This is a genomic window from Bacillus cereus (assembly GCF_002577405.1).
GTDB classification, from domain to species: Bacteria; Bacillota; Bacilli; order Bacillales; family Bacillaceae_G; genus Bacillus_A; species Bacillus_A cereus_AU.
Window position 1 is genome coordinate 115,343 of sequence record NZ_NULR01000023.1, and the last position, 57,052, is coordinate 172,394.

Consider the following 57,052-nt stretch of genomic DNA (forward strand, 5'->3'; position numbering starts at 1 on the left):
TGTGTTATGATTAAGTTACATGGTAATTGTTTTTAGAATTATTAACATTTTGAAAAACAAAATTTCAAGTGAGAAAGAAGGGATAAAGTGAAAGAAGAATCTCTGTTGGAAGTAAGTCTTGAAAGTTTGAAAATGAGGAGTAATTTATTGTTACCATACATCTTCAAGTATCTGTTTAGGGGGCATTTATTATTACAATAAAAGATTTCCAAATGACAGGTATTCTGAATGGCTAGAATTTCTAAAATTGATTGGATGAACAAAAGACAGAAAAACAGAAAATTTAAATAAAAAAACGTTAAGGAGGAGCTAAACATGAATATTAGAGAAAGTGAACTTCCAGGTATTGGTTATAAGTTTCAAATTGTTACGAAAGGTAACGAAAAAATGGTGATCGTCATTCATGATGATGGCCGTAGAGAAATGTATCATTTTGATTCAGACCATGAAGAAAGTATTTCTAGTATTTCATTGCGTGACTCAGAGGCAAGACAAATTGCAGCGATATTAGGTGGAATGGTATATAAGCCTAGAGCATTAGAAAATGTTGAGATGGTCTTTGAAGGTTTAGCGATTGAGTGGTTCAAAGTGGAGAATGCAGCTCCAGCAATCGGAAAAACAATTGGTGATCTTGAAATAAGAAAAACATATAGCGTAACGATAATAGCTGTTATGAAAAAGAATATGAAAAAGCTATTTAATCCAGGTCCAGAAACGGTAATTGAAGAAGGCGATATGCTTGTAGTTTCAGGTGAGAGAGAAGAAATTAAAAAAATTATTAATGAGTTACTTTCGAATAGGGGGACTGACTAGATGGATACGTTAATTTTTGAAGTTGGTACAGCTTTAGTTTTAGTAGCAATTGCGGCAGTAATCGCTGGAAGGTTTAAATTCTCAGTAATTCCTTTTCTAATCATTCTTGGCATGTTAGTAGGACCGCATGCTCCGATACTAGGTGTAATCGATCTCAGGTTTATAGAGAGTGAAAGTGTAATATCCTTTCTAGGAAGAATCGGCGTTCTGTTCCTTCTTTTTTATCTAGGACTAGAATTTTCAATGAAAAAACTAATTAAATCAGGACGTTCTATTGCGATTGGCGGAACGATTTATATTTTAATTAACTTTTCACTTGGATTATTATACGGATTTTTAATGGGATTCCCTTTGCTAGAAATCTTAATTATCGCGGGTATTATTACGATTTCTTCTAGTGCTATCGTTGCAAAAGTATTAGTTGATTTAAGAAGAACTGGTAATAATGAAACCGAACTAATTTTAGGAATTATTATGTTTGAAGATATATTCCTAGCTGTATATTTATCAGTCGTTTCTGGCTTAGTTCTTGGGGATCACGCTTCCTTCTTAGGTGCTCTCACTTCAATTGGAATCGCTTTAGGATATATGCTTCTATTCTTTGTAGTAGCTAGAAAGGCTACTCCGTTATTAAATAAATTGCTCAATATTAGTTCAGATGAAATTTTTATTATTGTAGTATTTGCTTCCTTATTCTTTATTGCAGGTTTCTCGGAAACAATTCACGTTGCAGAAGCAATCGGAGCACTTCTTTTAGGGTTAGTTTTCTCTGAGACAGAGCATAGTGACCGAATTGAACATCTTGTTGTTCCGTTTAGAGATTTCTTTGGAGCCATTTTCTTCTTCAGTTTCGGATTAAGTATCGATCCATTCTTATTAGGCGGAGCGATTTGGTTAACGTTAGGTGCTGTCCTTCTTACTATAATCGGTAACTTCGTAGCAGGGATGATTGCAGGAAGACAGGCTGGATTATCTCATAAAGCTTCGACAAATATCGGTCTAACAATTGTTTCAAGAGGAGAGTTCTCTATTATTATGGCCAATATCGGAATAGCGGGTGGTTTAATGTCAGTACTAAAACCATTCTCAGCGCTATATGTGCTTATACTATCTATTTTGGGTCCTCTTCTTACGAAAGAGTCAAAGAATATATATAAATTTTTAAATAAAATATTTAAGTGGGATACGAAGACTAGCTAAATTTTAAACAATTGACGTGTAAGGTCAGATTTTATATAAAGTCTTATTGTGAAGGAATCTATAGTTAAATAGATTCCTTTTTTATGGGAAATTAATAACTAGTTGTTATTTGTTAGAGAAGGATATGTTTAATATTTTACATATTGTGGCATACATATAGGAAAAGGGAGTTTGGAAAGGGGATTATAGAGAAATGGAACTCCAGTTTCAAAATGTATATCAACAGGTGGAGAATTGGTATGTGTTGGATTCGGAGCTTCCTTGGGATGTCAAAAAGTTAAGAAATGATTTGTTTTCTCTTATTGAAGTAAGTGCAACACCAGTTGTTTTTTGTGATACGTGTGATGCGAATACTGTACTTTTATCATTAGGAGAAGAAGAAGAGGAGTTTTTATTCCCGGTAGGTGGTTTTTATCATAAAGAAAAACAATTAATTTTCATTTGTATGTGGGAAGAGTATGAACAAGTGCTCAAAACGCTACTGCATGAATTCAGGCATGCGATGCAGCATAAGGACGATGTACTATATGTTGGAAATGAACTATACGAAGAAAGATGGATTGAGAAAGATGCGAGGCATTTCGCGGAGAGGAAGCTAGATGAATATAAAAATAGAAAGTTAATCTGAAGCATAGTGGAGAAAAAACACTGTGCTTTTATTTGTTGCTAATGAAAAATAAGTAGTTGACCTTTATCAAGTTTAGTTCTAAACTAATAGTATAAAATGAGCGAGGTGATGGAATGAAAGCAGAAGATAGACTAGGATTACTATTATGGTTTCGTTTATCACGTTTTTATAATAAAAGTATTCGTGAGACGAATCAGCATTTGAAAGAATGGAATGTATCTGCCGCTCAGTTTGATGTACTAGCTCAAGTTGGAGGACATGATCGTTTAACACAACAAGAGCTTGGAAATAAGCTATTTGTTACGAAAGGAAATGTCACGCAGCTTTTAAATAAAATGGAGCAGCTGGAGTGGATTCATCGCGAACAAGAAGGTACTACGAAATATATTTCGCTAACAGAAAAGGGACGAGCTTTATACGGGGAAATCGTACCGCCTCAAGAAACGTTCCAAGCGGAGCAGTTTCAAAATTTGAATATAGAAGAACAAAATCAATTACTACAATTACTAAAAAAATTACAGTGAGAAAAATTTCAAAACAAATCTCGATTTCGAGATAATATGAGGTGAAGGATATGTTTAGAAAAATTGATCATAAAAATATGGGCAGAGCAAATCACGGTTGGTTAAATACACATTTTCATTTTTCCTTTGCTAATTACTATAATCAAAATAACATGAACTTTGGAGCATTACGTGTTATTAATGATGATCTAGTAGCGGTGCAAACTGGTTTTGATATGCATCCGCACCGTGATATGGAGATTATTTCTTACGTTGTAGATGGTGCTTTAACACATGAAGATAGCATGGGAAACCGCGGAACAATTGAGCGTGGACATGTTCAATATATGAGTGCTGGTACAGGTGTATTTCATAGTGAGCATAATTTAGGAAATGAAACACTACGTTTATTACAAATTTGGATTCTACCAGATCGTGCGGATCATAAACCAAACTATGGTGAGTTTAAATTTGATTGGAGCAAGCGTGAAAATGAATGGTTTCACATGGTATCGCCATTAGAAGGAGATGCACCAATTCAAATTCACCAAGATGCGAATATATACTCTTTATCATTAGAAGCTGGAAAAGAAATTCATTTTCCTGTGAAAGAAGGCCGTCAATTGTATCTTGTGCAAATTGAAGGAAGTAGTGTAATAAATGGTGAAACACTTGTTATGCGTGATGCGGCAGAAGCAGTAGAAGAAGATATTCATATTCAAGCGAAAGAGCAATCACACTATTTAGCAATTGAATTGAAAAAACAATAAAACGTTTATGGAAAAGAGGCCCCCGATAGGGAGACCTCTTTTTTTGATTGGAATTATCAGAAAACACTTTCTCAAATTTCAGAGAGAGGTATTAACTGGAAAAACAAGAATTGTATAAAAGTGTCAAAAATCTTTATGGGAATGGGGAATGTTATAGTGAAAAAGCAAGTCATTTCATCAGCATTAGCGTTAACTGTTATCGCCGGGGGATTTGGAACATTTGGAGCAACGACAACGAAAGCGGAAGAACAAAAAATTCAATATCATCAAGAATTTAAAACACCTGCATACATAGGTGAAGAATGGAAAGCACCGGAAGGACTAGATAAAAAAGAGACGGTCTTTCAATATTTAGAGAGTAAGAAGGATATGTTTAAATTAGCAGGAAACATTGACAAGCACTTCAATATCGTTGGGGAAGAAAAAGATGCTGAATCTGGTACGACACATGTGAAGTTAGTTGAGAAACATAATAATATTCCTGTGTATGGTTCAGACCAAACTGTTACGCTAGATAAAGAGAATAATGTAAAAGCATTCTTCGGACAAGTTATTCCGAATTTAGAGGATAAAAATATTCCTACCTTTGCAAGTATTAGTGCGGAGCAAGCAGAAACGATTGCAAAGGCTGATATAGAGAAAGAAATTGGTCAAGTAAAGAATTATGATGGTGTGAAAAAAGATTTATTTGTGTATGAAAAAGATGGGAATTATTATCTTGCATACCTCGTTAAGGCATCGATTTCAAAACCAGCTCCAGGCTATTGGCATTACTTTGTTGATGCAACAAATGGAAATGTGATTGAGAAATATAACGCTGTAGATAACCTTACAGGATTTGGTTATGGAGTATTAGGCGCTAGACAATCATTTGAAATTGCTCAAGATGAGAAGACAGGAGCATTCAACTTATTTGATGGTAAACGAGGACAAGGTGTCCATACATTTGATGCAGAGAATATGGATGAAAACTGGTTTAATTTATTCTCACAATGGCTTGGATATACAGGAGAAGAAGTTGAAAGTAAATCTAAGTTCTTCGAAGATAAAGCGGCAGTTGATGCACATGTAAATGCAGGAAAAGTATACGATTACTATAAAAAGACATTTAATCGTAATTCCTTCGATGATAAAGGTGCAAAACTTATTTCTACTGTTCACGTAGGTACGGCTTGGAATAATGCGGCTTGGAACGGTATACAAATGATGTATGGTGATGGCGATGGTAAAACATTTATTCCATTATCAGCTGGTCTAGATGTTATCGGTCATGAATTAACACATGCTGTAACTGAACATACAGCAAACCTTGTTTATAAAAATGAATCAGGTGCGTTAAATGAATCGTTATCTGATATTATGGGTGTCATGGTTGAGAAGAAGAGCTGGGATTTAGGTGCGGACATTTATACACCTGGCAAACCTGGTGATGCACTTCGTTCTCTGAAAGATCCAGCATCTATTCCAAACCCATTAAAACCAGGTGAAGGTTACCCAGATCATTACAATAAACGTTATACTGGAACAGCTGATAATGGCGGCGTTCATATTAACAGTAGTATTAACAATAAAGCTGCATATTTAGTATCAGAGGGCGGCACGCATTACAATGTGAAAGTAACTGGAGTGGGCCGTGAAGCAACAGAGAAAATTTACTACCGTGCTCTTACAAAATATTTAACTGCAAACTCTGACTTTAAAATGATGCGTCAAGCAGCACTTCAATCAGCAGAGGACTTATATGGCAAAAATTCTACAGCTTACCAAGCTGTAACGAAAGCTTATGATGCAGTAGGCGTAAAATAATAAGAGAAAAAGACCTGACTAGGCTGTCAGGTCTTTTCTTTATCCCGTAAACGCCCGACTGATTAAAGTTTCACTTTATTTAGTCGCGAATACCTAATGCGATTTTCGCCATACGTGACATGCGTTCTTTCGACCACGGCGGATTCCAAACGACATTAACTTCTATTTCGTTTACTTCAGGTACGTTTGTTGATAATACTTTTTTAACGTCTGCTATGATTTGACCAGCCATTGGACAACCGATAGAAGTCATTGTCATCGTAATGACAGCATTATTATTTTCATCAGCTGTAACATCATACACTAATCCAAGGTTAACAATATCAACACCTAGTTCAGGGTCAATAACAGCTTCTAAATTGGCGAATAATTTATTTTCAAATGCTTCTTGTGACATAAATAGCACCTCCTACATAATAATGATATCGATTCTCATTATAACGGAAATGTATATAATGTGCAGGAAATGAGCTCAAAAAAATATCCCTCTTCAGAAGAGGGATATTTTTTTGAACATTTATTCCGTTTTAAAATGAGATACGAGTTGATCTAATTCTTTAACTGTTTGTTTCATTTGTTTTGCGGTTTCTGTCATTTCATTCATAACAATAACTTTTTGAACAGTAGATTGCGCTGTTGAGGCAGTTTCACTAGATACTTCAGTAGAAATAGAAGCAATATTATTAAGTGAAGCATTCATTTCTTCAGCGCTTGCAGCCATCTCTTCAGCAGTTGCTGATATATCTTGCATTTGAGTAGATACTTTATTTACTTGCTCAACAATTGTTGTGAAGGAAGCACCAGCTTCACGAATGACATTAATGCCTTCAAATGCTTCGGAACGACCTTGAGACATCATAGAGCTAGCAGTTTCTGTATCATTTTGAATGTGATGTAGTAAGTTGTTAATATCTGTTGCAGCTGTTTTAGATTGTTCGGCAAGTTTACGAACTTCATCAGCTACGACGGCAAATCCTTTTCCTTGCTCACCAGCACGAGCCGCTTCAATAGAAGCATTTAAAGCGAGTAAATTTGTTTGCTCAGCGATATTAGAAATGGATTGTACAGCTGTATCGATATATTTTGTGTGAGTGATTAGACGTTCGACCACATCTGATGTAGCATTTACGGCTTCGTGTATCGTTGTCATTTGTGAAACGGATTTCTGGATAACTGTACTTCCTTCGTTAGCATGTTCATATGTAGCGACAGCAAGTTCGGCTACAGATGAAGCAGATTCAGCAATGCGTTGAACGCTTACTGTCATATCGTCCATTGCAGTTGAACTTTCTTCCATACTAGAAGTTTGAGATTGAATACTTGCATTTAAGTTGGACATCGAACTTTGAATTTTTATTGTCTCCTCAAGTGATGTATTAGTCTTTTCTAGCATAATTTCAGAAGCGTTTTGTACTTCCACAGAGGTTTTTTGAACACGATTAATGATATGTTGCAAGTTTTCTAGCATTTTATTAAATGATAATGCAATCGCACCGATTTCATCATTGCTATTTACTTGTAGACGAGCTGTTAAGTCACCTTCTTGAGAGGCTAATTCTTTTAGCTTAATGTCAATCTGCTGAATTGGTTTTACAAGTCTACCAGAGAACCACCATGCAAGAATAATTGCAACGACAATACAAATAACAAGTGATAGGAAGACAACATATTCAATTTGTAGTGAAGATTGATCGATTTTTTCGATGGATTGATCACGTAACTTAGCTTGTTCATTACTGTAATTTGTGAAATCACCAATTACTTTATAGACAGTGCCATTTTCTGTAGAAGCAACTTGCAAAGCCTCTTCCCACTTTTGTTCTTTTGCAAGAGGGAAAACTTTTTCTTCAATAAATTTTCTCCAAGTGGATCCTAATTCCATTGTGTTTTTCACGGACTGAGAAATATTTGGATTAGAAAGAAGCTTATCTTTTGAATCCTCAAGACCTTTACTCATCTCATTAAACTTGTCCAATTCGACCTGATCATGTTGTAGTAAATAACCTCTTAAAGCAGATAGTTGTACTTGATAAGCGTCTCCGCGCTCTTTTAAGTCTGTTGCAAGAGGAGAAATATCTGTTTGTAGTGCTTCAGCTTTATGTGATTGATCGATAGCGAAGTATAAAATGAATGCTAAGGCGATGCCAAATAAAGCACAAATCGTTCCCATCATGAACATTAGTTTTTTTCGAATGCTAATAAAATTCATATGATAAAAAGCCTCCTTTGTGAAATCTTAGTATTAGGATTAATTAATGTAAAAAATTGAAAGAAAGCTTTACTCCAGTTGGAATAAAGCTTTCTTCTTTCCTTTAGGAATTATAGCAGACAGAATGGGAGAGAGAAAGATATATTTTAAAGTAAAAAAGAGAGATTGAAAAAATCTCTCCTTCTTATATTTATCCGTTCGTTTTGAAATGAGAAACGAGAACTTCAAGTTCTTGTACAGTCGTTTTCATTTCAGCTGATTTTTTAGCAACGACACTCATTTTGTTTACTTGATCACCAGCTGAATGTGCTGTTTGTGATGTTTCAGCAGCAACTTCATTTGAAATAGAAGCGATGTTATTTAAAGCTGCATTCATTTCTTCAGAACTTGCGGCCATCTCTTCAGCAGTTGCAGACATCTCTTGCATTTGTGTAGAGACTTTGTTGATGTGGTTAACAATTTCTGAAAATGAAGATCCAGCAGTGCGAATGACTGTAATTCCTTCAGAAGTTTCTGATTGACCTTGTGTCATCATTTCATTTGCTATTTTTGTGTCGGCTTGAATGTGATGAAGTAAATGGTTAATGTCAGTTGCTGCTAGCTGAGATTGTTCAGCAAGTTTTCTTACTTCATCGGCAACAACAGCGAATCCTTTTCCGTGTTCACCAGCACGAGCTGCTTCAATCGAAGCATTTAAAGCGAGTAAATTCGTTTGTTCTGCAATGTTGGAAATGGATTGAAGCGCAGTATCAATATGATTCGTATGTGTAATGAGTCGCTCTACCACTTGCGATGTAGCGTTAACAGCTTCATTAATTGCATGCATTTGTGTGATAGATTTCTCAATAACTTTATTCCCATCATCAGCTTTTTCTGAAGTTGTAACAGCTAAACTAGCAACAGAGGAGGCAGATTCTGCAATACGCTGAACACTCGTTGCCATATCATCCATTGCAGTTGAACTTTCTTCAATACTTGAAACTTGTGAACGAATATTGTGCTCAAGAGCATTCATAGTCTCTTTTGTTTTTGCGGTATTTTCCATAGAAGCAGTTGTTTCGATAAATACGTTTTGGGAAGCTTCTTTTACACTTGTTGATGTTTGTTGGACTTGCTTTATGATGAGCTGTAAGTTAGCAAGCATTTGATTAAAGGAATTTGCAATGTCACCAATTTCATCTTTACTCGTTACATGTAATCTAGCGGTTAAATCGCCATCTTGAGAAGCTAATTCTTTTAATTTCTCATCAATTTGTCGAATTGGTTTAACGAGTTTACCAGAGAACCACCATGCTAATAAAATAGATGTTAGTGTACATGTAATGAGTGAGAAGAAAATAATATATTGAATAAGGGATGAAGAAGACTCGACGTCAGCAATTAATGCATCACGTTTATCATTTTCTTCATTTGCATATTTATTAAAACGACTTAAAATATCATTTACATAATCTGTTTGAGCTAGAGCAATTTTAGATGCTTCGTCCCATTTACCTTCGCGAGTAAGAGGAAGGACCTCATTATCTATGACACTTCGCCATTTCGCTCCCATTAAAATGGCTTCTTTCATTCCTTCAGGGAGTTTTTTATCACTCGTTACTTGTTCTCTTGTATCAGCTAATTTCTTTCCCTCTCGGTTGAATTTATCCAATCCTTTTTGATCATGTGATAGTAAATATTCTTGTAAACCAGCAACTTGTGCCTGGAACCAGTCTCCACGTTCTTTTAAAATCGTTGCTCTTTTTGATACATCATTTTTTAACGTTTCGACTTCACTTGCTTGATTCATCGCGAATGAAAGAATAACAATAAGAGCAATGCTAAATAAGCAACAAATGCTTAAGAGTGTGAAGAGTAGTTTTTTTCGAATACTAACATATTTCATCGTTACCCCTACCTTTTTAAAACTATTTATTATGATTTAAGAATATTAATAACAAAATTAATAAAAATATTATTATGAAGTTATTAATCAGTCCAATGAAAATTATAGCAGGTAATGGAAGGAGGGGAATTGATATTAATAAATGTTCTTAAAATGTATACATTTGTATATCTAAAAATTCATAAATAAATATTAGAAAGGCTATTGTAATTTGAAATAACATCATGTATACTTCTAATTAGTTGATAACGATTATCAATATCAACCGAAACATTACTCTTCGTTATGTTGGTCATACCCCTTTTTGACGACGTAAGTCAGAGACAAAATGTTGAAATATCTTGTGTCCTATTCTACAGAATTATGGTAATCTCCAACCTCAACTTATATGCGTGAGCATGCAAAAAGGATCCTATCCGTGAAGGGATCCTTTTTTGCATGCTGTCGCAATTAATGTATATAGACCGGGTATTCGTTCTTCAATTCCTTCTGGTGCAGTAGAAGGGAAGACCCACTTTTGATGAGAACCGTGTTCTTCAACTAGTTTTTCAATTTTAAAATGTTCTTCCGCAAGTGTTGTAATAATTTCTCCTAGCGTCCAGCGACGGATGGTTGTTTTCGGTAACGATTCTTTCTGCGCTTCTGTAAGAAGAATGCTGTAAGCAACATCATCTTCAATTAATTCTTCATCGAAATAATTTCCACTTGCTTGAAATGATGGGTGGTCTACTCCTAGCAGTTTTGTATACATTGGATGATAATCGCGAAGGATAAGTGTTCCGTCCGTTTTTAGTAATTGATAGATTTTTGTAAAGAGCGGTTTTAAATCTAAAAAATAATGGAGTACACCAAGTTCTAGTAATACGATATCAAATGATTCGGAGAGTTTTACATCTAATACGTCAGAGACGATGTACTGGATAGAGACATCGGCGGCTTCTGCAAGTTCATTTGCATATTTCGCATTACTTGCTGAAATATCAACAACCGTTACGTCAGCTCCTAAAAGGGCGAGAGCAACGGCTTTATTGCCTTTTGACCCGAGTAAATTAATAATACGCTTTTCTTTTGGAGATTGTATGTAAGGTAAATAGTGATCTACTTCGCGCACGGGATCTTCCATGAGCTTTTTCGCATAATCGGCTGGCGCACCGTGGCGATTTGTCCAAGCTTCATAAGCAGCTGCATTCCAGCTCTTTTCATTCATAGCGCTTAGTTGTTTTTGATTCAATAGTATCACTCCTTTCGTGAACGTATAGGTATTCGGCGGGTGGAGGGAATTTCCTGTTTTTTTGAAATATAATTTGATTTTTCTGTTATTTAGTCGTAAAATACGTGTTATACGTAAAAGCGTTGAAAAGGAAAAGTAGGATGAAAACATTCTTTCCAGAGAGCTTCGGTAGCTGAGAAGAAGCAAGAATATTCATTTGAACAATGGCCTTTGAGCTTCGTCCTGAACTTATCAAATGATAATAGTAGGCGGCGACGAGAGTTGGTACTCGTTATCAAAACCACAGTATAAGAGCATAGAGCTCCGTACTTGTTAAGGCTAATTATGTGAGTGATTGGCGAAATAAGGTGGTACCGCGACTGTTTATACAGCCCCGCCCTTATCTTTTTTAAGATAGGGGCGGGGCTTTTTATATTGTAAAGGAGGAATGTAAGATGAGTATTTTTATTGGAGGCGCTTGGCCATATGCAAATGGTTCGTTACACCTTGGACATATTGCTAGTTTGTTACCCGGAGATATTTTAGCACGCTATTACAGGGCAAAAGGTGAGAGTGTATTGTATGTTTCGGGAAGTGATTGTAATGGAACACCGATTGCAATTCGGGCAAAACAAGAAGGTGTAACGGCGAAAGAAATTGCTAATAAGTATCATGAAGAATTCCAGCGATGTTTTCAGAATCTCGGTTTTACGTATGATTGCTATACACGTACCGATAGTGAGCACCATCATAAAACAGTTCAAAAAGTTTTTTTACGTTTATTAGAGGAAGGCCATATTTATAAAAAAACAGTGGAACAAGCATATTGCGAAACGTGTACGCAGTTTTTACCAGATCGTTACGTAGAAGGAATTTGTCCTCATTGTCATGAAGCAGCAAGAGGAGACCAATGCGATGCTTGTTCTGCTATTTTAGATCCGCTCGATTTGTTAGAAAAGAAATGTAAGTTATGTGGTAGTACGCCATCAGTACAGGAAACAGAACATTTCTATTTCGCATTGCATACATTTCAGCATCAAATTAAAGAGTCTGTAGAAAGCGCAAAGCAAAAAGGAACATGGCGTGACAATGCAATTCAGCTAACAGAAAGATATGTAAAAGAAGGATTACAAGATAGGGCAGTGTCACGAGATTTACCAATCGGGGTTCCAATTCCGGTAGCGGGATACGAAGATAAGAAAGTTTACGTATGGATTGAAGCGGTGACAGGGTATTATTCAGCGAGTAAATATTGGGCTGAAGAAACAGGAAAAGATGATCGAGAGTTTTGGGATAGAGATGCAAAAACATATTATGTACATGGGAAGGATAATATTCCATTTCACTCTATCATCTGGCCAGCGGTACTACTTGGAATAGGAGAGGAAGCAATCCCGCGCCATATCGTTTCGAATGAATATTTGACGGTAGAAAAAAGAAAGTTATCGACAAGTAAAAACTGGGCCGTATGGGTACCTGACATATTAGAACGCTATGATCCAGATTCTATTCGTTATTTTTTAACAGTTAATGCACCAGAAAATCGTGACACTGACTTTTCATGGCGTGAATTTATTTACAGTCATAATAGTGAATTGTTAGGTGCATATGGAAACTTCGTGAACCGCACATTAAAGTTTATTGAAAAATATTATGATGGTACGGTGCCGAAGGGAACTATTGATATAGAGCTGAAAGATAAAATAGAAGGATTATATAAAAATGTAGGAGAGGCGATTGAGCAAACTAAATTTAAAGTGGCGTTAGAGACAATATTTGAGGCAGTACGTTTTGCAAATAAATATTTTGATGAAAAGCAGCCGTGGAAACAAAGAGAAGATGATCCAATTTCATGTGAAGAAACGATTTTTAATTGTGTTTATCTTATCGCTAATTTTGCAAATCTCCTTGAACCATTTTTACCATTTTCAAGTGAAAGAGTTAGGACTACACTGTCGATCGTTCAGCAAACTTGGGGACCTCAAAATACGTTGCCGAGTAGAATTGATAGCGTGCAGCCATTATTTGAACGAATCGATGTAAAACAAATTGAGCGTGAGGTAGAGAAGCTGCATGGAGCGGTAAGGTGAGGTATAGAAAAAGACCTTTCAAGTAAATGAAAGGTCTTTTGTTATGCACTATGCACGCGATTACTTTTCTTTCCTTTCCTAGCAGTAAGCAGCTGAGGAGTGAAAATCCCAATCAATATAAAAATAATCCCAATCCACTGCATGAATGTTACGACTTCATTTACAAGTGTAATAGAAGCGATAATAGCAGTTGGTAATTCAGCTGCACCTAAAATAGTGCCAAATCCTATTCCGACTTTCGGTACACCGATTGAAAAACAAATGACAGGTACAACAACGCCGAATAATCCGAGGAAGAAAGCATATTTCCATAATCCAGCTTGTAAGGTACCATCCGTTAAAAAGGTTGGCGGGAAGAATAGGCATACGATAAGAGTAGCGCTTGTTGTCATGAGAAAGCTTTTCGTGTAAGGTGGAACATCTGTAGCGACGCGCCCACTTGCAAAAACATAGAATGAAAAAGAGACAGCGGCTAATAGTCCAAAGATAATCCCTTTCGTGGAAAAACTTTGTCCAAGACCTTCAAAGACACCACCTGCAAACAGCGTACCAGTAAATAAAATAATGATAGATATAACTTTCTCGCGGCTTGGAAATGTTCGATTTGCAATTGCTTCGATTACTACACCAATCCAAGTGAACTGGAAGAGTAGGACGACAGCGATAGATGCTGGTAGCTCTTCTACAGAAATAGCGTAGAAAATCCCAGTCATACTCATCGTTGTTCCGACTGTTAGTAAGGAAAAGAATTGTTTTTTTGTTACTTTATGACGTGAAAAGAAAAGAACGAGCAGAAGTAGTCCAATCCATCCGAAGACATATTGTCCTCCTAATAGTTGATGTGCTGAAAATCCGTCAATGAACCCGAGTTTGAAAATAGTTGAAAGTACGCCGTAGCTACAAGCGCCGAATAAAACGAGTAATGAATACTTAAACTTCTCCATGAAGATCCTCCTTATAAATAATAAAAAACGCCCGCTATCCAAAAAGGACAACGGGCGAACGAAACAGAGTAAGATACTCTACAAAATTCCGCCATTCATACGAAGTATGAATTTGGGGTATGAAATTAGAGTTGGTTTTTACATTGCTTTTGGGAATACAATGGAGCATTTTACACCTTGAGGTGTGTTTTGTATCCCATAAGGAAACTGATGTTTATCTAATATTTGTTTTACAATATATAACCCAAGACCACTGCCTTGTACTAAGCCATGTTTGCCAGGATTTGCGCGATAGAATGGCTCAAATAAATGGGCAAGTTTATCCTCATCGATTTGTGAACCTGTATTTAATACTTCTAATGCATAACCGTTTGGTTTTTCATAAAGCTTTATATATACATGCTGATGGTCAATTGTGTAATGAATTGCATTTGAAATAATGTTAAAAATAGCAGTTTGAATAAATTTAGGATCAGCTAAAATTTGTACATCTTGTTTAATGTTCGATTGAACATTTAATTGCTTTACAGATACAAAGTAATCTACTTTTTTCATAACATCCTCAATGATATTAGATAACGAAATGACTTCTAAATTCGGTTTAAATTGAGGGTTTTGTATTTTGGATAATTCTGACATCTTTTCCGTTAAAATGTTAATGTCTTGCATCATCTCATAGGAACGTTTTAAATATTTATCTCTATCTTTATAAGCACCGATTCCGTGAATCATGCCATCAAGTTGTCCCATAACAGCCGCAATCGGCGTTTTTAATTCATGGGATACCATAGACATAAATTCTTTACGGGATTGTTCTAACTGTTGTCCCTTCTTGAGCTCATTTCTTAAATCTTGATTGCTTTCATGTAAATTCTTCACAATATGTGGGACTTGTAAAGCAGCTACTTGCAAATTAAAATCTGTTGGATCTGTATTTTTGTTAAGTGCTTTTTTATCTGAGAAATCAAGATTCATAATATCTTTTAAAGCATCGCTCATATATTGAAAAGGTTTGGCAATTAGTTTTGCATAAATTAAAGATCCGAGCAGAGATATTGCAAGCATTGTCGCACCAATACGTGGAGCTAACTGTTGCAGTACATCTGCTAAACTTGGATTATCATGTGTATCATTTGTTTTACTTGCTGCATTTTGTTTATGTAAAGCATCGTTATTAGCGACTTGCTTTTCAGCTTCTGGAAGTGTAGTTGCTGTGCTATTTTCCCCCGAAATATTTTGGGCATGTTCTTTTGCTTTTGCAGTTTGGCTAGGCTGCAAAAGGTGATTGATAGCTGTAGAGAGTGTTTTGTAGTCTATACTAGAAGGCTGAAAATTAAAAATGTTACCCTCTGCCACAGCTTTATTTTGATTCATCTTACTTTCATCGTTTTGTTTGTCTGAATCCGCATGTTCTGTAGTCTGCGTTCCATTTTCTTTTGCAAAACGTTCTTTATCGTAGTTTGAAGCTAGAAAATAAATAATTTGATAAAGACAAAGTGATAAAAGAATACAAAATAATAAGGTTTTGATGAAAATATTTTTGGTGATGTTGTCTTTACTACGATTCGATTTTGTAGCCAATGCCTTTCACCGTTTTAATATAAGGAATTCCTAATTTTTTTCGTAAGTTTTTAATATGTGTATCTATAACTCTTACATCACCATAATGTTCATAGCCCCATACCTTATTCAACAAATCACTTCTTGATAATACTTTTCCGCGATTTTGCAGTAGAGTATATATAATTTCAAATTCTTTTGTTGTCAATTCAATTTGATTACCATGAACATAAGCTGCATATGCTGTAGAATTTAACATCAATTCATGGAATTGTAGTATAGTTGCAGTTTCTGCTTCCTTCGTTGCTGCCCTTCTTAATACAGCTTCTACACGTTTTATAAATACGGTGTAATGGAAAGGTTTCGTAATATAATCATCAATACCTAACTCAAATCCTTTAATTTCACTTTCTTTATTATGTAAGCCTGTTAACATAATGATTGGTACGTCAGACTGTCCTCGCATAATTTTACAAATACTATATCCATCTATATCTGGTAACATCACATCAAGGAGGACGAGATCGTATGAATTTTTTTGGAAAAGAAGAATACCTTCTGTTCCAGCGCCAACGACATCAACGGTAAAGTTTTGTGCCATTAGAAATTCACGAATAAGTTCTTGTATATCTGGGTTGTCTTCAATCACCAGTATATGCGTCATAGTAACACCTCCTAAATAACGCTTTTTACTGCAATATTCGAATTCATCATTTTTCGTGCTAACTCAGATTGTTTATACATATAATAAGCCCCCGCTATAAAATAATCATGAAAGTAGCAAGGGGAATTGTTTAGCGAAACTGAATATTTCAGAATTACAGTAGTTCTATTATAGTACGTATTGTAAAATTTATAAAATATTATAACTGTATAATTTTAATATCCATGTTTATAAATGTTTTAATGTTGTTTGACACACTCTATTTTCATTATATATGTAAATACAGTTGTTTTGCTACTGTAAATGAATAAATAAAATAAGCCAAGATATAAAATTCTTGGCTACACGTAAATCTTGTTCTTAGGTTATTTTACAGTGACAGTAGCTTGTTCTGGAATACGCTCAAATAACCAACGGACATCATTGTTATACATGCGAATACAGCCAAGTGTTGTCGCCTTTCCAATTGCTTGATTATTGTTAGTTCCATGAATCGCATAGGTAGTTCCGTAAGTACCTGCCATATTTAATCCAAGCCAACGATCACCAAGTGGATTACGTGGATCTCCACCTTTAATCTTTCCTGTATAGTAGGGACGATTTTTAATTTTATTTACAATCTTAAAAGTTCCTTTTGGAGTTGGGGTTGCAGCTTTTCCAGTCGCAACAGTAAAACTTTTTACAAACTTTCCATTTTGATAAAAGTCCATTTTTTTTGTGTTTGTATCCACAATAAGCTGACTGTTCGTTGATGATGCCTCAGCAGAGGTATGTGGGACTGATAATAAAACTACTGATAATAAAACACTTAATAGTAATTTTTTCATTATATTCTCCTTTTATTATTGTAGTAGTATTACATACAATGAATTTGCAATCCTCGTAATGCTTGATTTATATTCTCATCTAATGTTTCAAAGAAGGTAGTAATCTTTGCATTGTGTTTGTTGTTTTTATCAATAAGTAATCTTTCATTTAGTAAAAGCTCACCATGTAGTCCAAAACTTTGAACTTGAATATTTACTTCATCTTCAGTTTCAGAAATGATTGGTAAGAAATAGTGAAAAGCTTTCGTAGGAATAATGTAGCTTTTGCCAATCATGCTTTCTTGATTTGAATTAATCCATTTTCTTGTGACAATCTTAATATTCTTTTTTGAAACGATAAAAGACAGTGTTGTAGACTTTGTTAAATTAACGTCAAATTCATTTGTTTCACATATGTGTAAATTAAAAGCGGTTTCATTTTGATGAGATTCAACATTTGTATTAATGAAATCGTGCATTTTGTATGCTTCCATTTCTTATTCACCCTTTTTTCAATTTCGAAAAGCGACTTATATTTATTCAACTTAGTGTTTAGTCATATATTAGTTAAATTTTTCAACAAATTCCGATATAATCTTACAATACATATATGAAGCTAATATGAAGTTAGTATGAGTTTGTCATGGTTTTTTATAGAGAACAAAATAAGGGGATTTCGGAGTGTTAAAAACTGGATAAAAAATGTATATTAATGGCTCCATTCTGTATGAGATATAGTGGTTAGCTCGTTTATAAAGTGATAATGGGAATAAGTATATAAAGAACAAAAACTGTAGTGTGATCCTTACAAAAATGTAATAAAAATGTAAGCTATTGTGATAGTTATTTCGACAATTTTTTTATACAATAATAGTAAGAAGTTGTACGTGATTGAAAGGAGAGATGACATGGAATGGGTTCATGAATTATTTCAGCAGTACGGGTACTATGTTGTACTTGTTGGTTTGCTGTTAGAATATATTGCCCTTCCGTTTCCGGGAGAGCCAACATTAGCATATGCGGGATTTTTAGCACAGAAGGGTGATTTAAGCTTACCGATTTTAATTATCCTATCCTTTATTGGGACAAGTGTAGGAATGACGATTCAATACTTTTTAGGCAATAAATTAGGTATGCCTTTTATTCAAAGATATGGGAAATACGTATTTTTAACACAAAGAAAAATCGACTTAACAAGAATGTGGTTTGATAAGTATGGGTACTTCCTGATCTTTATCGGTTTCTTTATTCCTGGTGTACGCCATTTTACAGGATACTTTGCTGGGATCATTAATTTACCATTCCGTCGTTTTGCAATTACAATTTACTCAGGTGCTCTATTTTGGGTATCATTCTTCTTAATCGGTGGTTACTGGTTAGGTGGAAACTTACAGGATATCTTTGGAGTGCTAGAAGATCATATCGGTAAAATTATTTTTGGGGTTATTGTTATTGTAGCGATCACGCTAAGTGTTCGTTTCCGCAAACAGCTAAAACGAGTCTTCTTACAAAACGCAAGTTAATATGGAATCCATTCTATGTCATAATTTAGGAAGGCAGTGCAAAAGCACTGCCTTTTTTATTTTATTTTCCAGTTTGTTTTTATTTTTCCTTCGATACCGTAACCGGTCAATACTATATAATATGTTCCTGTTTTCCTAGGTGAAAGTTCGTACGTATCGTTGCTTAGTATGGAAAAGGGCTCATATTTGTTAAATTCACTAGCAAAGTAAGTGCTAGAACCTTGGTAGGCGCTATTTTCATTAATAAGGAAGTTTACGTTAACTTCAATTATGTAGTTCTTAAAAATTATTATATATGTTATATCTAGCGTAATATATATTTGTTTTTGACATGTATCAGCGTCAAATTGACAATGATAATTGACAATAATAAGGATATTATTTACAATTCTAATTAAATAAATGAAAAAGAGGTAAAGCATGAAGCTTCAAAATCGAGTGAGGGAATTGCGAGCAAAGCATCGTTTGTCACAGGGGGATTTAGGGAAAGCAATTGGTTCATCACGACAAACCATTAGTTTAATTGAGCGCGGTGATTATGCGCCATCTATTGTATTGTCGTTAAAAATCGCACACATTTTCAATGTACCAGTGGAGGAAATATTTATGTTAGTGGAGGGGGAAGAGGGAGATGGAGAGTAAACTAAAAAAACAATTTGATTTTGTGGGAAAGTTATTATTAAGTATGATGGGTGGCTTTTTTGCATCTTATATAGCTTTAGATATGCTTTCGGATGAACCGAGAAAATTATCACCTAATATATTAATAGGTGTGTGTACTATTTTTGGAATCGTAATGATTTATTACACTTGGAAGAATACACGTATGTTAGCGAAGGTACGCGATGAAGAAGAGAGCGTACAAGGCAGAAAATTAGGTATTATAATCATGTATTTACGTGTAGGTGATATCGTTACGCAGGCATGGTTTGTATATGCAATTATTACATGTAGACGTGCACTGTTGCATGATACAAATGTTTCATTTGCAGTTGGGAATTTGATAGCTTCTATAGCTTGTTTAACCATTGTAGTGGTTATCGGGATCATAGCAAAGAATCGTTATAACAAGCTATATCCTGAGCAAGGTGTAACATATATGGAATCGATGAAAATGTGGACGAAAAATGCAGATGAAGGGTTAAAGCACATTGTGCATGAGGCTGGATATAAAGCGTATGAATTTACAAATAAAGTACTGGCTTTGACGTGGTGGGCTGCCGTTATATATACAGCGGCTAGTGATGTAAATTTCGTATTGCTTGGATTGATCTCGTTTATTTGGATATTGCATATCGGAAAATTCATGTATGAAATGCATAGAAAAATGCTTTATTAAGGGGAGAAAAGAGTGGATATTTTAAGAAGGCCGGCTGGTTCCATGACGGCGGCGTTAGTTCTGTCCATTTTATACGGAGTAATCCGAACCGAGAAGTTAGAAACAATGTTGAACATATGGGCAGTAGTGGGAATTTCTTTGTTAGTAATAGCCATTCATGAGCTAGGACATGTCATATTCGGTTTAATAGGCGGTTTACAATTTAAGTTTATGACAGTAGGGCCTATTACTGTTCAAAAAGAGAAGGGAAAAGTACGCATTCGAGAAAATAAATTATGGGCGTATTTTGGTGGCGTCGCAATGTTAGTACCGCCTTCTACAGTGACACCGAATCTTTCAAAAAAATGGGCATGGATGACTTTAGGTGGACCGATTGTGAGTGTACTATTCGGTATTACTTCAGGTTACATATACATGGTAAGTTATTATCAATATCTTTTATATTTTTCCGTTTTCCATTTTGTGATTTTCGCGGTTACAATCGTGCCGATAAAAGGAACGATTATGAGCGATGGTATGCAATTTCTTATTTTAATTAAAGATGATGAAAAGGCTAGAGAGCATTTATATACGATTCAAGTATCGAGTGAGTTATTTAGTTATAAAAGGCCAAAAGATTGGGATGAGAGATTAGTAGAACTTAGCGAAGACAAACTAAAAGAGAATAAAAGTATAAGAGAGACAATGAGCGGACTTATGCTTGTCTTTTATGCCAGAGCGGATCAAGAGGGAATGGAAAGAGCGATACCGTATGTAGAACAAATTGTTCAACTACCTGTAACGAAAGAAAATAAATTTTTCGTTGGTAGTTTTCATAGTTGGTATCTTTTATATAAAGTTCTTTATCAGGAGGGAAGTCTTTCTCTGCAGGAAGCCAAGGAACATGCAAAGTCCATTACAAAAATGGACTTACATGGATATTACCGCACACAAGGAATTGTTAAATACTTAGAGGATGATTTAGAAGCTTCACGTACTTATATGAAGAAAGCTAATAAAGAATTGAAGAGCGCTGAGAAGAGTGAGATGGGATATTTACAATTAGAGAGAGAATGGTTTGAATTGCTAAAGGAGAGGGTATCTTACGATGGATGAGATATCCTCTTTTTTCTATGTCATCTTATTCAATTTCATAAAAAACGAAGTGCAGGTAGAATGAAAGAGATAGGAGGGAATGCATATGGAAATTTTAACGATTATTTTGATAGTCTTGCTTATTTATGCTGTTTTTAAAGTAGCGTATGTAGCATTAAAAATACTCGCGATCCTATTAGTTATCTTTTTAATCGTAGAGTTCGGCAGTAAGTTGCTTGGGGGATAGGGTATATTGTGCGTTTTGAGTGTCGAAGGATGTCGAAACGTCGATGTATTGAAAAAATCGCCGATATAAGTGGAGAAACAGTCGATATATGTGAAAAATCGTTGATATATTTTAGTAAATACCAAATGGGGTATGTGAAAAAGAAGTTGCCGTGGGGGTAGCTTCTTTTTATTGTAGTGACGGGTATAGAGTATGAGTAGGTTGCCGAAAAATGTCGTTAAATCGATAAGTTGTGTCGAAACGTCGATATATTGAAAAAATCGCCGATATAAGTGGAGAAACAGTCGATATATGTGAAAAATCGTTGATATATTTCAGGAAGTACCAGATGGGGTATGTACAGGGGAAAAGCAAACAAAAAAGCTGGAAGAATATCTTCCAGCTTACGAGTTACTTTCAATTTGACGGCCGTTTTCTTCTTCAGTGTCTTGTAATAGGTTGAATACGTCTGCTAGGCAGAATGCAATGAACCAAGTCCATAGACCGTGGAAGAAAGCTGAGCTTAATTGAAGTGGTAATGTATAGTTTGTCATCGAGTAGGAAATACATCCGCCGACGATTCCGATCATTGTTAATAGCATTGTTTTTTGAGCATTTTCTTCTGGATTGAAGAGGAAGAAAATGTATCCGCCTAAAATTGAAGCGCTTACAAGTGTTTCGATTCCATTAAAAATGATATTCTCTCCAAGCTGAGTGTTTGTCCAGAAGCAGATTGTTCCACCGATAATAGCAAACAGGATAGCTAATGTATATCGTATATATTGATTCATATGTTCATCTCCCTATGTAATAAGATGATTTGGAAGTCAAAAAAGTAGGTATAGTATATTGAAGTGAGTTTTAGTTGTACGTATCTTTTTATAAAAAGATTAGTGAAGAATAACTAAGATGAGCGGCTTTTTTTAGCCGTTACGTGTATGGTGTCTGAAATATACCCGACTTCTTGTTTCTTTTTGCTTATATAAATAAGAGAAACTTCCAAGTCTATATACTCTTTTTGATAAGTCTATTTTTATTATAACACATTTAGTGCCACAATAATAGAATTATCTGATTTTGTAATAAGTGTAAAAAATAAAAAGCGCAAGGAATTGTAGTTCCTTGCGCTTTTTTATATGCGTTTGAAACGGCCAACAATTTCAACTGTTTCAGTAATGTTCATAAATGCTTTGTTATCCACTTGACGGATAATACGTTTCATTTCGCCTAACTCATAGCGAGTTACGACGGTGTAAATCATTTTTTTCTTATGGTTTGTATAGCCGCCGACAGCATCTACCATTGTCACACCACGTATGCCGTGATGTAGTAGTGCGCTTTTTATTTCCTCGCCTTTTTCTGTAACTGTCATTATCGTTAATTTAATATGTTTTGTATGCACGGCATCAATCACTTTGCTGACTACAAACCGACTAATTAACGTATAAAGCGTAATATCCCATCCGAAAATAAATCCTGCTACAACAAGTAAGATTAAGTTGAACCCAAAGATGATTGCTCCAATTGAAATATCTCGATGTTTAGCTACAATTAGTCCAACAACATCAAAACCACCTGTTGAAGAAGCAAATCGGAATATGATTCCTGAGGCTGCGCCGCAGATGACACCACCGAATACAGAAGAAAGTAAAATATCGTCTGAAACTTGGTGTACGGGAAGAATATTCATTGCTAAAGATGATACTGCTACAAAGTATGCCGTTAAAAAGGTTGTCTTCTTACCTAAATAAAAGTGACTTAAAATAAGAAGAGGAATGTTTAGTAAAAAGATAAGTGCTCCGATATTGTAGTGCATTAAATAACCGATAATCATCCCTACACCAGCGAAACCACCGCTAATCATATTATGCGGGATAAAAAACATATTCATAGAAATTGCATACAAAATAGAAGCTATAAAAATAACAATTAACTGTATGATAAATTCTAGATGAAATGTTTTAGCTGCTGGGAAGGATAAAAAGGCGGTGTCGGGAACGTAATCGGCGTCTCCTAGTTGACCCATAGTATGTTTCATCTCCATATTCATTTTTGATTACAAGAAGAGAATAAAGCTTTTTTCAAAAACTGGCAATAGTTTTATTATAATGCAAAAATTTTATAAATTTCTAATAAATCAAACCTATTCATCGGTGTGCGTGAATATACTAAAGAAAGCGAATACATTGATTTTCTAACATAGTTTTTTTGAGAAAATATGCAAAATTATTTTTTGCAAACAAAAGGAAATAGAGAATGTTTGCCTAATGTGCTAAAATGACTTTATTAAGGATGTGAAGCGATGGAGTTTTTATTCCAGGATGCAATTCTATATATATCGTTTGTAACGACAGCGCTTTGTTTATTAGAAGTCTTTTTTCTTGCTAATGTCTCTCGCTTTGTACGTCAGCAAGCATCGAGCGGTAGACAAAGAGCTTTTAAACTAGTTGATACGTGTGAAGAGGGTACCGGAAATGTACCGCTTTTCTCCATTTTTTATAAATATGGAATGATTCGTTCTGTACGTAGACAAGAATCGAGTGACGAGAGTGACGAGGTCGGTCCGTATACACCAATGTTTCGCTAAATAATTACGAAACATTGGAGGAATAAACATGTTAAAATCATACCGAGCTAAGCTCATTAGTTTTTCATTAGTACTTGTTTTTGTTTTATCTGGTTGTAGTACTGCAGGCACAATAGATTCACATAGTACGGGAATTTGGAACCATTATTTCGTATATCCAATCTCGTATATGATTCAATTTGTTGCTCATCATATACCTGGAGCTAGCTTCGGGGTTGCTATCATTGTTATTACGCTTGTTGTCCGTTCAGCGATGATTCCATTAGCCGTTTCGCAATATCGTAGTCAAATGAAAATGAAAAAAATGCAACCTGAACTGCAGAAGTTAAAGAAAAAATACGGTGATGTAAGCAAAAATCTTGAAAAACAAAAGCAGTATCAAAAAGAAATGTCAGAACTAATGAAATCAGGCGGTTGGAATCCACTTGCTGGTTGCTGGCCATTATTAATACAAATGCCGATTTTCTCTGCTTTGTATTATGCGATTAGCAGAACAGAAGAGATTCGCACATCTTCGTTTTTATGGGTGAACTTAGGACATGCAGATCCATATCATATATTACCGATTATCGCAGCGTTAACGACATTTATTCAAATGAAGGTATTTCAATCGAATATGGCGTCTGGTGAGCAAGGGCAAATGATGAAAGTACAGCAAATTATGATGCCGGCCATGATTCTATTTATGGGATTTGCGGCACCATCAGGTCTTGTACTGTACTGGATCACAGGTAACTTATTTACAATGACGCAAACAATTGTATTAAGAAAAATAATGGAACGTGAAGAATTACAATTACAAAATGCATAGAGAAACACCGCTCATCACGAGCGGTGTTTTTTTATTTAAATCGTTAAGGGAATTTTAAGAAACCAACATTACTATAGGCATTGTATACGAAAGTGTACATGCTTTAGAAATATGAAGGAGGAAATTTCCTATGAAGAAGAAAACAGTTGGGTATTTAGCAATTGCAGGTGTTTTATCATTTGGAATTATAGGAGGAGTGGGTGTCCCAGCATTTGCGGCAACAAATACGCAAGCAGCGGATCAGCCTACAAAAACGACGAAAAAGAACTTAGATGACGCTACAAAACAAAAAGTAAAAACGATTATGGACGATACAAAGAAACAATTAGAGGGACTAGGTGTAAAGCTTCCGGAGAAAGAAAAACGTAAAGATATGTTTGCAGGATTAGATGAGCAGGTGAAAGAAAAGGCGAAGTCAATTTTAGAGCAAGAGAAGTCTGGGAAATTAACACGTGAGCAAGCCAAAGAGGAATTAACAAAATTAGGTGTGAAGTTCCCAGAAAAGGGTAAACACAAAGATATGTTTGCAGGATTAGATGAGCAGGTGAAAGAAAAGGCGAAGTCAATTTTAGAGCAAGAGAAATCAGGAAAGCTAACGCGTGAACAAGTGCAAGAGGAATTAACGAAACTAGGTGTGAAATTGCCGGAGAAGGGTAAACACAAGGATATGTTTGCAGGATTAGACGAGCAGGCGAAAGAAAAAGCGAAGTCGATCTTAGAGCAAGAAAAGTCCGGGAAATTAACACGTGAGCAAGCCAAAGAGGAATTAACAAAACTAGGTGTGAAACTTCTAGAAAAAGCGAAGCATGAAGACATCTTTGCGGGATTAGACGATCAGACAAAAGAAAAAGCGAAAGCAATTCTAGAAAATGAAAAGAAACAATTAGAGGAATTAAATGTGGATCTTCCGCATCATAAAGTTTTTATGAAAAAAGAAGATAAATAATGGAGTTATGTATCTTTCGTAAGGGCAACTGAAAGGTACATATGCGAGGGGGCTGTCTTTGAAACAGCCTCCTTTTATTATTGTCGTTTTTGGTTGGTAAATCGGTATATTTCGGAAATCGTGGATATAATTTTTTTACAACGATATTGCTCCGAAGAGATGAGGGAATTAGAGAAATGTTGTAGCTTCTGTTATAATATAAGAAGAGAGAAATTTCTTATGTTATATAAAAAAATATATTGATTTTTTCTAACAATTCAATATAATGAACAATAACTACAAAATTCGACATCAAGAAGTGATGATGAGGACATGATCAATTTTTTACGATTCTCAGAGAGGGAAGCCTTTGGCTGTGAGCTTCCTAATACGGAAAAATGGATTACCACCTCTGAACTGCAGCAGTGAACGGATACCTAGTAATTGCTTGCCGGCAAAAACCGTTATTTAGACTTGAGAAATTGGTGAAGTGTGCAACTTTACGAATTGAAACAAGGGTGGAACCACGAATACAACACTCGTCCCTTTTTTAGGGAGGAGTGTTTTTTTATTTCATTTTTGCATCACACTAGAATTGGAAGGAGGATACGCAGCATGCATCATGATGAGAAGAACAAAATTGGTTTAACAGTTGCACTTTCTATCGTAGTAGGAACTATTATTGGATCTGGTGTGTTTATGAAACCAGGGAGCGTATTAGATTACTCGGGGAGTTCTAATATGGCTATTCTTGCTTGGGTAATTGGTGGTCTGTTGACGTTAGCAAGTGGTTTAACAGTAGCTGAAATTGGAGCGCAAATCCCGAAAAATGGTGGGTTGTATACGTATTTAGAGGAGATTTACGGAAGTTTTTGGGGGTATTTATCAGGCTGGATGCAAACAATTGTTTATGGACCAGCTATTATTGGAACGTTAGGTTTGTATTTTAGTTCTTTAATGATCAATTTTTTCTCTTTAGATAAAGTATGGAATTTACCAATCGCAATTGGAACAGTTGTGTTCCTAGGCGTTGTAAATAGTATGGGAACAAAGTATGGAGGTATCGTCCAAACGGTTACGACGGTTGGGAAGATGATTCCGATCGTTTTAATTGTTGTGTTAGGTTTTTGGAAAGGGAATAGTGATATCTTTAACGTAGTTGTGCCGATATCAGAAAATCAAAGTATCGGGATGGCAATATTAGCGACGTTATTTGCTTATGACGGCTGGATTTTACTTGCTTCTATTGGTGGAGAAATGAAGAATCCAACAAAGTTATTACCGAAAGCGATGACAGTTGGGATTTTAATTGTAACAGCCGCTTACGTATTAATTAATTTGGCGTTACTGAATGTATTACCAGCAACACAAATTGTAGACCTTGGTGAAAATGCAACAGCGACAGCTGCGGGCATGCTACTTGGAGAATATGGCGGGAAAATTATTAGTATTGGTATTATTATTTCTATTTTCGGTTGTTTAAACGGAAAGATTTTAACGTTCCCACGTATTCCAATGTCAATGGCAGAGCGTGGACAGCTTCCATTTGCTAAGTTTATTGCAAAAGAAAATTCGAGATTTAAAACACCAGCAAATGCGATTACTGTTGAAATCATTTTAGGAATTATTTTAATGCTTATTAGTGATCCGAATAAGCTATCTGAGATTTCTGTATTCATCATTTATATTTTCTATGTAATGACGTTTATTGGTGTCTTCATTTTAAGAAAACGTAATAAGAATAAAGAGCGTGCATATAGTGTACCGTTATTCCCGATCGTACCTATTGTTGCGATTTTAGGTTCGTTCTTTGTAATTGGTAGTGCAATTATTAATGATCCTGTGAGTTGTTTCTTATCAATTGGAATTGTCTTTACTGGGCTTCCGGTTTATTGGTATTTAAATAGGAAGAAAGAAACTGAATGATGGAAGGGTAGGCGTATAATACGCCTACCTTTTTTGCTTTAAAAAAATTGTACTTGCTTCCACTTTCCTTTTTGGTTACTATAGTCGTAGTAACCAAAAAGGAAAGTGTGGGGAAAGACTTGAATTTTCGTGTGTATATTTTAGCTATTGCGGCTTTTGTAGTCGGAACGGTTGAGCTAATTATAGGAGGAACGCTCGATTTAGTTGCCAATGACTTAGGAGTATCTATTAGTGCAGCTGGTCAGCTTATAACAATATTTTCAGTAGTATTTGCTTTGTCAGGTCCAGTTTTATTAGCAGTAACAGGGAAGGTTGAAAGAAAAACATTATATATTGGGGCATTATCGATTTTCTTAATTGGAAATATCATTTCAGCATTTAGTGTGAATTACGGAATGTTAATGTTCTCAAGGGTTATTTGTGCGGCGAGTGGATCGCTTATTATTGCACTATCTGTAACACTTGCATCTAGTGTAGTAGAACCACATTTTCGTGCGCGTGCAATTGGAATCATTTTTATGGGGATTAGTGGATCACTTGTACTTGGAGTACCACTTGGTCTTGTACTCGGAAATGCATACGGATGGCGTGCGCCATTTGTACTCATTTCGATTTTAACAGTTATTGCGATCGCTTGTATTTCATTATTCTTAACGAAAGTACCAGCGACATCGGTATTATCGATAAGAGAACAAATTGCTACGTTAAAGGATAAAAAAATTGTAAGTGCACAGTTAACATCCTTTTTATTTTTAACAGGTCATTTAACACTATATGCATATTTAACACCATTTTTAAAAGATGTGATGCATGTTGAAGCGAATTGGATTAGTGTATTTTACTTCATTTTCGGAATCGCGGCGGTACTTGGAGGCGGCCTTGGGGGCTTGCTTGCTGATAAATGGGGATCGAAGAAAAGTATTATTTCCATCATTATCGTATTTGCATGTGCAATCTTTATGTTACCAATGGTGACATTCTCATTCCCACTCTTCATTATTATGATGGGACTTTGGAGTATGCTTAGCTGGGCTATTTCACCAGCGCAGCAAAACTATTTAATTGAAATTGCACCAGAATCAGCTGGTATTCAGCAAAGTTTAAATAACTCTGCCCTTCACTTAGGAATTGCGCTCGGTTCAACAGTGGGCGGAGTTGTTATTGAGAAATCATCTGTTATATATAACGCTTGGGTAGGCGGCGGTTTTATTATATTGGCGCTACTTTGTGCGATTTTCTCGATTACGAGAGGGCGCTCTACTCAGTTTGCGAAAGAAGAATCTATCGTTTGATAGGTTCTTTTTTATTTGTAAAAAATTGCAGGGGTTAGGAGAGAAATGGAGAAAGGGGTATATAGCGAGGTGATAGTATATGGAGTATTCAATTATTGGTTTTATATTCACGGTACTTCCGTTATTTGTGGTTATTTTTGTTCTTAGATGGGTTCGTTTCATCTATCAAAATTCTGAGAAACAAGTGGAGCAAAATGAGAAGATTATTGAGCTGTTGATGGAGATAAAGGAGCAAAAAAAATCGTGAAATGACCTAATCATTTGAGTGCAAACTTTACAAAACAGACACATCCTTTTGTAGCGCTTTCTGTTATATTTAGGAAGATTATAGTTTTATATAGGAGGGCCACAAATGGGTTTATTTGATATGTTTAAAGGTGACAAAACTCGTACAGAAAATGGGATGGAACCACACTTTGCATTTGCTACATCTTTACTTTACATGATGGGTGCAGATGGAGAATATGATAATGAGGAATTAGGACAATTATTATCTGTTTTAGGTGGTAAAAATAAAGGCGGCAAGATTTATGTAGGTGGAAATAACGATGACCTACTTGAGAAGGCGATTAAGTATGTTCGTAAAAATAGTGTAGATACATTTTTAAGAGAAGCAGCACCATCTCTTACAGATGCACAAAAAATGTGTATTCTTGTTAACTTAATTGATTCATCTCTTTCTGATGGAGAGGCTGAACGTGAAGAGCAAGTAATGTTCGGGAAGTTTTTACAAGCCTTTGACATTTCAGAGGAACGATTTAAGCCATTCTTTGAAGTAATTGTATTAAAAAATGACCGTTCTGTATTTACAAATCAAAACCATCCGAAAAACAAACTACATAAAGTTGAATTAGCGAAATCATAAAAAATAGCTGTATCAAAAGAGTATATAAAACTCCTTTTGGTACAGCTATTTTTGTATGAGGAATGCCTTTTGGGATGTGTTAATACCTCAATTTCATCAACAAACTTTTAATTTCCGCATCTTCCATAAAGAGATCATGGTGTTTTTGAGTAATCTTTGCAAGTGCAACATCATGATAGAAGAATTCTGTAAAGAACTTCACGAAAGGTTGTGACATTGTTTTCATCGCTTGCCATGATTCTTGCTCTACACCGGCGAATAAAATTTCGCGGTCGTCTACGATAAGTAGTAAATAACGCTCTAGTGCGTTAGGTTCTTCAGTTGGAATTAGAAAATGCATATTTTCTAACTCTGTTTCTACGTTTCCGACTATGAGGGATTCAATTTTTGCGCCTTGTTTTGCTTTTTGTTCTAATAATGGAAGATATTCTAAAAGCGTATCATTCCAAGCTGAAATACGAATCGATTCTTTTGCACTTTCTATGAGTTCTTTACTTTGAACCTGAATAGAAGATTGCATCTTTAAGCTCCACACGCGGTCATCTGTAAATGATTTTTTTGATATATTCGTTTCCAGTTCTTTAATATTGGATTGGAATTCTGTCGTTAATTTTTCAATTGCTAGCTTTAGTGGTAACGCTGTATATAACTTTTTCTTTTCTGAAACAGAGTCCATTACCATTCCTTTATCGATGAGGCGTGCCAGCACTTCATATATTTTTGCTTTTGGAACACCAGAGTGCTTTACAATTGTTGTGGCATCTAACGGTTCATTACTTGATGCGACAACTTCATAAGCTTGGCTTTCATATTGTGAGAAACCGAATTTTTGTAACATAGTTCCCTCCGAACGAATGTGATTATATAGTTTAAGGATAATGAACTATTTGTTTTTACACAAGTGTTAGTAGGTTTTCTAAATTAGATTGAGATGAGAATTAATTTTAATTTTTCATCTTTATCCATTATACTTAATATAGTGATTAACATGATTGCAATACAACGAGAAGGGATGCTTGGGGGAAGATGTTGAGAAGTTTACGTTTAAAAATTGCGGTAGTATTTTCAGTACTTATTTCTATGATGTTCGTAATATTAGGTACAACTATGTATCAATTACAGAAAGAGAAGGAAGTGCGCTCCTTAGACCAGTATTCTCAAAATACGATGGACCTTGTGACAGAGCAACTTACGGCATTTGTTCAACGAATTGATGAAGATATGGGATATTATGCGAACAGTGAAATGGTTCGTAACATGCTTCAAGACGGAGTTACTCCAGAAGAAGAATCGTTTTTAACGAAAGAGTTTTCGGAGTATAAAAAGAATCATCCTAGTATTTTAGATTTATATATTGGTACGAAAGATAAAAAAACATTAAGTGCCAATCTTGCTGAAGGTGGAAAAGTGCCAGAAGGATATGATCCAACGACAAGGCCGTGGTATAAAGATTCAGAGGCTGATATGAAAAAAGTTCACTGGGGACAACCGACGTATGAGATTGCAACAGGTAAGTTAAGCGTGGGGGTTTCTAAAGCAATTACAGCTCAAGATGGATCTATATTGGGTGTTGTGGCGATGGATGTATCACTTGGGACGATTCAGAAATTGCTTCATAATATTCAATACAGTAATAACGGAGAAATGTTTATTGTAAATGATAAAAATATAGCTCTTGTTTACCCAGAAAAAGTGGGGGAAGATATTTCTAAAGAGCCACTTATGAAGAGTTTAAATAAAGAAGTAACAAAATATGCTGTTACTACATTAAAAGGTGAAGATGTAGTTGTTTATAGTCAGACATTTGATGCGATGAAATGGAAAATCGGTATCTTTTATCCGAAGCAAACAATTGATGGATTATTCAATAGTACGAGAAATGCAGTCATTATAATGGCATGTATTAGCTTATTATTTGGAATAGTAGCTTCATACTTCTTCTCAAGAAGATTAGCAAGACCATTACAATTATTAACGAATCACGTTCAAAAAGTAGCAGAAGGTGATCTAACGCTGCAAATGAAAGTGACAAGTAAAGATGAGGTTGGAGAGCTGACGAAGCATTTTAATCATATGGTTGAGCAAATGAATGAAATGGTAAGTAAAATTAAAAATAGTGTATCAACAGTGCAACAATCAACGAATAATCTACATTATTTAACGAATGAAACGGTAGCGGCTAGTAGAGAAGTTTCAGGGGCAATGGATGATGTGAGCGGAGGAGCTTCTACTCTTGCTAATAGTGTAGATGAAGTTTCAGCACAGCTCGAGAACATGGCGCAGTCAGTAGAGCAAATGGATAGATCTGTTGGTGAAATAAAAGGAGTGACCGGCAAAGCGGAAGCGGCATCTAAACAAGGATTAAATACGGTGCAGAATCTAGTTCGTACAAGAGAAGAATCATCCTCTATCGTTGTTCATACAGAGGAAGCATCTGGTAGGTTAGAGCAAAGAGTCGGGTCAATTCAAAATGTTGTAGAGCTTATAAAAGGTATTTCGGATCAAACGAATTTACTAGCTTTAAATGCGTCGATTGAAGCAGCGCGTGCGGGTGAGCAAGGTAAGGGATTTGCGGTTGTTGCTGACGAAGTTCGAAAATTAGCTGAACAATCGAAAGAGGCAACCGGTGAGATTGCAACGATGATTGGCGATGTACAATTAGAAGTAACACGAGTTGTAGAAGTCGTGAGCAAATTGAAAGATATTGCTAATATACAAAATAAAGTGACGACAGAGGCAGAGGCTGAATTCCGTACAATTATGTCAGTTGTAAATACTATTAGTACTTCAGTTGAAAAAATTGTAGAAGGGGTAAATAATATAGGCCACGAGCAAGGAGAAATTACAGAGGTAATGAACACAATTGCTGGTACAAGTCAAGAAAGTGCAGCTGTTTCTGAAGAGGTAAATGCAGCGACTGAGTCACAGGTTAATCATCTAGAAAAGGTAGCTCATACGATGGAAAGTTTGACAGAGAATATGAGGGACTTAGAAAGATTAGTTGAGCAGTTTAAAGTAGAGGAATAACATATTATTAAAATGATAAAGATTTTGGTAAAATAGACAATGGATATATAAGAAGTGAATATAGGAGGCAAGTTACTATGGCAATTGTTGACGTATCGATTATTCCAGTAGGAACAGGTAATCCAAGTGTTAGTGAGTATGTAGCAGAAGTACAAAAGGTGCTAGAGAAAAATGCAGATCGCGTGAAGTATCAATTAACACCGATGAATACAGTTATTGAAGGAGATCTTCCTGTCATTCTAGAAGTAATTCAACAAATGCATGAAGTTCCATATACGAAAGGTGCACAGCGCGTTGCGACAACAATTCGTATTGATGATCGTCGTGATAAAGTAAGCACAATGGAGAAGAAATTAAACTCTGTTCGATCAAAATTATAAGAAAAAAGCAGCGATGTTCGCTGCTTTTTTCATATGGGAGGGAAATAAAATGAATGAAAAATTTAACGAGCAATTTGACGGATTGCTAGAGAAATACACGGAGCTATTACTGGGAGAAAGTAATGAAGAGCGAAAAGAGCAGGTGCAGAAATGGGCGCTGTATTCTTATATCGCTAAGACGATGCCAGCTTTAGTGAAGCATTGGAATGAGACGTATCCCGATGCGAAAAAAGAGATGGTACAGTTAATTACGGATATTAAAAAGCTGAATGAAGAGAAGAGAAATGAGCAGTAAGAAAACCCAGAGGGGAATGTTACCTCAAGTTTTCTTCATTAATATCCTTATATAATTTACATGGAATATAAAGGGTTTTATAGGCATGTCGAATATTTTCGGCATGCCTATTTTTGGCCTAGTAAACCCGTTTTTTCTAAATGTCGAAAAATATTTTCTTCATATTTACAAGCGAGAATATAAGGTTTTAAATATTTTTATAGTATTTTATAAATTATCTAAATAATTATTTGTATCAAATAATTTTAAAGAATGATATAATTTTGAAGAGGGGTAAAAAACAGATAAAGTACAGTCATAGGGGTGAATTACATGGAACAATTAATGCGAAATTCGTTTCTTTTCTTGTCAAAAAATAAAGCGCTAACAAAACTGGCTAAAAAGTACGGTTTGCGCTTTGGTGCAGGTCGCTTTGTCGCAGGGGAGACGATTGAATTAGCGACAGCTGCAATTCAACAATTAAACAAGCAAGGTCTTTGTGTAACGATCGATTATTTAGGTGAATTCGTTGATAATGAAGCAGAAGCAAATGAAATGGCTTCCCAATCGATTGAAGCGATCCGTGCAATTGGAAGAGAAGGTCTTGATTCGCAGCTTTCTTTAAAAATGACTTCTATGGGATTAGATATCTCTGATGAAATCGTAATGAACAATATGCGCCGTATTTTAGAAGCTGCAAAAGAAAATGGTGTGTTTGTTACAATTGATATGGAAGACTATACACGTTGCGGAAAAACAATTGATATCTTTAAACAATTAAAATCTGAATACGATAATATTGGTACTGTTATTCAAGCTTACCTATACCGTACAGAAAAAGATATTGAGGACTTAAACGCTTATAACCCTAATTTACGTCTTGTAAAAGGGGCTTATAAAGAACCTGAAGAAGTGGCGTTCCCGGACAAGAAAGATGTAGATGACAACTATAAAAAAATTATTAAAATGCACTTATTAAATGGAAATTATACTGCAATTGCTTCACATGACGAAGCGATTATTGAATATACGAAAAAACTTGCCGAAGAACACAACATTCCTAGGGATCAATTTGAATTCCAAATGTTATTTGGTATTCGTACAGAGCGTCAACTTGAGCTAGTAAAAGAAGGCTACAAAATGCGTGTGTATGTGCCTTATGGAAACGACTGGTATGGCTATTTCATGCGTCGTTTAGCAGAGCGCCCAGCAAACGTTGCGTTCGTATTAAAAGGTATGATCAAAAAATAACCAAGGAGACTATACTCCTTGGTTATTTTAATTGCTGAAATGCGTAATGTGCCATTTTCTTCGTATCAGGATATAGTTGTGTGCGATTAGAAGATAATACGACGTTAATGACGCGTTTCCCGTCTTTTTCATCGACTGTTACGACCGTATATTTCCCGAGTGTTGATAGACCGCTTTTACTTCCAATCGCATATGGATCGTTATATAGTTCTTCTCGTCCATAGTTTGCGATTTTTGGAGAGCGTTCTGAAGTATGTAGAGTTGTACGTGTTGAATTCATATATTCTAAAACAACTGGGTACTTTAATGCTTCTTTCGTAATAATAGCAATGTCATATGGTGATACTTTATTTCCGATTGCATCAGCACCGCTTGCATTTTTGAAAGTTGCATGTTTCGTACCAAGTTCCTTCGCTCTAGCATTCATCATTTTCACAAACTCATTTTTTGATCCTGCGATATGTTCTGCAATTGACTCGGCAACTGGGTCTGCACTAATAATAAGCATAAGTTTTAATGCCTCATCACGTTTTAATTTTTCACCCGCGCGAAGCTTAATCTTCTTACTTTGACTTTCTGTTTTAATCGCGTTTTCTGTAATTGTAATTTCTTCATCTTCTTTCACATTCTCTAGTAAGAGAAGCGTTGTCATCATTTTGGCTATACTAGCCGGATAAGAGCGTTCATCTTCGCGTTTCCCATACAAAATTTCACCTGTGTCTGCATCGATTGTAATGCCGTATTGCCCTGTAATAGTAGGTTGATCCGCTCTTACAGCTTGTTGCCTTTGTGCATAAGAGAAGAAAATCATCCCTGTAAATAGTGTAGCAATCATTACAATCATAACTATTGTTCTTTTCATTATAATTCCCTCTTTTGTTACAAATAAATTGGGCAGAAAAAGCAGCCATTAATCATTATGCCACGTTCTCTGCCCAAAAATATAGCGTTATTTTTCGCCCATATTATGCTTTTTATATTGTTGGTTATTGCCTTGACGGCCTTTTTCCACACCGTGATTATGCGGACCTGCGTTTCCAGTTACGCTTGCTGCACTAATTCCAGCTTTTGAGGGGTTCTTCTTAAGTTTTGCCATATATATTCCTCCAATTTCGTCAGATTATAAAAAGGAAAAGTGCATTGTAGTGAAGAAAATACACATGTATAGCATAGCCAAATGAAAGAAATATATTTATTTCAGAAAATTTTATCAATAAATATATTGCGAAAATTCAAACGTTATCATATATTTATTAGTAGAGGCTCACTCATTGATTGCGACTTATGTCGAAAAATTGAATGAGCATTCATTCAAGAATAGGGGGAGAAATGGATGTTCCAAATTAAAAAGGCTGCTGTTCTAGGTTCAGGTGTAATGGGTTCAGGAATTGCGGCACACTTAGCTAATATTGGTATTCCGACATTATTGCTTGATATTGTACCACCGGCGCTTACGAAAGAAGAAGAAGCGAAGGGACTTACATTAGAACATAAAAGTGTGAGAAATCGTTTTAGTAATACGGCTTTGCAAAAACTATTAAAGCAAAAACCAGCTCCTCTTACAGTGAAAGGTAATCTAGCACTGATTGAAGCAGGTAACTTAGAAGATGATCTTGAGCGTCTTGCTGATGTAGATTGGATTATTGAAGTAGTAGTTGAAAACTTAGATATAAAGAAGAAACTATTTGAAAAAATAGATGTTGTTCGTAAACCAGGCTCAATTGTGAGCTCAAATACATCAGGCATTTCCGTTGAGAAAATGGCAGAAGGTCGTTCAGACGACTTCCAGAAACACTTCTTAGGCACACACTTTTTTAACCCACCACGATATTTAAAACTTCTAGAGGTAATACCGACGAAAGAAACAGATCCACAAGTATTAAGCTTCATGAAACTATTTGGCGAAGACGTTCTTGGAAAAGGCGTTGTTATCGCAAAAGATACACCAAACTTTATTGGAAACCGCATCGGTACGTATGGTTTACTTGTCACTCTTCAAGAGATGATAAAACGCGGTTATAGCATTGGGGAAGTTGATTCTGTAACAGGCCCACTTATTGGTCGTCCGAAAAGCGCAACGTTCCGTACATTAGATGTTGTCGGTTTAGATACATTCGTACACGTTGCAAATAACGTATATGAAAATGTACAAGAAGAAGAGCGTGATGTATTTAAAGTACCAGCGTTCATGCATGACATGCTTGATAAAAAATGGCTTGGAAGTAAAACAGGCCAAGGCTTCTTCTTAAAACAAGGAAAAGAAATTTTAGAATTAAATCCTGAAACGATGGAATACGAAGCGCGTAAAAAATTAAAAGCTGCATCCGTAGAGTTAAGTAAACAAGAAAAAGGTTTAGCGAATAAATTGAAAGCGCTTGTATACGCGAAAGACCGTGCAGGAGAGTTGTTATGGAACATCATCACACCAACTCTTTTATACTCTGCAAAACTTCATAAAGAAATTGCTGACGATATCGTTGCAATTGACCAAGCGATGAAGTGGGGCTTCGGCTGGGAGCAAGGGCCATTCGAAATCTGGGATGCAATCGGCGTTGAAAAATCTGTTCAAAAGATGGAAGAAAACGGCGCAGTTGTTCCTACTTGGGTGAAAGAAATGGTAGAGAAAGGTTTTGCTACTTTCTATAAACATGATAATGGCGATAGCTACTATTACGATAATGGTGAATATAAGCTAATCGAACGTAACAAAAAAGCAATTTCTCTTAAGCAATTAAAAGCGAAAAATGGCGTATTAAAGAAAAATAGCGGAGCGAGCTTAATTGATTTAGGCGACGGCATCCTTTGTTTAGAATTCCATTCGAAGAGCAATGCAATCGGTATGGATATTACGCAAATGATTAACTACGCTGTTGATGAAGTAGAGAAAAATTATAAAGGTCTTGTTATCGGAAACCAATCGAAGAACTTCTGCGTTGGTGCGAACCTTGCGATGATCTTAATGGAAGCACAAGACGATAACTACTTTGAAATTGAGTGGGTTGTGAAAAACTTCCAAGATGCAATGACAAAAATTAAGTACTCTTCTAAGCCGGTTGTAGCAGCGCCATATGGTATGACGCTTGGCGGCGGTACAGAAGTTTGTTTACCAGCAGCGAGCATTCAAGCTTCTAGCGAAACGTATATGGGCTTAGTAGAAGTTGGTGTTGGCTTAATCCCTGGCGGAGGCGGTAACAAAGAGCTATACATTAAACACTTAAATAAAATGGCTAACGGCGTAGAATTCGACTTACAAAAAGTTGCGAATAAAGTATTTGAATCCGTAGCGATGGCGAAAGTTTCTACATCAGCACAAGAAGCTGTCTTGAACAACTTCTTAGGCGATAAAGACGGTATTAGTGTGAATGGTGATCATTTACTATACGATGCGAAGCAGAAAGCACTTGCTTTATATGAAGCTGGCTATAAAGCACCAATCCGTAAAAAGATACCGGTTGTTGGTGAAACAGGATATGCAACTCTTGCACTTGGTGCAGAAGCAATGCATTTATCAGGTTACATTTCAGAGTACGATCTTCACATTGCGAAGAAACTTGCATATGTCATTGCGGGCGGCAAAGTGCCGTACGGAACAGAAGTTGATGAGCAGTATTTATTAGATGTAGAACGTGAAGCATTTATTAGCTTAGTAAGTGAGATGAAATCACAAGCAAGAATGCAGCACATGCTAGTAAAAGGAAAGCCATTACGTAACTAATAACGAGGGGAGATATCGTTCATGAGAGAAGCTGTCATTGTTGCGGGAGCAAGAACACCAATTGGAAAAGCAAAGAGGGGTTCATTAAAAACAGTTCGTCCTGATGATTTAGGGGCGTTAGTAGTAAAGGAAACGTTAAAGCGTGCGAATTATGAAGGACCAATCGATGATTTAATTTTCGGTTGTGCGATGCCAGAAGCAGAACAAGGTTTAAATATGGCTCGTAATATCGGCGGATTAGCAGGACTTTCTTACGATGTTCCAGCTATTACAATTAATCGTTACTGTTCTTCAGGTTTACAAAGTATCGCTTACGGAGCAGAGCGCATTATGCTTGGTCACTCTGAAGCTGTATTATCAGGCGGAGCGGAATCAATGAGTTTAGTTCCAATGATGGGACACGTTGTTCGTCCGAATAGTCGCTTAGTAGAAGCGGCTCCAGAATATTATATGGGTATGGGACATACAGCAGAGCAAGTTGCTGTGAAATATGGAATTTCTCGTGAAGAGCAAGATGCATTCGCGGTAAGAAGTCATCAACGCGCTGCGAAAGCATTAGCTGCAGGGAACTTTGCTGATGAAACAGTATCTGTAGATGTAACGTTACGTACTGTTGGATCAAACAACAAACTGCAAGAAGAAACAATCATTTTCGCACAAGACGAAGGTGTAAGAGCAGAGACGACGCTAGACATTTTAGGTAAATTACGTCCAGCATTTAACGTTCGCGGTTCTGTAACAGCTGGTAACTCTTCGCAAATGAGTGACGGAGCAGCATCTGTACTATTAATGGATCGTGAAAAAGCAGTGAGCGATGGCATGAAGCCACTTGCGAAATTCCGTTCATTTGCAGTAGCTGGCGTACCACCAGAAGTAATGGGAATCGGCCCAATTGCTGCAATTCCAAAAGCGTTAAAACTAGCAGGATTAGAGCTATCTGATATCGGCTTATTCGAACTAAATGAGGCATTCGCTTCTCAATCAATCCAAGTTATTCGTGAACTTGGTTTAGATGAAGAAAAAGTAAACGTAAACGGCGGTGCAATCGCACTTGGACATCCACTTGGCTGTACAGGAGCAAAACTAACACTATCTCTTATTCACGAAATGAAACGCCGCAACCAACAATTCGGTATCGTAACAATGTGTATCGGCGGCGGAATGGGAGCAGCGGGAGTGTTTGAATTACTATAAAAAGTGCAGGTGGCTTGCTCAGAACAAGAGGGCGTTGGAAGCCCTGACGAAGAGGCGCTTTTTGCCTCACAGGAAGGGGTGAAACGACCGACTGTTCTAGCAACCGGAACTGGATTATGAAAAAAAGTGTAAGCGGCTCGCTCAGAATGTGAGGGGGATGGAGCTTCAGACGTAGAGGCGCTTTTTGCCTCGCAGGAAGAAGCGAAGCCACTGAACATTCTAGCCGCTGGAACTGGATTATAAAAAAAGTGTAAGCGGCTCGCTCAAAACGAGACGCCGCCAATACAAAGAATGGAAGCAACCAAGGTTTATAAAAAATAAAATTGAGAGCCAGCTTCTTTCAAAATGAGAGAAGCGGCTCATGAAAATATGAAGGAGGAAATTTTCATGGAAAAAACAGTAGGAAGTGCGGTTAAAGGCGGTAGCTTTTTAGTTGATGAGATTACGATTGATCAAGTGTTTACGCCAGAAGATTTTTCATCTGAGCATAAAATGATTGCAAAAACGACAGAGGAATTTATCGTAAATGAAGTTCTTCCAGAGCTTGAATATTTAGAGCAACATGAGTTTGATCGTTCGGTTCGTCTTTTAAAAGAAGCTGGGGAGCTTGGTTTATTAGGTGCTGACGTACCAGAAGAGTACGGCGGAATTGGCCTTGATAAAGTAAGTTCAGCGTTAATCGCAGAGAAATTCTCTCGCGCTGGTGGTTTCGCGATTACTCACGGTGCTCACGTAGGTATCGGGTCTTTACCAATCGTATTATTCGGTAACGAAGAGCAAAAGAAAAAGTATTTACCATTACTTGCAACTGGTGAAAAATTGGCTGCATACGCATTAACAGAGCCAGGTTCAGGTTCTGACGCGTTAGGTGCAAAAACAACTGCACGTTTAAATGCAGAAGGTACACATTACGTATTAAACGGTGAAAAACAATGGATTACAAACTCTGCTTTCGCTGACGTATTTGTCGTATATGCAAAAATAGACGGTGAGCACTTCTCAGCATTTATCGTAGAGAAAGAGTATGCTGGCGTATCTACAGGCCCTGAAGAGAAAAAAATGGGCATTAAATGTTCTTCAACTCGTACGTTAATTTTAGAAGATGCATTAGTACCGAAAGAAAACTTACTTGGTGAAATCGGTAAAGGTCATATTATCGCGTTCAACATTTTAAATATCGGCCGTTATAAATTAGGTGTTGGTACAGTTGGATCTGCGAAACGTGCGGTAGAAATTTCAGCACAATATGCAAATCAACGTCAACAGTTCAAACAACCAATTGCTCGCTTCCCATTAATTCAAGAGAAACTTGCGAATATGGCAGCGAAAACATATGCAGCTGAAAGCTCTGTATATCGTACAGTAGGTTTATTTGAAAGCCGCATGAGCACATTATCTGAAGAGGAAGTAAAAGACGGTAAAGCAGTAGCAGCTTCTATCGCTGAATATGCAATCGAGTGCTCTTTAAATAAAGTATTTGGTTCTGAAGTATTAGATTATACAGTAGATGAAGGTGTTCAAATTCACGGTGGTTACGGATTTATGGCAGAGTATGAGATTGAAAGAATGTACCGCGATTCTCGTATTAACCGTATTTTCGAAGGAACGAACGAAATTAATCGCCTAATCGTACCAGGTACGTTCTTACGTAAAGCGATGAAAGGTGAATTACCACTTCTTCAAAAAGCACAAAAATTACAAGAAGAGTTAATGATGATGATGCCAGAAGAAGTAGGCGATGAGCCATTAGCACTTCAAAAATATTTAGTAAGTAACGCGAAGAAAATCGGTTTAATGGTAGCTGGATTAGCTGTTCAAAAATACGGTAAAGCGTTAGATAAAGAGCAAGAAATTCTTGTGAATATCGCTGACATCGTAAGCAACCTTTATGCAATGGAATCAGCTGTTCTTCGTACAGAAAAAGCAATTAAAACAACTGGTCTTGAAAAGAATAAACAAAAAGTGTTATACACTGAAGTATTCTGCCAAGAAGCATTCAACGAAATCGAAGCAGATGCTAAAGAAACACTTATCGCAGTTGAGAACGGCGACATGCTGCGCATGATGTTATCATCATTACGTAAATTAACTCGCCACACACCACTTAACGTAATTCCGAAGAAACGTGAAATCGCTGCGAAAATTTTAGAAGATGAGCGTTATACAGTTTAATAGATGAAAGAGGACCAGTAGCCTTTTGGCTGCTGGTTTTTTATTGTTGGATTCTTGAAAAGAGTTGTTTTACATATGTATTTGTAAAACGGCTTTTTTTAATGGAGGTAAAGGGGGATGCTGAAGTTTCATTAACAAGTGCTCAGAAATTGTTGGAGTATAAGCCGTCTATATTGGCGACAGGGCATGGGAAGATGATGAAAGATCCATTACCACAAATGCAACGGGCGATTGAAGAAGCGGAGCGGAATTTAACAAGGAAGAGCCTCAAATAATTTAGAGGCTCTTTTTTACTAGATGATATTATTTTGTGGGTTTTAAGTATGTGTATATCGCTAATAGGAAACCGAAAAACATAAATATAAAAGGATCTTGGCTTTGGTTAGGGTCATAGCTATCTTGCACCTTAGTAAGAAAATCATGTGTTTTCATGTTTATCTCTCCTTTTATTCATAAGGTTTAGTATGAAGTGGGAATCATGATGTGGAAGTAAGAAGTTTTTATTTTGTAATTATTATATAACAATATAATTCCTAAAACTATAGAATACAAAGCGTTCATAATATGTAAAATTGCATATTATTCTTTTTGAAAATTTTGTTATATTATCTATATATTTGTATTGAAGGATTTTTGTTGAGGTAAATGAAAACAAAGGGAGGAATAGTATGAGTAAAACGGTGTTAGAAGCGTATAGTGTGGAAAGGAAAATAGATAATATAACATATAAAAATCTATTTGTAATGATAGCAATCATTTTAGGATTCGTACTTCTAGGAGGGTTATTCCTTGGTTTAGCTTTTGGGATTTATGGTGAGGAAGCGTTGCGTGATAATTTAGAAGGGTACTATTTCCTTTTATTAGATGCAGCTGTTGTTGCTATCGTTTTATTAGCTTATAAACCAGTTCTTCATTTTATTAAATATATTTGGGATTTATCCGTTTTGAAGAATGGGAAGACATATTTATATCTATTAATTGGTTTTATTGTCATTGCGTTATCACAATATTTACTGTTACATGTGTTTAGTTTTGAAAGTGCAGCAGAACAACAGAAACAATTAGGGAGCTTAGAGCTTCAAAATAGCATACAAAGTATTATATATGTGCTAAGTGTTGTTATAATTACACCGGTTAAAGAAGAAATTCTATTTCGAGGTATTTTATATCGATTTTTAGAAAAGAAATATAATTTTTTAGTTGGTATCATTATTTCTTCCTTCATTTTTGGGATTCTTCATGGAGGTCTTCTAATTACGGCAACGATTATGGGGATTGTATTTGCGATGTTATACAAAAAGACGCAATCTATTATACCTAGTATTATTTTACACATTGTATGGAACTTGCTTGTGAGTATAAGTATGATTGTATCTCTATGAAATTGAATACATAACCAGTATAAAAGATGAATGGCTTAGCTATTCATCTTTTATTTTGTATGCACGTGAAAAATTTAATTCATGTATACAATCAAAAAAGAGCTAAATACTAACAGCGAACGAATAAAGAAAGGTAGGAGTATTCTATGCAAAATTTAACAGAACTTGAAGTGGAAAATTTACGTCATTTAATTGGTGGACACGCAACGATTATTAACAAATTAGACCAGTATGCACAGGCTTGTACAGATCCAGAGTTAAAACAAATGCTACAAAAGGATGCGCAAGATGCACGAAATACGAAACAGCAATTAATGACTTTCCTAGGATAGGAGGAAGAAAAAGATGAATGAAAAAGATATGGTAAATGATTATTTAGCAGGATTAAATGCAAGTTTAACAAGTTATGCAAATTATATTTCTCAGTCTGATAATGAACAATTACATCAAACGTTAATTCAAATTCGTAATCAGGATGAGATGCGCCAACGTAATATGTATGAGTACGCAAAGCAAAAAAGTTATTATAAACCGGCAGCACCTGCGAATCCGATGATTGTGCAGCAATTGAAAAGTCAATTAAGTGCGGAATAATCGGATGAAAAAAAACGAGCGAATGAAGTCGCTCGTTTTTTTGTTTTGTACATGTCAATAAATACATAATAAATATTTTTCCAGTTGTAACAAATATGACGAAAATTAAATATAACAATTCACAGAAAGGACAAAAGTTTGTTCGATATTTCACAAAGTATCCATGGTTTCTATCGTGAGACTCTCTATAATTAGGAGTGTAAAGAAGAAAAGAACAAAAGAAATAGATTACATAATCAATTAGGAGAGATTGCTATGAATAGAAACACAAGAAAAATTGCAATTATCGGTACTGGATTAGTGGGATCAAGCTGCGCGTATTCTATTGTAAACCAAGGAATTTGCGAAGAACTATTGTTAATTGATATAAATCATGAACGTGCAGTTGGGGAAGCGATGGATTTATCGCACTGCATTAACTTTACAAATACAAGAACAAAAGTATATGCAGGAAACTATGAAGACTGCAAAGATATGGACATCGTTATTATTACAGCAGGGCCAGCACCAAAGCCTGGACAAAGTCGTTTAGATACTTTAGGAGCAAGTGCAAAGATTATGGAAAGTATTGTTGGCGGCGTAATGGAAAGTGGATTTGATGGTATTTTCTTAATCGCATCGAACCCAGTTGATATTATTACATATCAAGTGTGGAAACTATCTGGATTACCTAGAAATCGTGTGATTGGTACAGGTACATCATTAGATTCTTCTCGCTTAAGAACAATTTTATCTGAAATGTTACATGTAGATCCTCGCAGTATTCATGGATATTCACTAGGAGAGCATGGGGATTCTCAAATGGTTGCTTGGTCACATGTATCCGTTGGAGGAAAGCCAATTCTGCAAATTTTAGAAGAGAAAAAAGAGCGTTTCGGTGAAATAGATTTAGATGAAATTGTTGAGAAGACTGCGAAAGCAGGATGGGAAATTTATAAACGAAAAGGTACTACTTATTATGGAATCGGAAATTCTCTAGCATATATTGCTAGCTCAATCTTTAATGATGATCACCGTGTAATTGCTGTATCAGCTATTTTAGATGGTGAGTACGGTGAATACGGTATTTGTACAGGAGTGCCAGCTATTATTACTAGAGAGGGCATGAAAGAAGTTGTAGAACTAAATTTAACTGAGGAAGAAGAAGCTCGATTCGCAAAATCAAACGATATTTTACGCGATTATATGAAAACAATTGGTTACTAACTTATAGGAGAAGGTGAAACAAATGAAGGAATATATAATGTCTCGTGTATTTAAAGCATCCGCTGGAATCGCGCAAGGTATTTTCGTATCCCTTGGAATTGGTTTACTAATCGAAAATATAGGAAGAATTGTTGATATTCCATTGCTTATTACAATCGGAGTTGTTGCAAAATCACTTATGGCACCAGCCATTGGAGCCGGAATTGCTTTTATGCTCGGTGCGAACGGTCTTGTCATCTTTTCAGCGATGGTAGCTGGAGCGATTGGTGCCGGATCCATTTCAATGACTGAAGCTGGTTTAATCATTAAAACAGGTGAGCCAATCGGAGCGTTATTAACAGCAACTTTAGCAGTTTATATTGGTAAACGTTTAAGCGGAAAAACTGCTTTAGATATGATGCTCGTTCCATTTGCAGCAATATTAGGTTCTGGTTTAGTCGGTATTTGGTTAGCACAAAATATTAGCCCGGTTTTAAATGCAGTTGGAGCATTCATTAAAGATAGCTCAGCTGGTAGCCCATTCATCGCTTCTGTTGTCATTGCAGTAGTTTGGGGACTGTTACTTATCTCTCCAGCTTCATCAGCTGCGTTAGCGATAGCGCTTAGCTTAGATGGTGTTGCAGGTGGTGCTGCTCTTGCAGGATGTGTTGCTCAGTTTATCGGATTCGCTGTCATCTCAGCGAAAGAAAATAATTTAGGCGGCATATTAGCTCAGGCCCTTTGTACTCCGAAAGTACAGTTGCCGAACATTACTAAAAATCCAATGATTCTCGTCCCAACTGTCGTCGCCAGCGCCATAGTCGGCCCAGTATCGGCACTCATTTTCCAGCTAGAAGCAGGAAAAGAAATTGCAGGTCTTGGATTAAGTTCTCTTATCGCACCAATTAATTTAATTTCCAGCCAAGGATGGGAAGTTGTCCCAGCGATGATAATCACTTATGTCATCATTCCAGTAGCTGTTTCTTATATACTTTACAACGCTCTTAAAAAAGCAGGTCGTATTCATTCTGGTGATATGACTGTACCGCAATCTTAAATTGAAAATCTCCTTATTAATAGATAAAAGCAGACTGAAGAAGCCACAGTCTGCTTTTTTGTTGCGTTACATTTTATGATTTTGTTTTACTGGAACCCTTATTGGTTCTTTTGCTAACAATAGCTGAACACCAAAGTATAGTATGCTTGCCAGCGTCATTCCAGAAACGGCATCTATAAATGCATGTTGCTTCGTAAATAGCGTTGATAAAATGATAAGTGTACCGAAGAAAGTAAGAATGTAATATTCAAAAGCATGCTGTTCTCTACGTTTAAAGGCAGCTAACATAATCACAAATGTAGTAAGGACGTGAATGCTAGGGAAACAGTTTACTGGTTGATCGATACTATAAATATAGCGGACTAGTTCGGAAAATACGTCTGTTCCAACGACGGTTGGACGAGGTACAGTTGTTTGCCAAAAATAATAAACAGAAAAACAAGCAAGCTTACCAAGAACTACACTGCTTAAAGTAACGTAATATTGCTTTCGATCAGCAAAACAATAATAAATAAGTGCACCGTATAAGTATGGGAACCAAAGTAAATAAGGAATAATAAATGCTTTTACAAATGGAATCCAATCATCTACTACTGTTGTGACGTTCACTGCGTGAACAGTCGATTTATTTAATACATCGTAAAGGGGACTTACGAGTACGAGTAGAAATATATAACTTAACGGAAGAAAAGATGAAAGTTTAAATTTCTTCATGACAATCTCCTATGTTTTTTTAGTAATGTAAGTAAATTCAATTGATTATAATATAGAAACACGAATGGAGCTATCGATTTTACTTACATTTTCTTGAATTCACCTTACGTTTTTGTCACTTGACTAAAAGAAGGGGAGGGTGCTAAATGAAGCGTTTATCATATTTCTTAGTTTTTATATTGTTATGCCTAGTCGGTGCTGGATGTGCAAAGGATAACGAAGGAGAGAAATTAGAATATAACGGGAGAGCACTCGTAATTGGAGTTGTTGGTGAAAAGCCGAAAGATACGTTTAGAAATGTAAAGTTTGAGAAAATAAAGCTAGAGGAACTGGAAAAGAAATCTAAGAAAGTGGACGGTTTTCTAATAATGAAAGATCACTTTCAAGAAGCCTCAACAGAGCAGTATAAAGATGTATTTTCATCGCTAAAGAAACCAGTGTTTTTTATCGGTTTACAAGATAAATCATATTCACTTTTTATTACAAAAGGTATTGAGTATAACAGCGCAAAAAAAGATGTAAATGCTATGTATACGCAAGGTTTTGCGAATATTGGGAGTGGTGAAGGGCAACAATGGGGAGTTGGTTTATCAAATGGTGGAAATACAGAAGAAAGTATTCATAATATGTATATCGTAGTATTTCAAACAATTGCAGACTATTTGAATAGATGATGAGGGAGCCTGTAAACGAGGCTTCTTATTTTTTATGCAGAAGCATATAACAATATGATTGAGAAGCTAGTTTAAGCATGGCGAATGCAGAAGTTGCTGCTAAAATAGATAAAAATGGTTTTGAACTTGGGGCGGAGGCTTCTTTAGCAAAATATGAAGCGGGTATAGATATACCTATACCATTTACAGATCATGATTTACATCTTGGTGGTTCAGCCTCACTTGGACAAGCGGGTGGTTCACTAAAGGTAAGTTCAAGTGGATTTAAAGTGAATTTCCCTTGGGGGCCTGGAGCTAGTCCTGTGGGTACAGGTGTTGAAGTAGAGATAAAATAAAAAGGAGTATCTTTTATGACTTTAGAAAGTTTGAAAAAAATTTTAACAATTCTATTTGTTATTTGTTTTTTTGGTACTATTATTCTTACAGTGTTTGATGCTACATATAATTTAAAAGAAAAAATAATCTTTTCATTGATATATTTAATTACAGTTCCTATTAGTTTTTTTATTTTATATAAAATAGGTAAATTTTTCATTAAATAAAGAGGTGAATTAAAATGGAGAAGGTAGAGAAAGATACATTACTTCCGATTGGTTCAGTTGTGAGGTTTAAAACATGGGAACAGCCATTAATGATATATGGTAGAAAACAAGAAGATTCAAAAACTAAGGAAACTTGGGATTATGTAGCTTGTTATTATCCTATCGGAAATATTTCAACTGAATATAATATGTTTTTTAATCATGAACATATATCAGAGGTGATTTTTACTGGATATGTAAATGAAGATGAAATGAAGTTGCGTGAAGATTTAAAATAGCATCATTGATTTTACAACTATAATAATTATAATATATTCACTAGGGTATATTATAGTTATTATAGTTTTTTTAATGTAGGTAGGGGATATTTATTGTGAGAATAAGGGGGAATGATGTTGAAAACTATTAAAAATACATTATTATTTGTTCTATGTTTGGTAGTTCTTAGTGGGTGTTTTACAAGAGAAGGAACGATTGTTGGTGGTAAGGTTCATGGTTCTTCAGATAGCGTATCTGGTAGTATATCTGGGGACTATAGGAAATTTACTGGATCTGCAACTCAAGATAGGAAAGTTAAAAAAGGGGAGAATTGGGTCTTTTCTTTTACTGATAAAACTAAACAAGGAACTATAATTGCTTATGTTGTAGATTCAAATGATAATACTATACTAGAATTTAATAGTGGCGAAGGTAAAAAAAGCATTAAAGTACCTAAGGATGATACATATAAGGTTAAAATTAAAACGGAAGACCATGGTGGAGAATTTCGAATATCATGGGAAAAAGAAAGATAGTCTTTTAAATTATAATGCCTGTTTGAAAAAGTAGAGGACGAATATTATGTTCTTAGGGTTCGAATACCTTCTAATATTTTCAAGTATATCTTGAATCAGCAGCAGGTATTAAATGGGTAATATCAGAAATTTGGAGAACTGTTTTGTTGGATGCTCCTGAAGGGATATTGGTTATTTTAGGCGCGATTGCTTTATATGATTTCACAAAAGAAACATCGCCAAAAGACGCATCAATTTAAATGCGTCTTTTTTATTTCAGTCAGTAATTTGAATTTCATATTCTCAGGAGCAGTTAATTTGGCTTTATTGATGATATGTTTAATAACTTTCTTATGGGCTCACTACGACGGTCAAAATCGTTAGTTCCTTTTATCAGGAAGCATTTGTCATTCAAAGTGTTTCCAGGTTTTGTGACTATAGGCTGAAACGGTTAAATAAACGTTTGTTTAAGATGTATGTTCGGTAGGAAGAAATTGATGCAGCTCAAGGGTGAACAGAGAAAAATAGGAATTTAATCAAACGTTTGTTTAGGATATATGTTCGGTAGGAAGAAATTGATGCAGCTCAAGGGTGAACAAAGAAAAATAGAAAATTAATCAAACGTTTGTTTAAGAGATATGTTCGGTGTAGTTGGCGAAAAGATTCTAAAAAAAAATTATATGTTTATTTTCCCTTGAAAATGGCGGAAAAATAAGAAAAATTCGCAGGATTATTAAAATTTATCACGAAATAAGTAAAAGTTTAGCGAATAATCGTTTGAAATAATAAAACGTTTTCTATATGATAAAGATAAAGGTTAGTAAAAAAGTAGGTGAATTTATGACAGTAACATTTTATTCATATCCAAAGTGTGGCACATGTCAAAAAGCAAAGAAATGGTTTGAGACAAATGATGTAGCATATGAGATGATTCATATTGTTGAAAATCCACCGTCAAAAGAAGATATACGTAATTTACATGAAAAAAGTGAATTACCATTAAAAAAATTCTTTAATACAAGTGGAATGCGTTACCGCGAACTTGGTTTGAAAGATAAGTTAAAAGATGCAAGTGAAGACGAAATGTACGAACTTTTAGCATCTGATGGCATGTTGATTAAACGTCCAATCGTAACAGATGGAACGAGTGTAACACTTGGTTTTAACGAAGAGCAGTTTGAAAGTGTGTGGAAAAAGTACCAATAAGGTATTTTTACATAATTAATACATTCACTGGAGGTACAGTCATGAGCATTCCAAATAATTTACGTTACTCTGAAGAACACGAATGGGTAAAAACTGAAGGTAATGAAGTTGTTATCGGTATTACTCACTTTGCACAAGGTGAGCTAGGCGATATCGTATTCGTTGAACTTCCTGAAGTAGGTGCAACAATCCAAGCTGACGAGCCATTCGGAAGCGTAGAATCTGTTAAAACAGTTTCTGAATTATACGCACCTGTAAGTGGTAAAGTTGTAGCAGTAAACGAAGAATTAAGTGACCAACCAGAACTTGTTAACGAATCTCCATACGAGGGTGCATGGATGGTTAAAGTTGAACTTTCTGATGCAAGCCAAGTTGAGAAGTTATTAACTGCAGAAAAATATGCAGAAATGACAAACCAAGACTAATTATAGTCGAATAAAAAGGACAGCCATTGTGCTGTCCTTTTTATTTTGTGTTACATAATGAATTTGAAAGCACATATATATTAATTATTATATAGGAGAAGGTTTTTGAAAAAACTTTTTTCACTGAGGCTTTGCTTCTTCCTATGAGGCGAAAAGCGCCTTTACGTCAGAAGCTCCATCCCCCTCACAATCAGAACGAGCCGCTTCCGCTTTTCTTTATTGTCCAGCTCCAGCGGCTAGAACAGTCGGTCATTTCACTCCTTCACTTGAGGCAAAAAGCGCCTCTAGTTCAGGAGTTCCAATGCCCTCCTGTTCTGAACGAGCCGCTTCCGCTTTTCTTTGTCTAGCCCCACCTCCTAGCCCTTCATGTCTAAGAACCTTCCGCACGAGAAGACAAAAAGCGTCTTCTGTGCGAAAGAACCTTAGCCAACAGGGCTGAACAGTCGGCTCCGCTTTTCTTTTGCAAAAATAAACAGGAAACAACATGAAAATAACGAATATACTATATACTAAGTTAAAGGTTGTATAGTATATGGTGATCGGGTGATGACATATGATTTATGTAGAAAAAGTCATTATTGTAGAAGGTAAATCAGACAGAAGAAAGATTGAATCTATTATTCGTGAACCAGTGGAAATTGTTTGTACAAATGGTACAATTGGTTTGTCGAAAATGGATGAGCTCATTGATCAGTTTTTTGATAAGGAAGTGTATGTACTAGTAGATGCTGATGATGCTGGAGAAAAGTTAAGGAAACAATTTCGCAAAGAATTTCCACAAGCAGAGCATATTTATATTGATCGCTCGTACCGAGAGGTGGCAACTGCGCCGTCTTCACACTTAGCAAATGTATTATGGGGAGCTGACATTGACGTTTATACAGAATATTTACGGTAAGGAATGATAGAAGTGATTGACTGGACAGGAGCCGAAGCTACAGCCCTAATAGAAAATGAAGAAAAAACAGTGTTATATGTGTATACTCCAATGTGTGGAACATGCCAATTGGCAAAAAAGATGCTAACGGTCGTTGAGATGACAATTGAAGATTTGAAAATTGGAATGTTAGATTTAAATTATGCCCCGCATTTAGCAAAAGAGTATGGGATCGAAAGTGTACCGTGCTTACTTGTTTTTGAAAATGGGACACTAATGAAGAAGATATATGCATTTCATTCGGTTGAATATTTATATACGGAATTAAAGTAGGCGGCAAAGTTTTTGCCGCCTCGACATATTTCTTGGGAAATATGTCGAGAACCAGGATGGTTACAGTATTTGTCGAGCGAAAGTAACAGGATTGCTCTTTAGTGAGAGGGAATGGTATGTAATAGAAAGTGATATGAAGGATGTGATTTAGGGTGAAATTATATTCTTTGCTGCAATCATTTGTAAATTACGCTAATGGTCAATATCATTTAGAACCGCTTTTAAGACAAGGAGAAAAAACTGTTAATTTTCGCTTTGGAGATGAGAGTTATTCATTACAAATTTCAAGAGATTATATAGAACTGTTGAAAGAGGAAAGAGGAACAGAACAAATCGTTTGTGTAGATGAAGAAGATGTAGAGCAATTAGTGAACGGAAATATACGATTACAAATGTTAATGAACGATGGACGTGTACATTATTCGGGGACGTATCGAACGATGCTATTAGTCGAGTCGATGTTTCATATATGTAAACCGATGTCAGTAGGTGCTTAAAATTCTGAAGGTTCATTTTTTGCGAAAATTTCTGTTGACATGGTGTGTGGATGTTGATACAATTCAATTCATAAAATATAGACAATTTCATAAATTTCAAATCAGACGAAAATTTAATCTGATTTCTCTTATCAAGAGAGGTGGAGGGACTGTGCCCTGTGAAGCCCGGCAACCGTCAACTTATGTTGAAATGGTGCCAATTCCTGCAAAGCAAATGCTTTGAGAGATGAGAGAGAGGGATAATGTTGTTATATACGCATATAAACCTTTCTGCTTCTCTAAAGCGGAAAGGTTTTTTGTTGTTTGAATGTGGAGGACATTCAAATAATAAAAGAAGTTATAACGATGGACTACACGCATCAAAAATAAAAAATTGCGGAGTATGTCCAAACAAAAAAGGGGTGAACATCATGATCTTATTAGAAAATGTAAAGAAAATATATAAGGCAAAAAGCGGTGATGTCACTGCTGTAGATAACGCCAATTTAAAAATAGAGAAAGGTGAAATCTTTGGTGTTATCGGATATAGTGGCGCCGGAAAAAGTTCTTTAATTAGGTTGTTTAATCAGTTAGAGAAACCAACTTCTGGCCAAATTACAATTGCAAATCGCGTGATTTCAGCAATTACAGGAAGTGAGCTTCGGAAGGCAAGGCAAGAAATCGGAATGATTTTTCAGCACTTCAACTTACTTTGGTCACGAACTGTGCGGGAAAATATCGCATTTCCGCTTGAGATTGCAGGCGTTGATAAGGAGAAGAGAAGAAAACGTGTTGATGAGTTAATTCATCTTGTTGGTTTAGAAGGAAGAGGAGACGCATACCCATCTCAGTTAAGTGGTGGACAAAAGCAACGCGTCGGGATTGCAAGAGCATTAGCGAACAACCCACAAGTACTTTTATGTGATGAAGCAACGTCAGCTCTTGACCCAGAAACGACAGATCAAATTTTAGATTTACTCCTAGATATTAATAAGCGTCTCGGTTTAACAATTGTACTAATTACACATGAGATGCATGTAATTCGAAAGATTTGTAATCGTGTTGCGGTAATGGAGAGAGGAAAGATTGTAGAAACGGGGCCAGTACTTGATGTGTTCCGTAATCCGCAGCAGGACATTACGAAACGCTTTGTACAACAGTTAACGGATTCTGAAGATACAAATGAAACGATTGAAAATTTAATTGAAAAATACCCGGATGGAAAAGTGATTCGCTTGCAGTTTATCGGTGAAGCTGTAGAAAGACCGGTACTTCAAAGATTAATGCAGCGCAGTGATATAGAAGTAAGCATTTTGCAAGGAAATATCGCACAAACGAATAACGGTTCTTACGGTAGTTTAGTCGTTCATTTAAATGGTGAGGAAACAGCGATCCAGCAAGCGATAGAAGGAATTCATCAAGATCAAGTAGAGCTGGAGGTGATTGCACATGGATAAGTTACTTACAAATGTTGATTGGAATCAAATGTTAGAAGCAACTGGTGAAACGTTATATATGACGGCAATCGCAGCTCTTGCCACATTTGTTTTAGGACTTATTTTAGGATTGTTACTTTTCATGACAGCGAAAGATAATTTATGGGAAAACAAATCGATTAATACGGTGATTGGAGCGTTCGTAAACATATTCCGTTCTATACCGTTCATCATTTTAATTATTTTATTAATCCCATTCACAAAAATCCTTCTTGGAACAATTCTTGGAGCGAGTGCGGCATTGCCAGCTTTAATTATCGGAGCGGCACCATTTTATGCAAGAATGGTTGAAATCGCACTTCGTGAAATTGATAAAGGTGTAATTGAAGCCTCAAAAGCAATGGGGGCAAAAACAAGCACAATCATTTTGAAAGTGTTAATTCCAGAATCATTACCAGCCTTAATATCTGGTATTACGGTAACGACAATTGCTTTAGTAGGCTATACGGCAATGGCGGGAGTTGTTGGTGCTGGTGGCCTTGGGACACTCGCTTACTTAGAAGGATTCCAGCGCGGGAATAACGATGTAACAATCGTTGCAACAATTTGTGTATTACTCGTTGTATTTTTAATTCAATGGATTGGTGATAGTGTAACGACTCGAATAGATAAAAGATAATGAAAATGGAGGTATTTAAAATGAAAAAATTATTACTTACGGCACTTATTTCAACTTCAATTTTTGGGTTAGCTGCTTGTGGCGCGAAAGATAAAGATGAAAATAAACTTGTTGTTGGTGCTTCTAACGTACCGCACGCTGAAATTTTAGAAAAGGCAAAACCGTTACTTGAGAAAAAAGGAATTGAATTAGAAGTGAAAAAATTCCAAGATTACGTGTTGCCAAATAAAGCGTTAGCGGATAAGGAATTAGATGCAAACTACTTCCAGCACATTCCGTATTTAGAAAAAGAAATTAAAGATAAAAAATATGATTTTGAAGTAGCAGGAAAAATTCATTTAGAACCAATTGGTGTGTATTCTCAAAAATATAAAAGCTTAAACGAGCTTCCAGACGGGGCGACAATTATTATGAGTAATTCTGTTGCTGACCATGGACGTGGTTTAGCAATTTTACAAAAAGAAGGTATTTTAAAAATTAAAGACGGAGTAGATCCAGTTAAAGCGACTCCAAAAGATATTGCGGATAATCCGAAAAACTTAAAATTCAAAACGGATATCGAGCCTGGTTTACTACCACAAGTGTATAACAATAAAGAAGGCGATGCGGTTCTAATTAATTCGAACTATGCAATTGATGCGAAGTTAAACCCAGAAAAAGATGCAATTGCAATTGAAGGAAATGATTCACCGTATGCAAACGTAGTAGCTGTTCGTAAAGGCGATAAAGATAAGAAAGAGATCAAGGCTCTTGTAGAAGTATTACATTCTAAAGAGATTGAAGACTTTATTAATAAAGAATATAAAGGGGCAGTTGTTCCTGTAAAAGAATAATCGTTTGAAGAAGGGCTGGTGTATGCCGGCTCTTTTTTCTAACTACATAACTATAGGGGAGAAGGGGACATCATATGAAAAAGATTATACTGTCAGTTGTTACAGCACTATCTGTATTTACATTGGCTGCCTGTGGGGGGAAAGATGAAAATAAACTTGTCGTTGGAGCTTCTAACGTGCCGCACGCTGTTATTTTAGAGAAGGCACAGCCGATATTAGAGAAAAAAGGTATTAAGTTAGAGATTAAAAAGTTCCAAGATTATGTGTTACCGAATAAAGCGTTAGCGGATAAAGAAATTGATGCAAACTATTTCCAGCACATTCCGTATTTAGATAAAGAAATTCAAGAAAAAGGATATAAAATTGTAAACGCAGGAAAAATCCATTTAGAGCCAATGGGCATTTATTCTAAGAAGTATAAAAGCTTAAAAGACCTTCCAGAGGGCGGAACAGTTATTATGAGTAATAACGTAGCAGAGCGTGGCCGTATGCTAGCTCTATTACAAAAAGGCGGCGTTATTAAATTAAAAGATGGTGTAGATGTTGTTAAGGCGACAGTAAAAGATGTTGTGGAAAATCCGAAAAACTTAAAGTTTAAAACAGATGTAGAACCTGGACTTTCACCGAAGCTGTATGAAAATAATGAAGGCGACGCTCTGTTTATTAATTCAAACTATGCAATTGATGCGAAATTAAATCCAACAAAAGATGCAATTGCGATTGAAGGATCAGACTCTCCGTATGCAAATATTATTGCCGTTCGTAAAGGTGATGAGAAGAAAAAAGAGATTAAAGAACTAGTAGAAGTACTACATTCAAAAGAAATTCAGGACTTTATTAATAAGGAATATAAAGGTGCTGTACTCCCGGTAAGTGAATAAATATAAGGAAAGGACTGGTAATTTCCCAGTCCTTTTTTCTTTATATAAATAAGAAGAAAGGTGTATCATATAAAGGTGAGAAGGAAATACTTATATACATTTGTGAAAAAATTGTTACATTTTTTCGTCGTTTGCGATATCATTTTATTTGATATAAAATTAGAATGAGAATAAAATGAGAATATGAACGTTTTAGGAATTTTTAAAATGTATATATAGGATTAATGGAGGTATTGAGATGGCTGGTTCTACATTAACGGTTAAAGACTTACACGTATCAATTGACGGCAAAGAAATTTTAAAAGGTGTAAACCTTGAAGTAAAAGGTGGAGAAATCCACGCAATTATGGGACCTAACGGAACAGGTAAATCAACTTTATCTTCTGCGATTATGGGTCACCCAAAGTATGAAGTAACAGAAGGTAGCATCATCATCGACGGTGAAGATGTATTAGAAATGGAAGTAGACGAGCGCGCGCAAGCAGGTCTATTCCTAGCAATGCAATATCCAAGTGAAATTAGCGGAGTTACAAACGCTGACTTCTTACGTTCTGCAATTAACGCACGTCGTGAAGAAGGCGATGAAATTTCTCTTATGAAATTTATCCGTACATTAGATAAAAACATGGAATTCCTAGAAATGGATCCAGAAATGGCACAACGTTACTTAAACGAAGGTTTCTCTGGCGGTGAGAAAAAACGTAACGAAATTCTTCAATTAATGATGATTGAGCCAAAAATTGCAATCTTAGACGAAATCGACTCAGGTCTTGATATCGATGCGTTAAAAGTTGTATCTAAAGGTATTAACGAAATGCGCGGCGAAGAGTTCGGTTGCCTAATGATTACGCATTACCAACGTTTATTAAACTACATCACTCCAGACTTCGTTCACGTTATGATGAACGGTCGTATCGTTAAATCTGGTGGCCCTGAGCTTGCACAACGTCTAGAAGCTGAAGGTTACGACTGGATTAAAAAAGAATTAGGTATTGAAGACGAAACAACAGAGCAAGAAGCGTAAGAGAGGAGCATAAACATGACAATCGGTACATTACCTTTCGATCAAGAAACAATCCGTCAACGCGCAAGCGAAGTAAACGAAGCTGCTTGGTTGACTGAGTTCCGCTTACAAGCTCTTGCACAAGCAACTGAACTTCCAATGCCAACGCCTGATAAAACGAAAATTGAAAAATGGGACTTTATCGGAAAAGGCGACGCTGCTAAGCAAGAGCCTGTAAGTTCGTTAACAGAGCTTCCAGAAGCAGTGAAAAACTTAATTGATGAAAATAACAGCGTATTAGTGCAACGTACTG

At 35.9% G+C, this 57,052-nt stretch carries 62 protein-coding genes, 2 pseudogenes, 1 riboswitch and 2 other annotated features (1 of these 67 only partly in view); of the genes and pseudogenes, 49 read left to right on the forward strand and 15 right to left on the reverse strand.

The features are described 5' to 3' along the window. Positions 1-315: 315 nt before the first annotated feature. The 6 genes from COC96_RS24120 to nprB all read left to right on the forward strand — a co-directional run bounded on the left by COC96_RS24120 (position 316) and on the right by nprB (position 5,720). Positions 316-813, forward strand: a complete 498-nt coding sequence (locus COC96_RS24120) for a cation:proton antiporter regulatory subunit (protein WP_001026069.1) — start codon at positions 316-318, stop codon at positions 811-813. Further along, entirely contained in the window at positions 814-2,013 is a 1,200-nt protein-coding gene (locus COC96_RS24125) for a cation:proton antiporter (RefSeq protein WP_098769538.1), read from the forward strand. 193 nt (positions 2,014-2,206) lie between these two features. Continuing rightward, complete coding sequence (locus COC96_RS24130; RefSeq protein ID WP_098769539.1) at positions 2,207-2,641, forward strand: DUF3920 family protein; 435 nt, start codon at positions 2,207-2,209, stop codon at positions 2,639-2,641. Between the two features lie 113 nt (positions 2,642-2,754). Beyond that, complete coding sequence (locus tag COC96_RS24135; RefSeq protein ID WP_098268322.1) at positions 2,755-3,165, forward strand: MarR family winged helix-turn-helix transcriptional regulator; 411 nt, start codon at positions 2,755-2,757, stop codon at positions 3,163-3,165. 50 nt (positions 3,166-3,215) lie between these two features. Beyond that, entirely contained in the window at positions 3,216-3,914 is a 699-nt protein-coding gene (locus tag COC96_RS24140; RefSeq protein WP_098769541.1) for a pirin family protein, read from the forward strand. Positions 3,915-4,070: 156 nt separating this feature from the next. After that, a complete protein-coding gene (gene nprB, locus COC96_RS24145) occupies positions 4,071-5,720 on the forward strand; it encodes a neutral protease NprB (protein ID WP_141535967.1) in 1,650 nt (549 codons plus the stop codon). A 79-nt stretch (positions 5,721-5,799) separates the two neighbouring features. Here the strand turns inward: nprB and COC96_RS24150 are convergent, their stop codons facing one another. The 4 genes from COC96_RS24150 to COC96_RS24165 all read right to left on the reverse strand — a co-directional run bounded on the left by COC96_RS24150 (position 5,800) and on the right by COC96_RS24165 (position 11,045). Continuing rightward, positions 5,800-6,117 carry a metal-sulfur cluster assembly factor gene (locus tag COC96_RS24150; RefSeq protein ID WP_097904211.1) on the reverse strand — a complete coding sequence of 106 codons (318 nt, stop codon included), beginning with the start codon at positions 6,115-6,117 and terminating at the stop codon, positions 5,800-5,802. 120 nt (positions 6,118-6,237) lie between these two features. Continuing rightward, positions 6,238-7,929, reverse strand: coding sequence for a methyl-accepting chemotaxis protein (locus COC96_RS24155; RefSeq protein ID WP_098268325.1), 1,692 nt, complete (start codon positions 7,927-7,929; stop codon positions 6,238-6,240). A gap of 190 nt (positions 7,930-8,119) precedes the next feature. After that, on the reverse strand, positions 8,120-9,814 hold the full coding sequence (locus tag COC96_RS24160) for a methyl-accepting chemotaxis protein (RefSeq protein ID WP_098769543.1): 1,695 nt from the start codon (positions 9,812-9,814) through the stop codon (positions 8,120-8,122). A 412-nt stretch (positions 9,815-10,226) separates the two neighbouring features. Next, positions 10,227-11,045: a class I SAM-dependent methyltransferase gene (locus COC96_RS24165; RefSeq protein WP_098769545.1), complete on the reverse strand. Its 819-nt coding sequence runs from the start codon at positions 11,043-11,045 to the stop codon at positions 10,227-10,229. A 113-nt stretch (positions 11,046-11,158) separates the two neighbouring features. Further along, positions 11,159-11,429 (forward strand) — a binding site (T-box leader). Positions 11,430-11,479: 50 nt separating this feature from the next. On the opposite strand from COC96_RS24165, the gene metG reads away from it, so the two are divergent. Beyond that, a complete protein-coding gene (gene metG, locus COC96_RS24170; protein ID WP_098769547.1) occupies positions 11,480-13,114 on the forward strand; it encodes a methionine--tRNA ligase in 1,635 nt (544 codons plus the stop codon). Between the two features lie 41 nt (positions 13,115-13,155). Here the strand turns inward: metG and COC96_RS24175 are convergent, their stop codons facing one another. The 5 genes from COC96_RS24175 to COC96_RS24195 all read right to left on the reverse strand — a co-directional run bounded on the left by COC96_RS24175 (position 13,156) and on the right by COC96_RS24195 (position 17,582). Beyond that, positions 13,156-14,058 (reverse strand): EamA family transporter, encoded by a 903-nt coding sequence (locus tag COC96_RS24175; RefSeq protein WP_098268329.1) that lies wholly within the window; start codon positions 14,056-14,058, stop codon positions 13,156-13,158. Positions 14,059-14,196: 138 nt separating this feature from the next. After that, entirely contained in the window at positions 14,197-15,639 is a 1,443-nt protein-coding gene (locus COC96_RS24180; RefSeq protein ID WP_098268330.1) for a sensor histidine kinase, read from the reverse strand. Continuing rightward, the gene (locus COC96_RS24185; protein WP_098268331.1) at positions 15,617-16,282 is read right to left on the reverse strand and encodes a response regulator transcription factor; all 666 of its coding nucleotides are present in this window, start codon (positions 16,280-16,282) and stop codon (positions 15,617-15,619) included. Before COC96_RS24185 ends, COC96_RS24180 begins: the two co-directional genes overlap by 23 nt. Before the next feature lie 365 nt (positions 16,283-16,647). After that, positions 16,648-17,109 (reverse strand): L,D-transpeptidase, encoded by a 462-nt coding sequence (locus tag COC96_RS24190; RefSeq protein ID WP_098268332.1) that lies wholly within the window; start codon positions 17,107-17,109, stop codon positions 16,648-16,650. A 29-nt stretch (positions 17,110-17,138) separates the two neighbouring features. Further along, complete coding sequence (locus COC96_RS24195; RefSeq protein WP_098268333.1) at positions 17,139-17,582, reverse strand: DUF3978 family protein; 444 nt, start codon at positions 17,580-17,582, stop codon at positions 17,139-17,141. A 414-nt stretch (positions 17,583-17,996) separates the two neighbouring features. Here COC96_RS24195 and COC96_RS24200 point away from each other — a divergent pair, with 414 nt between their 5' ends. From COC96_RS24200 to COC96_RS24225, 5 genes are all read left to right on the forward strand, one after another. Beyond that, positions 17,997-18,611, forward strand: coding sequence for a DedA family protein (locus tag COC96_RS24200; protein ID WP_097904220.1), 615 nt, complete (start codon positions 17,997-17,999; stop codon positions 18,609-18,611). 420 nt (positions 18,612-19,031) lie between these two features. Then, positions 19,032-19,253 (forward strand): helix-turn-helix transcriptional regulator, encoded by a 222-nt coding sequence (locus tag COC96_RS24210; RefSeq protein WP_098268334.1) that lies wholly within the window; start codon positions 19,032-19,034, stop codon positions 19,251-19,253. Then, positions 19,243-19,950, forward strand: a complete 708-nt coding sequence (locus tag COC96_RS24215; RefSeq protein ID WP_098268335.1) for a DUF3169 family protein — start codon at positions 19,243-19,245, stop codon at positions 19,948-19,950. The genes COC96_RS24210 and COC96_RS24215 overlap by 11 nt, the downstream gene beginning before the upstream one ends. Positions 19,951-19,992: 42 nt before the next feature. After that, entirely contained in the window at positions 19,993-21,045 is a 1,053-nt protein-coding gene (locus tag COC96_RS24220; protein ID WP_142319449.1) for a M50 family metallopeptidase, read from the forward strand. A gap of 85 nt (positions 21,046-21,130) precedes the next feature. Further along, positions 21,131-21,271, forward strand: a complete 141-nt coding sequence (locus COC96_RS24225) for a DUF3985 family protein (RefSeq protein WP_000404783.1) — start codon at positions 21,131-21,133, stop codon at positions 21,269-21,271. 383 nt (positions 21,272-21,654) lie between these two features. On the opposite strand, the gene COC96_RS24235 is transcribed toward COC96_RS24225, so the two are convergent. Together COC96_RS24235 and COC96_RS24240 are read right to left on the reverse strand one after the other, a co-directional pair. Beyond that, a complete protein-coding gene (locus COC96_RS24235; protein ID WP_098268337.1) occupies positions 21,655-22,041 on the reverse strand; it encodes a DUF3938 domain-containing protein in 387 nt (128 codons plus the stop codon). Between the two features lie 341 nt (positions 22,042-22,382). After that, positions 22,383-23,276, reverse strand: coding sequence for a YitT family protein (locus tag COC96_RS24240; RefSeq protein WP_071712722.1), 894 nt, complete (start codon positions 23,274-23,276; stop codon positions 22,383-22,385). 276 nt (positions 23,277-23,552) lie between these two features. On the opposite strand from COC96_RS24240, the gene COC96_RS24245 reads away from it, so the two are divergent. The 7 genes from COC96_RS24245 (at position 23,553) to COC96_RS24275 (ending at position 29,656) form a co-directional block, all read left to right on the forward strand. Then, entirely contained in the window at positions 23,553-23,837 is a 285-nt protein-coding gene (locus COC96_RS24245) for a hypothetical protein (RefSeq protein WP_098268338.1), read from the forward strand. Between the two features lie 28 nt (positions 23,838-23,865). Continuing rightward, positions 23,866-24,648 (forward strand): membrane protein insertase YidC, encoded by a 783-nt coding sequence (locus COC96_RS24250; protein ID WP_098268339.1) that lies wholly within the window; start codon positions 23,866-23,868, stop codon positions 24,646-24,648. A gap of 130 nt (positions 24,649-24,778) precedes the next feature. After that, positions 24,779-25,594 carry a hypothetical protein gene (locus COC96_RS24255; protein ID WP_098268340.1) on the forward strand — a complete coding sequence of 272 codons (816 nt, stop codon included), beginning with the start codon at positions 24,779-24,781 and terminating at the stop codon, positions 25,592-25,594. Positions 25,595-25,886: 292 nt separating this feature from the next. Next, positions 25,887-26,123: a binding site (T-box leader), on the forward strand. 65 nt (positions 26,124-26,188) lie between these two features. Beyond that, positions 26,189-27,499 carry an APC family permease gene (locus tag COC96_RS24260; protein WP_098268341.1) on the forward strand — a complete coding sequence of 437 codons (1,311 nt, stop codon included), beginning with the start codon at positions 26,189-26,191 and terminating at the stop codon, positions 27,497-27,499. 47 nt (positions 27,500-27,546) lie between these two features. Further along, on the forward strand, positions 27,547-28,791 hold the full coding sequence (locus COC96_RS24265; protein WP_098268342.1) for an MFS transporter: 1,245 nt from the start codon (positions 27,547-27,549) through the stop codon (positions 28,789-28,791). 79 nt (positions 28,792-28,870) lie between these two features. Continuing rightward, the gene (locus COC96_RS27665) at positions 28,871-29,038 is read left to right on the forward strand and encodes a hypothetical protein (RefSeq protein WP_098268343.1); all 168 of its coding nucleotides are present in this window, start codon (positions 28,871-28,873) and stop codon (positions 29,036-29,038) included. A 105-nt stretch (positions 29,039-29,143) separates the two neighbouring features. Beyond that, on the forward strand, positions 29,144-29,656 hold the full coding sequence (locus tag COC96_RS24275; protein WP_088232100.1) for a TerB family tellurite resistance protein: 513 nt from the start codon (positions 29,144-29,146) through the stop codon (positions 29,654-29,656). 79 nt (positions 29,657-29,735) lie between these two features. On the opposite strand, the gene COC96_RS24280 is transcribed toward COC96_RS24275, so the two are convergent. Continuing rightward, positions 29,736-30,494: a TrmB family transcriptional regulator gene (locus COC96_RS24280; protein ID WP_098769549.1), complete on the reverse strand. Its 759-nt coding sequence runs from the start codon at positions 30,492-30,494 to the stop codon at positions 29,736-29,738. Between the two features lie 188 nt (positions 30,495-30,682). Here COC96_RS24280 and COC96_RS28715 point away from each other — a divergent pair, with 188 nt between their 5' ends. The 4 genes from COC96_RS28715 to COC96_RS24300 all read left to right on the forward strand — a co-directional run bounded on the left by COC96_RS28715 (position 30,683) and on the right by COC96_RS24300 (position 34,588). Next, positions 30,683-32,683, forward strand: a complete 2,001-nt coding sequence (locus COC96_RS28715) for a methyl-accepting chemotaxis protein (protein WP_098268345.1) — start codon at positions 30,683-30,685, stop codon at positions 32,681-32,683. 77 nt (positions 32,684-32,760) lie between these two features. Continuing rightward, positions 32,761-33,063, forward strand: coding sequence for an MTH1187 family thiamine-binding protein (locus COC96_RS24290; RefSeq protein WP_001018862.1), 303 nt, complete (start codon positions 32,761-32,763; stop codon positions 33,061-33,063). Between the two features lie 49 nt (positions 33,064-33,112). Next, a complete protein-coding gene (locus COC96_RS24295) occupies positions 33,113-33,358 on the forward strand; it encodes a YusU family protein (protein ID WP_098268346.1) in 246 nt (81 codons plus the stop codon). A 312-nt stretch (positions 33,359-33,670) separates the two neighbouring features. Next, positions 33,671-34,588 (forward strand): proline dehydrogenase family protein, encoded by a 918-nt coding sequence (locus tag COC96_RS24300; RefSeq protein ID WP_097904234.1) that lies wholly within the window; start codon positions 33,671-33,673, stop codon positions 34,586-34,588. 22 nt (positions 34,589-34,610) lie between these two features. Here the strand turns inward: COC96_RS24300 and COC96_RS24305 are convergent, their stop codons facing one another. Together COC96_RS24305 and COC96_RS24310 are read right to left on the reverse strand one after the other, a co-directional pair. Then, a complete protein-coding gene (locus tag COC96_RS24305; protein WP_098268347.1) occupies positions 34,611-35,450 on the reverse strand; it encodes a D-alanyl-D-alanine carboxypeptidase family protein in 840 nt (279 codons plus the stop codon). A gap of 87 nt (positions 35,451-35,537) precedes the next feature. Next, positions 35,538-35,684 carry a YuzL family protein gene (locus tag COC96_RS24310; protein ID WP_001096344.1) on the reverse strand — a complete coding sequence of 49 codons (147 nt, stop codon included), beginning with the start codon at positions 35,682-35,684 and terminating at the stop codon, positions 35,538-35,540. A gap of 237 nt (positions 35,685-35,921) precedes the next feature. Between COC96_RS24310 and COC96_RS24315 the strand changes: the two genes are divergently transcribed. The 9 genes and pseudogenes from COC96_RS24315 (at position 35,922) to COC96_RS24360 (ending at position 45,887) form a co-directional block, all read left to right on the forward strand. Beyond that, positions 35,922-38,303 carry a 3-hydroxyacyl-CoA dehydrogenase/enoyl-CoA hydratase family protein gene (locus COC96_RS24315; RefSeq protein WP_097904236.1) on the forward strand — a complete coding sequence of 794 codons (2,382 nt, stop codon included), beginning with the start codon at positions 35,922-35,924 and terminating at the stop codon, positions 38,301-38,303. Between the two features lie 21 nt (positions 38,304-38,324). After that, entirely contained in the window at positions 38,325-39,497 is a 1,173-nt protein-coding gene (locus tag COC96_RS24320) for an acetyl-CoA C-acetyltransferase (protein ID WP_001206343.1), read from the forward strand. Between the two features lie 387 nt (positions 39,498-39,884). After that, positions 39,885-41,669, forward strand: coding sequence for an acyl-CoA dehydrogenase family protein (locus COC96_RS24330; RefSeq protein ID WP_098268348.1), 1,785 nt, complete (start codon positions 39,885-39,887; stop codon positions 41,667-41,669). 116 nt (positions 41,670-41,785) lie between these two features. Beyond that, positions 41,786-41,944 (forward strand): annotated as a pseudogene (locus COC96_RS24335) (MBL fold metallo-hydrolase); the annotation flags it as partial. 393 nt (positions 41,945-42,337) lie between these two features. Further along, the gene (locus tag COC96_RS24340) at positions 42,338-43,051 is read left to right on the forward strand and encodes a CPBP family intramembrane glutamic endopeptidase (protein ID WP_098268349.1); all 714 of its coding nucleotides are present in this window, start codon (positions 42,338-42,340) and stop codon (positions 43,049-43,051) included. 146 nt (positions 43,052-43,197) lie between these two features. Then, positions 43,198-43,383, forward strand: coding sequence for a hypothetical protein (locus COC96_RS24345; RefSeq protein WP_002112687.1), 186 nt, complete (start codon positions 43,198-43,200; stop codon positions 43,381-43,383). A 13-nt stretch (positions 43,384-43,396) separates the two neighbouring features. Then, a complete protein-coding gene (locus tag COC96_RS24350) occupies positions 43,397-43,645 on the forward strand; it encodes a spore coat protein (RefSeq protein WP_001002992.1) in 249 nt (82 codons plus the stop codon). 255 nt (positions 43,646-43,900) lie between these two features. Further along, complete coding sequence (locus tag COC96_RS24355) at positions 43,901-44,851, forward strand: L-lactate dehydrogenase (RefSeq protein WP_255287915.1); 951 nt, start codon at positions 43,901-43,903, stop codon at positions 44,849-44,851. Positions 44,852-44,873: 22 nt separating this feature from the next. Then, entirely contained in the window at positions 44,874-45,887 is a 1,014-nt protein-coding gene (locus COC96_RS24360; protein WP_098268350.1) for a PTS transporter subunit IIC, read from the forward strand. Positions 45,888-45,953: 66 nt separating this feature from the next. On the opposite strand, the gene COC96_RS24365 is transcribed toward COC96_RS24360, so the two are convergent. Next, positions 45,954-46,601, reverse strand: a complete 648-nt coding sequence (locus COC96_RS24365) for a phosphatase PAP2 family protein (protein WP_098268351.1) — start codon at positions 46,599-46,601, stop codon at positions 45,954-45,956. A gap of 146 nt (positions 46,602-46,747) precedes the next feature. Here COC96_RS24365 and COC96_RS24370 point away from each other — a divergent pair, with 146 nt between their 5' ends. From COC96_RS24370 to sufD, 17 genes and pseudogenes are all read left to right on the forward strand, one after another. Further along, a complete protein-coding gene (locus tag COC96_RS24370) occupies positions 46,748-47,275 on the forward strand; it encodes a hypothetical protein (RefSeq protein WP_098268352.1) in 528 nt (175 codons plus the stop codon). Positions 47,276-47,352: 77 nt separating this feature from the next. Continuing rightward, the gene (locus COC96_RS24375; RefSeq protein ID WP_098268353.1) at positions 47,353-47,610 is read left to right on the forward strand and encodes a hypothetical protein; all 258 of its coding nucleotides are present in this window, start codon (positions 47,353-47,355) and stop codon (positions 47,608-47,610) included. A gap of 15 nt (positions 47,611-47,625) precedes the next feature. Continuing rightward, positions 47,626-47,817: a hypothetical protein gene (locus COC96_RS24380; protein WP_141535907.1), complete on the forward strand. Its 192-nt coding sequence runs from the start codon at positions 47,626-47,628 to the stop codon at positions 47,815-47,817. 14 nt (positions 47,818-47,831) lie between these two features. Beyond that, a complete protein-coding gene (locus COC96_RS24385) occupies positions 47,832-48,095 on the forward strand; it encodes a DUF4176 domain-containing protein (protein WP_071730930.1) in 264 nt (87 codons plus the stop codon). A gap of 114 nt (positions 48,096-48,209) precedes the next feature. After that, on the forward strand, positions 48,210-48,611 hold the full coding sequence (locus COC96_RS24390; RefSeq protein WP_098268354.1) for a hypothetical protein: 402 nt from the start codon (positions 48,210-48,212) through the stop codon (positions 48,609-48,611). 74 nt (positions 48,612-48,685) lie between these two features. Then, positions 48,686-48,850, forward strand: a pseudogene (locus COC96_RS24395) (DUF3937 family protein); the annotation flags it as partial. A gap of 580 nt (positions 48,851-49,430) precedes the next feature. Further along, positions 49,431-49,796, forward strand: coding sequence for an arsenate reductase family protein (locus COC96_RS24400; protein ID WP_098268355.1), 366 nt, complete (start codon positions 49,431-49,433; stop codon positions 49,794-49,796). Between the two features lie 41 nt (positions 49,797-49,837). Continuing rightward, a complete protein-coding gene (gene gcvH / locus COC96_RS24405) occupies positions 49,838-50,221 on the forward strand; it encodes a glycine cleavage system protein GcvH (protein WP_000026898.1) in 384 nt (127 codons plus the stop codon). A gap of 553 nt (positions 50,222-50,774) precedes the next feature. Then, complete coding sequence (locus tag COC96_RS24415; protein ID WP_000640866.1) at positions 50,775-51,119, forward strand: toprim domain-containing protein; 345 nt, start codon at positions 50,775-50,777, stop codon at positions 51,117-51,119. Between the two features lie 3 nt (positions 51,120-51,122). Continuing rightward, positions 51,123-51,431, forward strand: a complete 309-nt coding sequence (locus tag COC96_RS24420; protein WP_002008881.1) for a thioredoxin family protein — start codon at positions 51,123-51,125, stop codon at positions 51,429-51,431. Positions 51,432-51,583: 152 nt separating this feature from the next. Then, positions 51,584-51,928, forward strand: coding sequence for a hypothetical protein (locus COC96_RS24425; protein ID WP_098268357.1), 345 nt, complete (start codon positions 51,584-51,586; stop codon positions 51,926-51,928). 125 nt (positions 51,929-52,053) lie between these two features. Then, positions 52,054-52,161: riboswitch (SAM riboswitch) on the forward strand. Positions 52,162-52,338: 177 nt separating this feature from the next. Further along, positions 52,339-53,364 carry a methionine ABC transporter ATP-binding protein gene (locus COC96_RS24430; RefSeq protein WP_098268358.1) on the forward strand — a complete coding sequence of 342 codons (1,026 nt, stop codon included), beginning with the start codon at positions 52,339-52,341 and terminating at the stop codon, positions 53,362-53,364. Further along, positions 53,357-54,022, forward strand: coding sequence for a methionine ABC transporter permease (locus tag COC96_RS24435; protein WP_141535908.1), 666 nt, complete (start codon positions 53,357-53,359; stop codon positions 54,020-54,022). Before COC96_RS24430 ends, COC96_RS24435 begins: the two co-directional genes overlap by 8 nt. 20 nt (positions 54,023-54,042) lie before the next feature. Beyond that, positions 54,043-54,855, forward strand: a complete 813-nt coding sequence (gene metQ / locus COC96_RS24440) for a methionine ABC transporter substrate-binding lipoprotein MetQ (RefSeq protein WP_098769551.1) — start codon at positions 54,043-54,045, stop codon at positions 54,853-54,855. A 74-nt stretch (positions 54,856-54,929) separates the two neighbouring features. Then, positions 54,930-55,736 carry a methionine ABC transporter substrate-binding lipoprotein MetQ gene (gene metQ / locus COC96_RS24445; protein WP_098268361.1) on the forward strand — a complete coding sequence of 269 codons (807 nt, stop codon included), beginning with the start codon at positions 54,930-54,932 and terminating at the stop codon, positions 55,734-55,736. 238 nt (positions 55,737-55,974) lie between these two features. Then, positions 55,975-56,760 (forward strand): Fe-S cluster assembly ATPase SufC, encoded by a 786-nt coding sequence (gene sufC, locus COC96_RS24450; RefSeq protein WP_000929160.1) that lies wholly within the window; start codon positions 55,975-55,977, stop codon positions 56,758-56,760. A gap of 15 nt (positions 56,761-56,775) precedes the next feature. Beyond that, positions 56,776-57,052, forward strand: partial view of a Fe-S cluster assembly protein SufD gene (sufD, locus tag COC96_RS24455; protein WP_098268362.1) — the start only. 1,016 nt of this gene lie beyond the right edge of the window; the window shows 277 of its 1,293 coding nt (coding positions 1-277); its start codon is at positions 56,776-56,778; its stop codon lies beyond the right edge, outside the window.

What these genes read in the sequence shown, in the direction of transcription:
- COC96_RS24120 (WP_001026069.1), top strand. Translation starts at nt 316, where the DNA reads ATGAATATTAGAGAAAGTGAACTTCCAGGTATTGGTTATAAGTTTCAA.
- COC96_RS24125 (WP_098769538.1), top strand. Translation starts at nt 814, where the DNA reads ATGGATACGTTAATTTTTGAAGTTGGTACAGCTTTAGTTTTAGTAGCA.
- COC96_RS24130 (WP_098769539.1), top strand. Translation starts at nt 2,207, where the DNA reads ATGGAACTCCAGTTTCAAAATGTATATCAACAGGTGGAGAATTGGTAT.
- COC96_RS24135 (WP_098268322.1), top strand. Translation starts at nt 2,755, where the DNA reads ATGAAAGCAGAAGATAGACTAGGATTACTATTATGGTTTCGTTTATCA.
- COC96_RS24140 (WP_098769541.1), top strand. Translation starts at nt 3,216, where the DNA reads ATGTTTAGAAAAATTGATCATAAAAATATGGGCAGAGCAAATCACGGT.
- COC96_RS24150 (WP_097904211.1), bottom strand. Translation starts at nt 6,117, where the DNA reads ATGTCACAAGAAGCATTTGAAAATAAATTATTCGCCAATTTAGAAGCT.
- COC96_RS24155 (WP_098268325.1), bottom strand. Translation starts at nt 7,929, where the DNA reads ATGAATTTTATTAGCATTCGAAAAAAACTAATGTTCATGATGGGAACG.
- COC96_RS24160 (WP_098769543.1), bottom strand. Translation starts at nt 9,814, where the DNA reads ATGAAATATGTTAGTATTCGAAAAAAACTACTCTTCACACTCTTAAGC.
- metG (WP_098769547.1), top strand. Translation starts at nt 11,480, where the DNA reads ATGAGTATTTTTATTGGAGGCGCTTGGCCATATGCAAATGGTTCGTTA.
- COC96_RS24175 (WP_098268329.1), bottom strand. Translation starts at nt 14,058, where the DNA reads ATGGAGAAGTTTAAGTATTCATTACTCGTTTTATTCGGCGCTTGTAGC.
- COC96_RS24185 (WP_098268331.1), bottom strand. Translation starts at nt 16,282, where the DNA reads ATGACGCATATACTGGTGATTGAAGACAACCCAGATATACAAGAACTT.
- COC96_RS24190 (WP_098268332.1), bottom strand. Translation starts at nt 17,109, where the DNA reads ATGAAAAAATTACTATTAAGTGTTTTATTATCAGTAGTTTTATTATCA.
- COC96_RS24195 (WP_098268333.1), bottom strand. Translation starts at nt 17,582, where the DNA reads ATGGAAGCATACAAAATGCACGATTTCATTAATACAAATGTTGAATCT.
- COC96_RS24200 (WP_097904220.1), top strand. Translation starts at nt 17,997, where the DNA reads ATGGAATGGGTTCATGAATTATTTCAGCAGTACGGGTACTATGTTGTA.
- COC96_RS24210 (WP_098268334.1), top strand. Translation starts at nt 19,032, where the DNA reads ATGAAGCTTCAAAATCGAGTGAGGGAATTGCGAGCAAAGCATCGTTTG.
- COC96_RS24215 (WP_098268335.1), top strand. Translation starts at nt 19,243, where the DNA reads ATGGAGAGTAAACTAAAAAAACAATTTGATTTTGTGGGAAAGTTATTA.
- COC96_RS24220 (WP_142319449.1), top strand. Translation starts at nt 19,993, where the DNA reads ATGACGGCGGCGTTAGTTCTGTCCATTTTATACGGAGTAATCCGAACC.
- COC96_RS24225 (WP_000404783.1), top strand. Translation starts at nt 21,131, where the DNA reads ATGGAAATTTTAACGATTATTTTGATAGTCTTGCTTATTTATGCTGTT.
- COC96_RS24235 (WP_098268337.1), bottom strand. Translation starts at nt 22,041, where the DNA reads ATGAATCAATATATACGATATACATTAGCTATCCTGTTTGCTATTATC.
- COC96_RS24240 (WP_071712722.1), bottom strand. Translation starts at nt 23,276, where the DNA reads ATGGGTCAACTAGGAGACGCCGATTACGTTCCCGACACCGCCTTTTTA.
- COC96_RS24245 (WP_098268338.1), top strand. Translation starts at nt 23,553, where the DNA reads ATGGAGTTTTTATTCCAGGATGCAATTCTATATATATCGTTTGTAACG.
- COC96_RS24250 (WP_098268339.1), top strand. Translation starts at nt 23,866, where the DNA reads ATGTTAAAATCATACCGAGCTAAGCTCATTAGTTTTTCATTAGTACTT.
- COC96_RS24255 (WP_098268340.1), top strand. Translation starts at nt 24,779, where the DNA reads ATGAAGAAGAAAACAGTTGGGTATTTAGCAATTGCAGGTGTTTTATCA.
- COC96_RS24260 (WP_098268341.1), top strand. Translation starts at nt 26,189, where the DNA reads ATGCATCATGATGAGAAGAACAAAATTGGTTTAACAGTTGCACTTTCT.
- COC96_RS27665 (WP_098268343.1), top strand. Translation starts at nt 28,871, where the DNA reads ATGGAGTATTCAATTATTGGTTTTATATTCACGGTACTTCCGTTATTT.
- COC96_RS24275 (WP_088232100.1), top strand. Translation starts at nt 29,144, where the DNA reads ATGGGTTTATTTGATATGTTTAAAGGTGACAAAACTCGTACAGAAAAT.
- COC96_RS24280 (WP_098769549.1), bottom strand. Translation starts at nt 30,494, where the DNA reads ATGTTACAAAAATTCGGTTTCTCACAATATGAAAGCCAAGCTTATGAA.
- COC96_RS28715 (WP_098268345.1), top strand. Translation starts at nt 30,683, where the DNA reads ATGTTGAGAAGTTTACGTTTAAAAATTGCGGTAGTATTTTCAGTACTT.
- COC96_RS24290 (WP_001018862.1), top strand. Translation starts at nt 32,761, where the DNA reads ATGGCAATTGTTGACGTATCGATTATTCCAGTAGGAACAGGTAATCCA.
- COC96_RS24295 (WP_098268346.1), top strand. Translation starts at nt 33,113, where the DNA reads ATGAATGAAAAATTTAACGAGCAATTTGACGGATTGCTAGAGAAATAC.
- COC96_RS24300 (WP_097904234.1), top strand. Translation starts at nt 33,671, where the DNA reads ATGGAACAATTAATGCGAAATTCGTTTCTTTTCTTGTCAAAAAATAAA.
- COC96_RS24305 (WP_098268347.1), bottom strand. Translation starts at nt 35,450, where the DNA reads ATGAAAAGAACAATAGTTATGATTGTAATGATTGCTACACTATTTACA.
- COC96_RS24310 (WP_001096344.1), bottom strand. Translation starts at nt 35,684, where the DNA reads ATGGCAAAACTTAAGAAGAACCCCTCAAAAGCTGGAATTAGTGCAGCA.
- COC96_RS24315 (WP_097904236.1), top strand. Translation starts at nt 35,922, where the DNA reads ATGTTCCAAATTAAAAAGGCTGCTGTTCTAGGTTCAGGTGTAATGGGT.
- COC96_RS24320 (WP_001206343.1), top strand. Translation starts at nt 38,325, where the DNA reads ATGAGAGAAGCTGTCATTGTTGCGGGAGCAAGAACACCAATTGGAAAA.
- COC96_RS24330 (WP_098268348.1), top strand. Translation starts at nt 39,885, where the DNA reads ATGGAAAAAACAGTAGGAAGTGCGGTTAAAGGCGGTAGCTTTTTAGTT.
- COC96_RS24340 (WP_098268349.1), top strand. Translation starts at nt 42,338, where the DNA reads ATGAGTAAAACGGTGTTAGAAGCGTATAGTGTGGAAAGGAAAATAGAT.
- COC96_RS24345 (WP_002112687.1), top strand. Translation starts at nt 43,198, where the DNA reads ATGCAAAATTTAACAGAACTTGAAGTGGAAAATTTACGTCATTTAATT.
- COC96_RS24350 (WP_001002992.1), top strand. Translation starts at nt 43,397, where the DNA reads ATGAATGAAAAAGATATGGTAAATGATTATTTAGCAGGATTAAATGCA.
- COC96_RS24355 (WP_255287915.1), top strand. Translation starts at nt 43,901, where the DNA reads ATGAATAGAAACACAAGAAAAATTGCAATTATCGGTACTGGATTAGTG.
- COC96_RS24360 (WP_098268350.1), top strand. Translation starts at nt 44,874, where the DNA reads ATGAAGGAATATATAATGTCTCGTGTATTTAAAGCATCCGCTGGAATC.
- COC96_RS24365 (WP_098268351.1), bottom strand. Translation starts at nt 46,601, where the DNA reads ATGAAGAAATTTAAACTTTCATCTTTTCTTCCGTTAAGTTATATATTT.
- COC96_RS24370 (WP_098268352.1), top strand. Translation starts at nt 46,748, where the DNA reads ATGAAGCGTTTATCATATTTCTTAGTTTTTATATTGTTATGCCTAGTC.
- COC96_RS24375 (WP_098268353.1), top strand. Translation starts at nt 47,353, where the DNA reads ATGGCGAATGCAGAAGTTGCTGCTAAAATAGATAAAAATGGTTTTGAA.
- COC96_RS24380 (WP_141535907.1), top strand. Translation starts at nt 47,626, where the DNA reads ATGACTTTAGAAAGTTTGAAAAAAATTTTAACAATTCTATTTGTTATT.
- COC96_RS24385 (WP_071730930.1), top strand. Translation starts at nt 47,832, where the DNA reads ATGGAGAAGGTAGAGAAAGATACATTACTTCCGATTGGTTCAGTTGTG.
- COC96_RS24390 (WP_098268354.1), top strand. Translation starts at nt 48,210, where the DNA reads ATGTTGAAAACTATTAAAAATACATTATTATTTGTTCTATGTTTGGTA.
- COC96_RS24400 (WP_098268355.1), top strand. Translation starts at nt 49,431, where the DNA reads ATGACAGTAACATTTTATTCATATCCAAAGTGTGGCACATGTCAAAAA.
- gcvH (WP_000026898.1), top strand. Translation starts at nt 49,838, where the DNA reads ATGAGCATTCCAAATAATTTACGTTACTCTGAAGAACACGAATGGGTA.
- COC96_RS24415 (WP_000640866.1), top strand. Translation starts at nt 50,775, where the DNA reads ATGATTTATGTAGAAAAAGTCATTATTGTAGAAGGTAAATCAGACAGA.
- COC96_RS24420 (WP_002008881.1), top strand. Translation starts at nt 51,123, where the DNA reads ATGATAGAAGTGATTGACTGGACAGGAGCCGAAGCTACAGCCCTAATA.
- COC96_RS24430 (WP_098268358.1), top strand. Translation starts at nt 52,339, where the DNA reads ATGATCTTATTAGAAAATGTAAAGAAAATATATAAGGCAAAAAGCGGT.
- COC96_RS24435 (WP_141535908.1), top strand. Translation starts at nt 53,357, where the DNA reads ATGGATAAGTTACTTACAAATGTTGATTGGAATCAAATGTTAGAAGCA.
- metQ (WP_098769551.1), top strand. Translation starts at nt 54,043, where the DNA reads ATGAAAAAATTATTACTTACGGCACTTATTTCAACTTCAATTTTTGGG.
- metQ (WP_098268361.1), top strand. Translation starts at nt 54,930, where the DNA reads ATGAAAAAGATTATACTGTCAGTTGTTACAGCACTATCTGTATTTACA.
- sufC (WP_000929160.1), top strand. Translation starts at nt 55,975, where the DNA reads ATGGCTGGTTCTACATTAACGGTTAAAGACTTACACGTATCAATTGAC.